Genomic DNA, 55,673 nt, shown 5'->3' with positions numbered 1-55,673 from the left:
GATCAACTCGATCGACACTTGCCGATCTAGCCGAGGGTAGATCGGCACGGTCGGCCAAAGAAACATGTCGAAACGTCCATCACCTTGATGGGATGACCCCCTACGGGGCAGGCTTCCGGGGCGAACCGGGGACCGGCCCGGATTCGCCGAGCGTCGAATCGGGAAAGACTCTCCGACATGGAAAGTCAGCTCGCCATCCTGTTGCCGGTAGCCGCCGTCTGGCTGGCCGCCGGGGTCCTGGCCGACCGACTGCCCCGGCTGCGCGACGCGAGCGCTCTGCGACGGCGTACCGGATTGTTGCTGGCACTGGCACTGACCGGCGTGACGCTCGTCGCGGTGGTGGCCGTCGGCGGGCTGTTCAGCGCCGGCACCGCGCCTGTCGACCGGGCCGCCGCCGCCCTCGCCCTCGCCACCGGGCCGGCGCTCGTGGTGGCAATCTGCTCCCTGCGGCGGATCCGCCGCCTCCGGGCCGGGGCCGGGGCGTTCGATACGGCACCCGGCACGCCCGCCCCGCACGGGCTGCGCGCCGCCGCAGCGCACCCGCTCGTCGGGTTGCCGTTGCAGGTGACCGCCCTTGCGACAATGCCCGCGGTGATCGCGGCGGCCGGCGCGGACCTCGGCGCGGAGCCCGGCGTCGCCGGGCCGGCGATCACCGTCGGCGCACTCGCGGTGGCCGCCATCGGCGTCCGGCACGCGCTCCGGCACAACCGGCTCGCCGAGCGGACCCAGCAGACCGCGCCACGCTCAGCGCGGGCGACCGGACCCCTGCACGTATAGCAACTCCAGGATCGCCCGGGTCGCCTCGAACCAGCGGTCCAGCCAACCCGGCGGCGGCACGCTGCCCTTCGGGGGCAACTCCATAAGCAGGCCACGCAGCAGCGGGTGGTCGGCCAGCGACGCGGTGGGCTCCACCGGCCAGCCGGTCGGCGGGAACGACGGCTCGACAAGCGGGTTCGGGTCCAGCGAGGGCAGCGAGAGCGGCGCATCGCCCGCCTCGGAGTCCGTCGACTCCCGGCCGTTCAACTCCTGCTCGGTCGAGACCACCTCGGTCAGTACGGTGTCCCGACGTGCCCCGCGGTACTTGCCACCGAACCGCTCCGGCTTGCCCGGACCGTTGGTGAGGTTGTCTGAACCGATCGTCGTCATCCGTCTCGCCTACCTCGTTCGGGTGCGGTCGGTGCGGCGGGTCGTGATCCAGCCGCCGTACCGACCGGTTCAACGAGGCGGACCCGCTGTGGCGACGGGAATCCCGGCGGAACCTCACCCGCACCTGTCGATCCGGCGGCCGGACAGCCCGCAACCGGGGACGCGGAAGGTCCCCGCCCGGCCGGGGCCGGACGGGGACCTCAGCTGACCTCCGGGTCAGGACGCGCTCAACACACCACCCCTGGCGCCGGCGACGAAGGCGTGCCAGTCACCGGGAGCGAAGACCAGAGCCGGACCGGCCTTGTCCTTCGAGTCCCGAACTCCGACAGCCCCGGTCACGTACGCCACCTCCACGCAGTTGTCACAGTTCGGCCCGCTCTTCGAGCTCTTGAACCACGTTGCCTGCGTCAGGTCCACGGGGAACCCCTTGGTCGCCATCTCGGCTCCTCTGCCAGTTTTGCGATGTGTGCGACGGACTCCTCCGGACGAATGGCCGCAGCACGGATGTGATCGAAGATGAAGCTGTACTTCTGCAGTTCGTCGCTCTTCTCGAGGAAGAGCCCACCCGTGGCGTTCTCCGCGTACACCACATCCGGATCACCGGGCTCGGGGAAGCTGAGGATCGTGAAGGTCCCGTCCATGCCTGCGTGCGCTCCCACCTCGAAGGGCAGGATCTGCAGCGTCACGTTCGGCAACTCGGCCACTTCGACCAACCGCCTGAGCTGGCCACGCATCACCTCGTCCCCGCCCACCGGCCTGCTTACCACCGCCTCATCGAGCACCACCCACAGATCGACCGGATCGTCCTGGGTCAATAACGACTGGCGGCCGAGACGGACACGCACCCGCTGGTGCACCTGGTCGGCGGTGAAGTCCGGGCGGGCGGCGCGGATCATGGCACCGGCGTACTCCTCGGTCTCCAGCAGACCGGGGACCACCTGCTGCTCGTACGCCCGGATCGAACTCGCGGCGGCCTCCAGCCCGACGTACGCCCCGACGAGCACCGTGCTGTACGGGTGCCACCACCCCTTCTGGCGTGCCTCCCGGGCGATCTGCACGAGTTCGTCGCTCTCGGCGCCCACCACGCCGTAGATCCGCAGCATGTCCCGCACGTCGCGCGGCGTGGCAGTGGTGTGCCCGGTCTCGATCCGGGAGACCTTGGACGCCGAGCACTCCAACTGCTCGGCAACGACCTCGATGGTGATGCCTGCCGACTCCCGCTGCCGGCGCAACTCCGCACCGAGCCTCCGCCGCCTGATGGTCGGGCTGCGCCGCTCACTCATCGCGCGACCTCTGCGTCCGAGGCTTCCGCTGGTTGCTCGACCCCACTCGGGCTACCTCCGGTCGACGCGCCACTGGCTGCCGCCCGCCGGAGGCGCGACCGTCGACCGGCGGGCGTTCGCGGCGAGGGGTGTGGTGCCCGGCATCGGACGGCCGCGACGGCGAAACCGGCCCCTAGTGTGACGCCAGCACGCGTACGCCTTCAAGCAGCGATTTGCGTGTCGGACTCACGTATTGGCAAAAGTCGACGTGCAACTTGCATGAAGCACGTCACTGATGCACTCTGTCCGTATGGCACGGATCACTCAGCGTTCCGATCCGCTCTCCGGGTGTGGTGACCCGGGGCGTTGCTCGGGGCACGGGCCCGGCCAGCGACACACAGATCTGCCCCGGGGGTAAAGACCCCACCGCTGCAAGCCAGCCGGCTGTGGCGGTGGGCGCGGTTCCCGGAGGCGGTCAGGTGATGGTCGGGTGGCGGCACGCCACCAGCGGGTACGGCCCGACCACCGCCACCTCGCTCCACCGGCCCACGAGGCGCGACCCCGTCACCGGGCCATGACGTCCCCGAAAGTCACCGCCGGCGCCTCGCCGGCCGACCCTCCCAGGAGCCCATGTGCTTCCCCGCTCCGGTGACGTACTGCATGTGACTCGCGCAGCGAGTGTCCAGTTCCTCAGGCCCATCATGTTCCGGGTGATCAGGGTGCTGGAGTGGCCGACCTACGACGGCTGGCTCTGGCTCGACGGCTACGAACTCAACACCGCTGGCGACGCTGTCAACCGACGGTCGATCTTCGTCCAGCGGGAAGGGCTGCACCAGGTGCAGGCCGCACCGCAGCCCCGCCCGCACACCGTACGGGCCCGGCGGTCGGTCGCCCGCACCCCGGTTGCAGTTGGCTGACCAGCCCGATCCGCCGCCGGTGGGCGTGCCGTCGCCATAGAATTGGTACGCCCACCCCGGCACCGTTCCACCGCACGTCCAGGACCCTGAGCCTGGGATGGTTCATGGTCAATCAGCCCGCCATGCGGCGGCACCACCGCTCCCGTATCACCATTGCTCTCGGACTTCTCGCCCTGCTCGGGGCCGTGACCATCCTCGTGGTCCTGGCCCGCGACCCGGCGCTGTCGTCCACACGTCTGGTCACTCCGGTGCCGGCTCCCGAGATCACCGTGGTGGACTCCGACCCGGCTGACGACACGGCCGGCTGGATCGGCGCCGAGCCACCGGAGGGACAGCCCGAAACGACCGGCCCGGCCGCCGGCGTCGGTGCCGGCGGTCAGTCCGACAGCCAGCAGGAAACCACCGACGCGGCTCCGGCCCGGCACAACGCGACGGACGTCCGCCGCTCACTGTTCTGGTCCGGCCTCTTCGGCCTCACCATCTCGCTGGCCGGGCTCGGTCTGGTCGGCACCCGCCGCCGGATGTGGTGAGCGCCGGTCACGGCGTGCTCGTCGGGCTCGGGCTGGCTGAGCCGGTGCCCGTCGACGGCCGGCCCTGCGAGATCACCAGCAGCACCTCCTCGTCGGTCGACACGGACGTGCCCGCCTCCGGCTCGGTGTTCACCACAGTCCCCGGCGGCAACTCCGACGCCCGGTACACCACCCGGTAGGCCAGGCCGAGCCGGTCCAGCAGCCCTTCGGCAGTGGCCTGGGTCAGACCGGTCAGCGGCGGCACCGGCACCTGCTCCGGCGGGGCGCTCGTCGGTGGGCTGCTCGGCGTCGCGCTTGTGGGCGCCGCCGAGGTGGGCGCGGCGCTGGTCGGCGCTGCCGAGGTGGCACTTGCCGACGGCAGCGACGGAGTCGGCCCGGGATTGTCGGGGTCGTCGTCCCGCGCGTCGAGCAGGACCCACACCGCCGCGCCGAGCAGGCCGGCGAGAAGCAGGGCGAGCACACCCCAGAGGATCGGCAGCCACCAGCGCCGGCCGCCCTGCTCTTCGACGTACCAGTCTCCGGTGGGTTCTGCCGGTCGGGGCGCATGCACCTCGGCGCGCCCGGACCACGGCGGCGTCGCCGACCGCTCGACAGGCATCCGCGCCGTCCGGTCGTCCGGCGGCCCCGCCCTGTCGATCGGCATCGTCTCGTCCGGCGACCCGGAACGCCCGGCGGCCGAGGTCCTGTCGATCGGCATGGTCTGGTCCGGCGACGCGTCGGGCTCCGGGGGCGGTAGGGCGTGCGTCCGGTCGTCGTCGGGCTCCCCGGTGGGCGGCTCCTGGCGGTCGTCGCTCATCGCACGTCCTTTCCCGAACCGGGCGGGCGGCACGGCCCTCGACCGCCAACCTAACCGCCCAGGTCGACCTGGGCCGGGATCAGCGACGCGAACCGCGTGCCGCAGGACGGTCGGCCGCACTCGCCCGACCGAGCGGTACGCCGGTGGACCGGCCGGGTCAGGGGGTGGGTTTCGTCGTCGGCTGGTCCGGCGCTGCAGCCCCGCACCAGATGCTCACCTCGTCGTTCCAGCGGGCCGGGCCGTCCTCGGCCGGGTCCTGCCGGCTGACCTCTCCGCTGCGCCCACTGCGGTAGCGCGGGTAGAGGCCCGCGTCGACCAGGTCGTCGGCCGCCTCGGCACACTCGTCGCCGACCACGTCGGGCACCTCGGCTGCCGGTGCCGGCCCGGTCACCTGAAGTTGCACGGTTGTGCCCCGGGTCACCTGGGTGCCCACTGCCGGCGAGGTGCTCTCGACGGTGCGGCCGCTGCCGGTGCCGAAGACGAGTCTCCAGCCCAGCCGCTGCTTGCGCAGCGTCTCGCGCGCCTGCTCGAAGTCGGTGCCGATCACCGGTGGCACGGTCAGTCCCGTCCCCTTGGTGGTGGCGGACGTCCGGGGTGCGGCGGGAGTGGTCCGGCCGGTGGCCGGTCGCGACGCGGTGGCCCGGTCCGTCGGCGTGGCGGTCGGGCTCGCCGCCGCCTGACGATCAGCCTGGGACGCGTCGCCCTCGCCGGCCAGCAGCCAACCGCCTGTCGCACCGACAGCCACGAGGAGTACGGCGACAAGCCCGCCGCCGAGCAGCACGCTGGCCCGGCCACCACCGCCGCCGCCCCGGCTTCCGGTGGAATCCTGCCGACCCGTGTCCGCGTCCGTCATACCGCCCACCGCCTCATCACCGGCGACCGTACCGTCTGCCGCCCAACCGTTGTGCCGACAGTACAAACCGGCGGGTCGCTGCGACTCGCCGCGTCGACGACGGGACGTTACGCTGCCCGGCATGGCCAGACGGGGCTGGGGAGTATCGATAGTGACCGCGGTCGGGGTCGCTGCCGGCGCGGGCGCGGCGCAGTTGGGCTTCGGCTACGGACTGGGCGTCATCACCTGGACACCCACCGACGCCGGAGCCAACGACACGGCGTGGGCGGACGGTCTCGCCTGGGCAAGTTGGCTCGCCGCCAGCTCGACGGTGCTCGGTGCGGTCTGCGCGCAGCGGCTGCACCACCGCTCCGAGCCCGCGCCGGCGACAAGCGTCGAGCCGACCCCCACTGCCGAGCCTGACCGTGCGGAGTCGACGGCGGTCGAGGTGGGCCGGACGACACCGGTCGAGGGCACCGACAAGGCCCAGGACCCACCGAGCACGAGGGCAGGCCGGTCGAAGCGGGAGTCCGCCCCGCGGCCCGGCGAACGGGACGGCCTGCTCCGCAGCCTGGCCTTGGCGCTGGCCGCCGGGCTGGGTGGGCTGGTCACCGTTCTACTGGTCGCCGTGCCGGCCCGGGTCGCGGTTGGCGCCGACACCAGCGTGCCGCAGCGGGTGGCCGCCCTGCACGCGACGCTGGGCATCCTGATCGGCGTCCTCGTCGCCCTGTGGGCGCTGCGCTCGCGTACCGCAGCCCTGAACGTCACCGCCACGGCCGCCTGGCTCTGGCTGCTCGCGGTGGTCTCGGTGGTCGACGGGGTACGCGTCGGACGCGGGCTGACCGGCGCCCAACTCGGCACCTGGCAGCTGGATCCGGACCACGCGCGGTACTGGATCGGAGGGCAGCTCTACTGGCCCGGCGCGCTGCTGGCGCTCGTTCCCGCGCTGTTGATCGGTGCGCTCGCCGCCCGCCGTGCCGCACGTGAAGGTGGGCATCGGGTCGGCGCGGCGGCCTCCGGCGCGGCCGGCCCGCTGCTCGTGGCGCTCGCCTACCTGACCACGGTGCCGCGCTGGGCGACGCTGGGCCCGGCGCAGTTCTCCACGCAGCTCATCGCCCCCTACGCGGTGATCGCCGGCATCGGCGGTTCGGTGCTGGTCGCCGTCCTCGCCGAGCGCGCCGACCGGCGTCGGGCCGCCAGCCGGGAGACGACCGCAGCGGAACCGGTGGACCCGGCAGCCGATGCCGGCCCGCCCCCGGCCAGCGGCACGGCTGCGGGTGCCGACGCTCGATCGACGTCGACCGTCGGGACGCTTCCGGTCGAGCCGTCGGGTGGGGTCCCCGCCGCGCACGACACCACCGCCTCCACCTCGCCGACGAGTCGGGCGACGCGATCCCGGAGTCGGGACAGCGCAGTGCCCCGGCCACGCGACGCCGAGGCATCCCCGACCAGGGGCAGCGCGGTTCCTCCGCGCCGCGAGGACGTACCCAAGGTGCCGGCGCCGCGCACGGACCCGGACCTTTCCGATCCGGCCGACGCCACCGGCGGCGAGCCGGCCGAGAGCCCCGCCCCGAGTGGCCGGCGTCGCCGGCCGACCCGCCCCGGCACCGACTGACCCGGCCAGCGGTGGGCGGCCTTCTCCTGGTGCGCGTGCACGACGACCGGACGGGGGTCGGGTCAGTCGACAGGCCAGGTGTGGACCGGCTCGTTGCTGCGCTGGAGTTCGGCGTAGCGCTGGACCATGTGGTGCAGCGCCGCTGTCCGGTCCATCCCCCGGCGTCGCTCCGCCGCCCAGACCGCCTCGGTCTGCCACACGGCACCGTTGCGGCCGGTCCGGCAGCGCTGCTCGATGATGCCGAGCAGCCGGTCCCGCAGCGCCGGGTCGACACCGAACCCGTCCAGGCCGGTGGCCGCGGTGGGCAGCAACTGGTCCAGCACCAGCTTGGTGACAGGTACGTCGCCGAGGCGGGGCCAGTGCAGCACCGCGTCCAGGCCGCGCCGGGCCGCCGCGTGGAAGTTCTCCTCGGCGGAGCTGAACGTGAGCTGACTCCAGATCGGCCGGTCCGACTCGGCCAGGCCGCGGGCCAGCCCGAAGTAGAAGGCCGCGTTGGCCAACATGTCGACAATCGTCGGGCCGGCCGGCAGCACCCGGTTCTCCACCCGCAGGTGTGGGCGGCCGTTCATGATGTCGTAGATCGGGCGGTTCCACCGGTAGACAGTGCCGTTGTGCAGCCGCAGCTCACCCAGCTCGGGCACCCCACCTGCGTGCAGCACCTCCACCGGGTCCTCGTCCTCACAGATCGGCAGCAGTGGCGGGAAGTAGCGGACGTTCTCCTCGAAGAGGTCGAAGATCGAGGTGATCCACCGCTCGCCGAACCACACCCGGGGACGTACGCCCTGTGCCTTCAGCTCGTCCGGACGGGTGTCGGTTGCCTGTTTGAACAGGGCGATCCGGGTTTCGGCCCAAAGCTGGCGGCCGTACAGGAACGGCGAGTTGGCGCCGACTGCCACCTGCACCCCGGCGATGGCCTGGGACGCGTTCCAGTAGTCGGCGAAGCTGTCCGGCGCGACCTGGAGGTGGAACTGGAGACTGGTGCAGGCCGCCTCGGGGGCGATCGAGTCGGTGTGCGTCTGCAACTGCTCGACGCCACGGATGTCGAGCTCGATGGCCTCACCCCGGGCACCGACGATCTGGTCGTTGAGCACCCGGTAGCGCTCGTTTGTGGACAGGTTGTCCTCCACCAGGTGGCCCTCGGTGAGAGTGGGCAGGATGCCGACCAGGACGATCTTCGCGTCGGACTTGGCGGCCCTTTCGTCGGCTCGGGAGAGGCTGCTGCGCAGGTCGTGTTCGTAGTCGGCGAAGCCGTTGCCCTCGATCAGCCGGGGTTCGGCGTTGAGTTCCAGGTTGAACTGCCCCAGCTCGGTCTGGAAGAGCGGATCGGCGATGTCGGCGAGGATCTCCTCGTTACGCATCGCCGGCTCGGCCGCCGAGTCGACCAGGTTGAGCTCGATCTCCAGGCCGGTCATCGGCCGGTCGGCGTCGAACCCGAAGTCGTCGAGCATCAGGGCGAAGACGTCCAGACATCGCCGGACCTTCTGCCGGTAGCGGACGCGGTCCTCCCGGGTGAAGGCGCCCTGCGAGACGTCCCTGCCCATTGTGTCCTCCCGACGCCGGCGCGGTCGGGATCCTGCCGTCCCGGAAAGCGCATTGTGAACCACCACGTTAGGAGCGCTCGCCTGGCCAGGGCCAGGGGCCTACGGCGGTGATCCGACGCCGACCGGAGCGAGCACGCTCGTGGAGCCCTCTGTACCCCGCCGACGACCTGTTCCACCTGCTGACGATGCGAACAGTTCGTGACAATTCACACGAACCTGAGACGACGCCGGGCCCACGCCGACGTACGGCGTGGGCCCGGCGTACCGGTGATCGGAGGGGATCAGGCCTGGCGGATGGCCTCGCCCTCGATCTCGATCTTGATCTTCCTGCCGACCAGCACGCCGCCGGTCTCCAGGGCGACGTTCCAGGTCAGGCCGAACTCCTCGCGGTCGATCTCGGTGCTCGCGGAGAAGCCGAAGATGTCCTGCCCGAACGGGCTGCGGCCGACGCCCTCGAACTCCACCTCAAGCTCGACCGGACGCGTGACGTCCTTGATGGTCAACTCACCGTTGAGGACGAACTCGTTGCCACGGCGGGACTTGACGCCGGTGCTGCGGAACTCCAGGGTCGGGTACTTCTCGACCTCCAGGAACTCGGGGCTGCGCAGGTGCGCGTCCCGGTCGGCCTGGGTGGTGTCGATGCTGGCACCCTGGATGGTAGCGACGACCGAGGACTGCAACGGGTCCTCGGCGACGGTGATGGTGGCGGTTGCCTCGTTGAACTCACCGCGGACCTTGCTCACCATCATGTGCCGGACGACGAAGCCGACCCGCTTGTGCGCCGCGTCCAGCACGTAGGTGCCGGGCGCCGGGATGGTAAGGCCGTCCCAGTCGCGGGTAACCGCATCGGTGCTGCTGGTCATGCTGGAGCCTCCAGGAAGAATTCGTTCAGTAGCCTAATGGCTGCTTGAGCAACTATATCTCTAACAATATTCCCCCTGTCAAGAACTGGTAGGATGAGCGAGTGACAAACGTGTTCGACGATCCTCGGATCACCGCCGTCGGCCTGCTCTACGAGGCGCATGCTGGGCTGTCGGCCCGGTTCTCCGCCCAACTGGAAGAGCACGGCCTGTCCGCTGTCGAGTTCGAGGTGATCACCCGACTGGCCCGCTCGCCGGGCAACCAACTACGGATGACCGACCTGGCCGCCCAGACCTCCCTGTCCACGAGCGGGGTGACCCGGGTGGTGGACCGGATGGAACGCGACGGGTTGCTCACCCGCCGTGCCTGCCCCAACGACCGCCGCAGCTCGTACGCGGTGGTCACCGCGGCCGGCATGCAGCGGCTCGACGAGACGATGCCCGGGCACCTGCTGATCATCGAGCAGTGGTTCACGGGTCAACTCGACCCCGACGCCCTGGCGGCACTGCTCGACGGCCTGCGCCGGGTACGGGACGCCGTACATCCTGGTGCCACCGCCGGCAGTGACGACGTCACGCCGGGGCACGAGCTTGTCGACATCGAGGAGCCCGACGCAACAGCCTGACCCGCCAGCCACTCCCGCCCAGTGAACCGCGCGGGAGTGGCGCCGACACCACCGGCAGAAAGACCGGCAGAACTGGCTTTACCACCGGACAAACCTCGTGAAGAGCATCTTTACGCCCAGGTGACGGTGGCAGGCTGACAGACACCGGGGATTCACCGGGGGGTGACGGCGCGGGCGGACAGCGAGGGGTAGCACCAAGGGGGCTTTTCGCCCGCGCCACTCCCGCCCGACGCGTCCCGCCGGTTATTGACCCGACGGCCCACTCCGGCCGGCCGTCAGCGCGTAGAGCAAGCCCGACTCCTGCGGCAACAACCGGATGCCGCTCTCCGCACAGACCCGGTCGAGACGATCGAGAACGGCCGGGTCCGCCGTACTCGCGGCAAGTCCCACCAGCGCCTCCACGACGTCCCGCCGATCGTGACCGGCCTCGACTGCGGCGGCGAACCACTCGGCCGCCAACTCCCGGTCACCCCGATGCAGGGCCAGATTGCCCTCGATCAACGCGCAGATGCCCGCCTCCGGCCCACCCCACGACAGCACTGCGTCCTCCGAACGTGGTCGCGGCGGCCCGGCCCGCTGCCCCCACCGTCGACCAGGTGCGGCAAGCATCGCCTCGGAGACCCCGGTACGCAGCTCGGCGAGCACCTCGGCCGCCTCAACGGCACGCCCGTCCTGAGCGAGCGCCAGCCCGACAGTCCCCAGCACACGACGACGCTGGCCCGGGTCACCCAACTCGAACAGCGCCGCCACCGCCCGCCGACCCTGGTCCACGGCATCCGCGTACCGACCCTCGAGGCGGGCGACCTCGGCCCGGTTGGCCCAGGCCAGCACCCGCAACCGTGGCTCACCGCCCTCGGCCGCGAGCCGGACCACAGCGGCCAGCCGACGGTGCGCCGCAGCCAGATCACCGATGCGGATCTCATGCCAGGCAAGGCTGTTCTGCGCCACCGCCATGTCCCGGGTACGCCCGTTGCGCGCGGCCAGCCGGAGCAGCGATTCCGCCTGCTCGCGGGCCTCGTCGTGCGCGCCGACGCTGGTCAGCAGCGCGCCCAGCACACTGCGTGCCTCCAGCTCGCCGGTCACGTCGCCCGCCTGCCGGAACAGGTCCAGAGCGGTCCGCGCCGTGGGCAACTCGTCGGCCTCCGCGCCATGCTCGGCAGCCAGCCGCGCCACCCCGAGACTCGCCCAACCGCGCAGGATCGGGTCCGCGTCGACAGTCCGCGGGTCGGCCAGCAGACGCCGCAGCCACTGCCGGCCGGCCACGTCTCGCCCCCGGAACCGCCACCAGCGGGTCAGGCAGGCCGCCAGTCGCAGCGCGGTCAGCGGATCGTCGGTGGCCGCGTGCGTCAGCGCCGAGCTGATGTCGCTTGCCGCCTCGTCCAGCCGGTGCACCGCGTCGAGCAGCCGGGGGCCGGCCAGGTCCCCGGCGGTGCGTGCCACCAGGCGGGCGATCACCTCCGCGTGCCGGCGCCGGAGGCAGGCCAACTCGCCAGCGCCGACCGCCTGCTCGACAGCGAACTCACGGACGGCGTCGAGCAGGCGAAACCGGAACGGGCCGATGCCCCGTACGCTCAACAGGCCGAGCTCGGCGAGCCGGTCCAGCAAAGGAACCGGGTCGATCGCCACAGTTCCTTCCTTGTCGGCCGCGTCGGCAAGCATCTCCTCGGCCAGCTCCACCGACCACCGGTTGCCGAACATGGCGAGCCGCCGCAACGCGTCCCGCTCATCGGGCGCGAGCAGCCGGTAACTGCTCGCCACGGCATCCCGCAGGGTGACCGCCACAGGCGTGCGGGTGGCATCGGTGCCGTACGCGCGGTTGGTGGTCGACTCGGGGGCGTCCCAAGCTGGGTGGGCAGCCGGATCGGCGGGGGTGGTCAGGTCGAGCACCCGGTCGCCGTACCGGTCGAGAAGCTCGGTGAGGTCGAGCAGCCGGCCCCGGGCGGCCATCAGCTCGATGGCAAGCGGCAGTCCACCCAGTCGGCGAACCAGCGCGGCCAACGCCGGCAACTCCTCGGGTGTGGGCGGCTCCCGGCGGACCTGGGCGAGCCGGGCGATGAACAACGCGACAGCAGGCCAGGAACCGAGCGTGGCCGGGCCGGAGTGTTGGGCGTCAGGCGGTGGCACCTCGAGCGGGGCCACCGGCCAGACCCGTTCGCCGGGCAGACCGACAGGGTGTCTCCCGGTGACGAGCACCCGCAGCGACGGCACCACTGTGGTCAGCCGGTGCAGCGTCTCGGCGACCGGGCCGGGGGCTCGCTCCACCGCGTCCATCACAAGCAGTGCCGGCCGGCCGGACAATCGGGCGGCAAGCTCCGGCAGTCGGGCCTCGCCCAGCACTGTCATCGTGCCGGCGAGCACGTCCGGCCCGTCCGAACCCTCCCCGACCAGCACACCGGCGACGCCGGCCGGGTACGCGCGGGCTGCCGCGTGGGCCACGGCCAGGGCGAGCGCGGTCTTGCCGACGCCCGCGAGCCCGACCAGGCTCACCAGTCGGGGGCCGCGCTCGGCGATGAGCATCTCGGCCACTTCACTGACGTCGCGGTCGCGGCCGATCAGGGCGACCGGAGGCGGGAGGGCTGCCGGTGCGGCGGACCGGACGGGTTCTCCTGTCGCTTCCGTGTCGCCGTCCGGCTGCGGAGGTTCACCAGCAGCGGCGCCCCGGGCCGCGCTCAGGAATGCCGCCCGGGTGGCTCCGGTCAGCTCCAACGCTGCGGCGAGCAGCTCGATTGTGGTGCGCTGCGGCCGGACCGACCGACCGCGTTCCAGGTCGCGTACCGTCCGCACGCCCACCCCGGCTCGGGATGCCAGCTCCGCCTGGGTCAGTTCGGCAGCACGCCGGTGCGTGCGGAGCAGCTCCGGCAGCCGGGTACGACCAGCCGGGCTCCGCGACCAGTCCGGATCCGGAGTCATGGGCACGAAGAGTACGGTTCGACGCCGACTGATGGCAGTCGACCGTCTGGCTCCCGACGCCCGCTCGCCGATACCCGACAGCCGAACGGGCAACTCGGCCTGGACAGGTGGCCGAACTGGTCGCCTCCGGATGCCGGCGCGGGTCAGAGGCCCAGATCGCGAGCGATGATCATGCGCTGCACCTCGCTGGTGCCCTCACCGATCTCCAGGATCTTGGAGTCCCGCCAGAACCGGGCGACCGGGTACTCGTTCATGAAGCCGTAGCCGCCGTGGATCTGGGTGGCCTCGCGGGCGTTGTCCACGGCGATGGTGCTGGCGTGCAGCTTGGCGATTGCGGCCTGCCGCTTGAACGGCTCACCGGCAAGCATCCGCGCCGCGGCGTCGTAGTAGGCCAGCCGGGCGGTGTGCGCCTTCAACTCCATGTCAGCGATCTTGAACTGGATCGCCTGGTTGGCGCCGATCGGCCGGCCGAAGGCCTGCCGCTCCTTCGCGTACTTGATCGACTCGTCGACGCAGCCCTGCGCGAGCCCCACGGCCAGCGCTGCGATGGCGATCCGACCCTCGTCGAGGATCCGCAGGAACTGGGCGAAGCCCCGGCCCCGCGCACCGAGCAGGTTGGCGGCCGGGACCCGGCAGTCATCGAAGGTCAGCTCGTGGGTGTCCGAGGCGGTCCAGCCCACCTTGGAGTAGCCAGGCGCCACGCTGAAACCGGGCGTGCCGGTGGGCACGATGATCGTCGACAGCTCCTTCGAGCCGTCCGGGTTCGTGCCGGTCACGGCGGTGACTGTGACAAGCGCCGTGATGTCGGTGCCCGAGTTGGTGATGAACGCCTTCGACCCGTTGATTACCCACTCGTCGCCCTCCAGCACGGCGCGCGTCTGGGTGCCGGCGGCGTCGGAGCCGGTGCCGGGCTCGGTGAGCCCGAAGCCGGCCAGCGCCTCGCCGCTGAGCAGCTTGGGCAGCCAGGTCGCCTTCTGCTCCTCGGTGCCGAACCGGTAGATCGGCATCGCGCCGAGCGACACCGCCGCCTCCAGGGTGATCGCCACACTGGAGTCGACCCGCGCCAACTCCTCAAGGGCCAGGCAGAGCGCGAAATAGTCGCCGCCCATTCCGCCGTGCTCCTCGGCGAAGGGCAGGCCGAACAGGCCCATCTTGCCCATCTGCCGGATCACCTCGTACGGGAAGGTGTGCTGCTCGTAGTGCTCGGCGATGACAGGGGCGACCACCTCGCGCGCGAAATCCCGCACGCTGGACCGCAGCGCCGCTTGTTCGTCGGTGAGCCGGAAGTCCATCTCAGTCCTCCTGTGTGGACGGCCGCTGTGCGCTCGTGACGCCGGCGGTCGCTGTGCGGGTGGTCGGGGATCAGACCGGGGTGACGCCGTGCCGGCGCCGAGAGAACGTACGGTCCTTCGTGCGTGCCGCCGCGAAGCGACGGATCAGCTCGGCGCGCAGGTCGTGCGGCTCGACGATGGCGTCCACCACAAGCTCGCTGGCGAGCCGTACGACGTCGATGTCCTGCTCGTACTCGGCCCGCTTGGCGGCCACGAAGGCGGCCCGCTCGGCCTCGTCCCCGATCGCCGCGATCTTGTTGGCGTAGACGGCGTTCACCGCCGCCTCGGCCCCCATCACCGCGATCTTCGCGGTGGGCAGCGCGATTGTGGCGTCCGGCTCGAACCCGGGGCCGGCCATGGCGTAGAGGCCTGCGCCGTACGCCTTGCGGACCACCACGCAGATCTTCGGGACTGTCGCCTCGGAGATCGCCGTGATCATCTTTGCGCCGTGCCGGATGATGCCCTGCTTCTCCACGGCGCTGCCGACCATGAAGCCCGGCACGTCGCTGAGGAAGAGCAGCGGCACGTTGAACGCGTCGCAGAGCTGCACGAACCGGGTCGCCTTGTCGGCGGAGTCGACGAAGAGCACGCCGCCCTTGAACATCGAGTTGTTGCCGAGCACGCCGACAACCTCGCCGTTCAGCCGGCCGAAGCCGATTGTCAGCTCCTTGGCCCAGAGCGCCTGGATCTCGAAGAACGAGCCCTCGTCGAGCAGGCCCTTGACGTACCGGCGCATGTCGAAGGCCTGCCGCTCGCTTGCCGGCACCAGCGCGGCCAGGTCGGCCTTCGCGGGCGCGTCGACCGCCGGGGCGGTCGGCGGCTGCTGCGTCCAGTTGGCCGGCAGGTACGACAGATAGGTCTTCACCACGTCGAGCGCGTCGGCCTCGGTCTTGCAGAGGAAGTGCCCGACGCCGGATTCGGCGGTGTGCACCTTGGCCCCGCCCATCGCCTCCAGCGTGGTCTTCTCGCCGGTGACCATCTCGACCATCCGGTCGGAGCCGAGGTACATGCTGGCGTTGCCGTCGACCATGGCGACCACGTCGCAGAACGCCGGGATGTAGGCCCCACCGGCGGCGCTCGGGCCGAACAGCGCGCAGACCTGCGGGATCGAGCCGGAGGCACGCACCTGGTTCCAGAAGATCTTGCCGGCGCCGCGCCGCCCGGGGAAGAGATCGACCTGGTCGGTGATCCGCGCGCCGGCCGAGTCGACCAGATAGACCATCGGGACGCTTGTGGAGTACGCGCGCTCGATGATCCGGATGATCTTCTCGACGGTGCGGGCGCCCCAACTGCCGGCCTTGACAGTTGAGTCGTTGGCCATCAGGCAGACCTGCCGGCCGTCGATGGTGGCGGTGCCGGTGACGACGCCGTCGGCGGGCAGCCCGTCGGCGAGCGCGTTGGCGTAGAGGCCGTCCTCGACGAAGGAACCCTCGTCGACAAGCAGCGCGACCCGCTCGCGGGCGAACAGCTTGCCCTTGGCGGCGTTGGCCGCGTGGTACTTGTCCGCGCCGCCGGACCGGGCCCGCTTGCGCAGTTGCTCCAGTGCCTCACCGTCGAGCGTCACGCCGACTCCCTCGCCGTACCGACCTGAACGATCGTTAGGCTATCGCATCCGCGCGCCCCTCGGCGACCCTCGCCATGATCAGGCGTTCTCTTGGGGTCAGACATTGAAAAGCGTTAATCTCTGGGGCTAGGCTCCTGACACCCCCTTCCGGATAGGAGTCAGCGATGACCTCACGACTCAAGCGGCTCGCGGTCGCGTCGCTCGCGACGGCGCTCGCCACCCTCGGCATCACGGTCGCCAACCCATCGCCCGCGTCCGCCGCCATGACCATCTGCTACAACACCAGCCAAGCGGGAAGCTACGCCAGCGTCGCCAACCAGGCCGCCACGATCTGGAACAACGCCACAGTCAACCTGACGCTCTCGGCGAACTGCGGCTCGAACCTGCGGATCTACCGGATCACCGGTGGCGGCTCGTACGCCGTGCGGACCAGCCTCGGCAACGGCCGGGTCTACATCGACACCCAGCAGGCCGCCCAGTACAGCGTGCTGCGGATCATGACCCACGAGATCGGGCACATCCTCGGGCTTCCGGACAACTACAACGGCAATTGCGCCCTCCTGATGTCCGGCGGCAGCGCTGGCACCAGCTGCACCAACGCGTACCCGAGCACCGCCGAGGCGAACCGGGTGAGCAGCCTCTTCGCCGGCACCTTCGCCGCCACCGAGCGCAGCGCCGACCGCGCCGGAGCGGACGTCTTCCAGGACAGCTGGCCGAGCATGCTCACCTCGGTGAGCTGACCTACCGAAACGACGGAGGGGCCGGCATCCTGCCGGCCCCTCCACCCTGTCGCGGCCCGTCAGCCCGGCATCGGCGTCAGTCGGGTACGCGGACCCGCCCGCAACACACCGGACGGCAGCTTCTTGCCGAGCAGCTCCTCGGCAAGCTCAGCCGCCTCGATCAGGGCTGCCAGGTCGATGCCGGTGTCGATGCCCATGTCGTGAAGCATGTGCACGGCCTCCTCGGTGGCCAGGTTGCCGCTGGCGCCCGGCGCGTACGGGCAACCGCCCAGGCCACCAACGCTGGCGTCGAACTCGGTCACCCCCAGCTCCAGTGCGGTAAGCAGGTTGGCCAGCGCGGTGCCCCGGGTGTTGTGGAAGTGCAGCAGCACCGGCACGTGCGCGTTGCGGTCGCGTACCGCTGTCAGCAGCTCGCGGACCCGACGCGGAGTGGCCATGCCTGTGGTGTCGCCGAACGCCACCCGGTCCGCGCCGTCGCGGACCACCCGGTCGACGATGCCGGCGACCCGCTGCGGGTCGATGTCTCCCTCGTACGGGCAGCCGAAGCTCGTCGCCACGATCACCTCGACCTGCGCGGAAGCACCGTGCAGCAGGTCGATCAGCTCGGCGATGTCGTCGAGCGACTCGTCAGTGGAGCGGTTGACGTTGCGCCGGTTGTGCGTGTCGCTCGCCGACAGCACCACCTCGATCTCGGTGAACCCGGCGGCCAACGCCCGCTGGGCACCCCTGCTGTTCGGCACCAGCGCCGAATAGCGCACCCCGTCGGCCTTCGTGGCCTGCCGCCACACCTCGTCGGCGTCGGCCATCTGCGGGATCGCCTTCGGGTGCACGAACGACACCGCCTCGATCCGGCGTACGCCGGTGCCGGAGAGCGCGTCGAGCAGCCGCACCTTGGCGTCGGTGGGGATCGGATCCTCGTTCTGCAGACCGTCCCGCGGCCCGACCTCACGGATCGAGACGGATTCTGGCAACTGGCTCATCGGTCACCTCGCTGTGACATTGGATCGGGACGGAGGGGCGGGTGCCACGCCGCCCCTTTGCACTGCTTCAACTGACGCACCACCGATCGTCCGGTATCCAGACATCCGGTGGTGCGTCCAGGTAAGCAGAGCAAAGGGCGGGGATGCCAGTGCCGCCGCGCCGGGAGGAGACAGCGCGGCGACCGGCCGAGGGTTCAGCGCATGCGGGAGACGATGGCCGTGTCGTAGGCACCGGAGAGGAACTCGTCGTTCTCCAGCAAATCGGCGAAGAAGGGCAGGTTGTTCTTCGGGCCGACGATCTGGAACCCGGCAACAGCGTCCCGCGCGCGGGCGATCACCTCGTCACGGCTGGCACCGCTGATGATCAGCTTGGCCAACAGGCTGTCGTAGAACGGCGTGACGGTGTTGCCCTCGGCGTAGCCGGAGTCCACCCGGATGCCCTCGCCGGTGGGCTCCACCCAGGTCGTGACCTTGCCCGGGCCGGGCAGGAAACGCTTCGGGTCCTCGGCGTTGACCCGCAACTCGATGGCGTGCCCGCGTGGCGACAACGCGTCCGGGTCGAACGTCGGCGCCAGGCCGGCGGCCACCCGCAACTGCTCCTCGACCAGGTCGACGCCGTAGACGTACTCGGTCACCGGGTGCTCCACCTGAAGCCGCGTGTTCATCTCCAGGAAGAAGAAGTCTTCGGAGTCAGGAACAGGGCCAGCAGCGTCCCGCTCGCGCGGGACCAGCAGGCACTCCACAGTTCCCGCGTTGCGGTAGCCGACTGCCTCACCGGCCCGCACCGCCGCCGCCAGGAGGCGGTCACGCAGCTCAGGGGAGACCGCCGGGGACGGCGACTCCTCGACCAGCTTCTGGTTGCGCCGCTGCACCGAACACTCCCGCTCGCCGAGCGCCACCACCCGGCCGTCGGCGAGGCCGAGGATCTGCACCTCGACGTGGCGTACCCGGGGGAAGAACCGCTCGATCAGCACCGAGCCGTCGCCGAACATCCGCTCGGCGAACGCGCGCACCTTGTCGTACTCGGTGCGCAGCGCACCTTCGTCGGCGGCCACGCCCATGCCCATGCCGCCGCCACCGGCGGCGGCCTTGACCATCACCGGATAGCCGATCTCCGCGGCGGCGGTGACCGCCGCGTCCAGGTCGGCGGCCGGGTCGGTGGTCCCGGGCGCGACCGGCACCCCGGCCGCCGCCATCAGGTTCCGGGCGTTGATCTTGTCGCCCATCGCGGTGATCGCGTCCGCGCCGGGCCCGACCCAGATCAGCCCGGCCGACTCGACGGTACGGGCGAACTCGGCGTTCTCCGACAGGAACCCGTAGCCGGGGTGGATGGCCTGCGCACCTGTGGACTTCGCGGCGGCGAGGATCGCCTCGGTGTTGCGGTAGCTCTGCGTCGGGTTCGGCGGGCCGATGAGGACCGCCTCGTCCGCCTCGACGACGAAGGGCAGGTCGGCGTCGGCCTCCGAGTACACCGCGATCGCGCGGATGCCGAGCCGCTTGGCGGTCCGGATGATCCGGCGGGCGATCTCGCCCCGATTGGCGACCAGCAGTGACTCGATCATGTTTCCTCCAAGTGTCCGAATGTCGGGACGCCTGTCAGGGAACCATGACCGGGCCGCTTCTGACGAGTCCGCTCAGGCGAGCAGCGCGGCGAGGGTGGCGTCGCGCAGCAACTCGGCCCGACGCTGCCGATCGACCTCGCCACCGAGGAACGGCGTCGAATTCATCAGGCCGAAAGCGGCGTGCGCCAGCACCCGTGCCTCACCGTCGGGCATGCCCGGGTGCAGCGCGGTGAGCACTGTCACCCACTCCTCGACGTAGAGCCGCTGGAGCCGGCGGATGCGCCGGCGCGGCTCCTCCGGCAGGCGGTCCAGCTCGTGCAGATGCAGCGCGATCACCGCCGGGTTGGCGAGCGCGAACTCGACATGGAAGTCGATAAGCGACTCCAGCACGCCGCGCGGGTCGTCCGGGTGCCCGGCGGAGCGTTCCCGCCCGCCAGCCAGCAGCCCCTCGCTGACCGGGATCAGCGCGGCGGCCAGCATCGCCTCCTTGCCGGCGAAGTGGTGATAGAGCGCCGGACCGGTGACCCCCGCCGCCGCGCCGATGTCGTCCATCGACACACCGTGGTAACCACGGGCGGCGAACAGACCGACAGCGATCTCCAGGATCTCGTCCTTGCGGGACCGGCGCCGGCCCGCACCCACCGCGCCCCGCGCCTGCTGCTCCACCTTCACGGGGCAAGCGTAGACCGCGAACCGCGCCGGTTGGTTACCGGTCAGTTGCGCCCACCGGCCGCCAGCCGCCCCTCGCCCGGCAGGGGCGGCCGGCGACGGTCAGTCCTCGTCCAACTGGTGCTCCGCGCGCACCGCGGCGGCCTCCGTCGGCCGGTCCAGCAGGTCCAACGCACGCGCCAGCAGCCAGGCCGTCTGGCGCACCGGCCGCGAGTCGGCAGGGAGCCCACCGAGCACGCGGCGCAGGAGCGGTTCGGCCTCCGCCGGCCGGTCCAGGCGTAACAACAGCTCACCGGCCAGGATCTCCACCTGGACGGCCTCACCGAACGCCTCGATCGACCGCAACCGGTCGGGCACGCCCGCGATGCGCCGCAGCGCCTCGTCCGGTCGCCCCTCACCGGTCAGCACCCGGGCGCCGACCTCGGCCACCATCGCCAGCTCGTAGGTCGCCGCCGGCTCCGTCCGCCCGGCCAGCTCCGCCGCCAGCGCGTCCACCAGCTCGACCGTACGTAGCGCCGCCTGCCGATCATCGGACCAGAACCAGGCGTACGCCTCCCGTCTGCGGGCCCGCATCTCGTCCAACCGCAGGTCGGCCAGCCGGTACGCAGTGGCGGCTGCGGCGAACCGCTCGGCGGCTGCGGCGTCCCGGTCGGCGTCGTAGAGGATCCCACCGGCCTCCTCCAGCACCTGCCCCCGGTGCGGGAGATTGTCCGGCCCGTCCAGGTTGTCGGCCAACTGGCCGAGCAGCGCCAGCGCCGGCTCGATCTCACCGAGCCCGGCGTAGACACCTGCCAGCAGGTGCCGGCAGCGGTCCGCCTCCGACTGTGCACCCATCCGGGCCAGACCGAGCACCGCCTCCTCGGCGACCTCGGCCGCCTCGGAGAGCCGACCCACCGTCCGGTACGCGATCGCCAACTCCCAGCGCAGGAACGCGTCGCCCTCGGCGCCCCGCTCCACGCAGAGCGTCACTGCCTCGACGAAGTCGTCCACAGCGTCGGCGGCCCGACCGGCGGCGAGCAGCGCCCGAGCCCTGGCGACCCGCACCGGCAGCTCCGCTTCCGGCGGTGCCCACCGCAGCGCCTCGTCGCAGGCGACCACCGCCTCCGCCGGATGGTCGACCGTCCGCGCGTACGCCAGGCAGGCAGCCGTCCGCAACTCACCGACGCCCAACTCCTCGGCGATCCGGCGGGCCGCGTCGGCGGCGGCACGGGCCTCCTCGATGCGGTCCAACTGCTCCAGCAGATGCGCCCGGTGCAGCGCGATCCGGGTCGCCAGATGCTTGTCGCCGCCCGCGTCGGCCGGTGCACGGTCGAGTGCCGCGAGGGCCTCCTCCCACCTTTCCCGGCGCAGCAGCGCCAACGCCAGCCGGTCGTACCCGGCCGCCCGCTGTCCGGCGTCACCGAGCCGGTCGAGCACCTCGACGGCCTCCCGGACCAGCGACAGCCCCTCCTCGGCGGTCTCGTCGGAGTGCGTCAACAGCACGCCGAGCCGCCCGGCCACCACCTGGGCGGGCACCTCCTCGGCCGCCTCCCGGTAGAGCTCGAGCGCGGCGCGGTTGATCTCGATGGCGCTGTCGATGTCGTCCTCGTCGCCGCGCTCGGCCGCGCGCAGCGCCAACCGGCGTGCGGTAGTACCCGCCGGCAGGTCGGCAGCGCCGAAGCGGTCGTCGAAGGCGGCCAGCGCCGCCCGGAACGTTGCCCGCTCGTGCCGTCCCCAGCTCAGCTCCGCGAGATCCAGCAGGTCGTCCGGGCCCGCGTCGGCGGGCGGGTGCACGGCCGGCGGTTCGCCGGCCCGTACCTCCCTGCCCTGCTCACCGGAGGACGACGCACCGGTCTCCGCGTCGACCCCGGCCGGGCGGGCCGGGCGGCGGCGGACGCTCGCGGACAGCGGCAGATGCTCGCCGCTCGGCCGCACCGCGAGCCTCCTGGTGATCCACTCCGACTGGTGGGTGGTGCCGTTGCGGGCGTCGAAGCGGGCGGCCAGCCCGGTCGCGGTCTCGGCCAGCTCGTCGGCCAACACCGATGCCGGTACCTCGGCCGCCGGCCGACCCTCGGCTGCCCGGCGGTACACCGTCGACCCGCCGGCCTGGCGCAGCGCCGCGGCGGCGGTCGCCGCGAAGTGCATGGCGGCGGCCGGGGACGGCGGCCGGTCCAGCCAGTCCAGGTGCCGCTCGATCAGCTCGACCGCCCGCGCCTCGTTGCCGGTCAACGTGCAGAACTCGACATGGTCGCCGATGTCCCACAGGTCCGCGAGGTTGCCCCGCAGCCGCCGGTACGCCTCGCGGTGCGCGTCCCGCGCCGCCTCACCCCGCCCGGTCCGCAGGTACGGCAGGAGCAGCGCGGTGAGGATCGCCTGTGGCTGCTCGGTGCAGGTGAGCCGGCCGGCGAGCACCGGCTCGGCAAGCGCCACCGCATCCGCGTCCCGCCCCGTGTCGGAGAGGTAGCCGACCTGACTCGTCGGGTCACAACCCGCGCAGTCGGAGAGGTCGTCGCGGGGAGTGGTCTGCCAGAGCCGGTACCAGTGCGCGGCAGCCTCCGCGTCGCCCACATGGTCGGCCACCCGGAACCGGTGCTTGTGGACGGTCTGCAGGCTGTGCCCGCCCGCACGGTAGCGCCGCTCCATGTCGTCGAGCACCGCGTACGTGCGGTCCAGTGGCACCTCGGGGAACTTCAGCAGGCCGGCCACCATGTACTTGAAGTGCCACAGCAACTGGTGCAGGTGCCGCTGGTGGTAGGGCTGCGGGTCACGATCGAATTCCGACAGGCACCAGGAGAAGGTCACGAACGACTTCGCCGGCTCCCCGCCGTAGACGTACCCGGTGGTGGCCTGCATCCGGGTGACGAAGGCGAGATGCCTGTCGTCGGCGGCATCCACCCGGCGTAGCAACTGCTCCAGGGCGGCGATCTGCCCCGCCCCGTACGGCATGTCGGCGATGCCGCGCAGCACCCGCCACAGATCCTCGTCGCTCATGCTCACTCCCGTCCCGGCACGGCCCGGCCGAGCAGGCCGAGGAAGGAATCGTTCAACAGGGCGGCGTCGGCCGCGCGGATCGGATGGTGGCCGAGCAGCAACGCCTGCCCGTACAGCGCCTCGACGGCGAGCCCCACAAGCTCCGGATCGCTGAGCATGGCAACCCGGCGTACCAGCGGGTTGCGATGGTTGAGCACCAGTTGCGGGCGGTCCGGCGGGGCGGTCGCGGCGAGCGCATCGAGCACGCCGCCCCACAACTCGTCGGCCCGGTCCCGGCTGGCGGCGAGCTGGTCGTTGAACGCCGCCGACCGGCTGACCAGATAGAGCGCGGGCAGCGAAACCGGGTCGTACGCCCGGATGACCACCTCGCAGCCGGAACGCTCGACGGCCCGCTGCGCGGCGGTGAGGAACGGCCGCAACGCCAACTCCACCTGCGGGTCCAGTGCCTCGAAACGCGTTGTGAGATCGCTCGGCTCCAACCGCTCGATCAACACCGTGCGGTCCACAACCGGCAACCGCTCGATCAGCTCGGTGTCGTACGTGTAGCCGGCGTTCACCACCGCCAGGTCCTGTGCAGCGGCCACCGCGGCGAGCTGGCGGAACTCGTCGAGGCTCGCCGCGTAGCGGACCACGCCGTAGCGCTCCCGGAACTCGGCGAGGGTGAGCGTGCCGACGTTGGTGTCCATCGGCCACCACCTGTCGACAAGCCGCAGCATCTCGTCGTCGTGCAACGCCAGCGCCTTCACCCCGAGGTGATGCACCTGGAGGAACTCGGCAAGCCGGCGCGGTTCGTGCCGCGCCAACCGGACCAGCCAACCCCGGACCTGGTCGCCGAGCGCCTCCCGGGTCGCCGTCAGCAGGGTGTCCTCGTAGAGGGCCTCCCGGCTGGCGGTGGGGCGCAGTTCGGTCGCGTCCACGACGCAGTGCGCGAAGAACGCCCAGTCCGGCAGCAGCCCGTCGGCGGTCTCGGTGAGCAGCATCCGCTTGAGGTAGACCCGGTGCCCGGCCCGGGCCGCCGGGTTCACCGGGGTGGGCAGGATGAAGGCGACACCTGTCAGCCCGGCCTCCGGCACGGCGAGTGGTAGCACGTCGAACGGGTCCACACCGAGCGTCTCCCGGGCGTACCCGACGAGCGCGGCGCGATCCAGTGGCGCGCCGGGCGTGGTCGACCACGGCGGTTCGCCGGTGGTGGTGACCACGTCGCCGACCCGGACGGTGACCGGCAGCAGCGAGCCGAAGAGCCGCGCGAGGTCGGTGACCGTCGGAGTGGTGAACCACTGGTCGGCGTCGTGGCGGGGCACAAGCGTGACAGTGGTGCCCGGCTCGGCGCGGGCGGCCTCGGTCGGCGCCACGGTAACCGCGTAGCGGCCGTCGGCGTATCCGGTCCAGCGGACCGTCGGGTTGTCGTCGTGCCGGGTGAGCACGTGGATCTCGTCGGCCACCAGGAAGCAGGAGAGCAGGCCGATGCCGAACTGGCCGAGGAACTCGTGCCGGGAGAAGCCCAGCTCGTCGCGCTTCGAGCTGCGGCCGATGGTGGCCAACAGTTCGTGCACCTGCGCCTCGGTCAGACCGATGCCTGTGTCGTGGATCCGCAGGGTGCCGTCACCGGTGTGCTCCGGTGGTTCGATGCGGATCAGCGCGGGCGCTTCCGGGTCTGCGGCACGTCGCGCGGTGATCGCGTCCACCGCGTTCTGCAGCAGCTCACGGACGTAGACCCGTGGGCTGCCGTAGAGGTGATGACTGAGCAGGTCGACCACGCCACGTAGGTCGACCTGGAAGGTGTGGTCCACGCCTGGTTTCTCCCCGATCCCGGTGCCGGCGCTCACCGTACCGACGTTCACGGGCCGGCGCGGCCCCCCTTTTCGCCACCGGCGGCTTGACCCTCGACCCTGTTGAACCGGCACGGTCGCCGGCATGACCTCCTCCGCTCTGGGCCGGGACTTTCGGCTCCTGTGGTGCGCCGCTGTCTCGTCCCGGTTCGGCGACGCGCTGCGTACACCCGCTCTGGCCCTGCTGGCCGCGACGGTGACCCGTGACCCCCGGGTCATCGCGGCGGTCGCACTGGCCGGGCTGTTGCCGCCGCTGCTGTTCGGCCTGCTCGGCGGCGTGTACGCGGACCGCTGGGACCGGCGTCGGACCATGGCGTTTGTCGACGGGGTACGCGCGGTGGTGGTCGCGGCGCTTACGGTGGCGGTCGCCCTCGAACGGTCGCCCATCGCGGTGCTGCTTGTGGCGGCGTTCCTCCTCGCCGCGCTGGGGACGCTCTTCGACTCGGCCTCGTTCGCGCTGCTGCCCGTTGTGGTGCCGACGGCCGCACTGCCCCGGGCGAACGGGCGTCTCCAGGCCGGGAGCGCGGTTGCCGGCGGCTTCCTCGGCGCGCCGGCCGCTGGCGTCCTGTTCGCCCTCGCCCCCGCGCTCCCGTTCGCCATCGACGCCGTCAGCTTCGCCGTGGCCGCCCTGCTCGTGCTGGCTCTCAGCCCGCCTCCCGCCGTGGCCGCGGCGACCACTCCACGGCGCGGCTCGGTGTGGAACGAGATCGTCGAGGGAGTGCGATGGCTGCGAGGTCATCGGACACTGTGGCGGGTCACCCTGCTCACTGCCGCGAGCAACCTGGCGATCAGCGGCCTCCTGGCAGTGCAGGTGCTCTACGCGCTGGACGTACTGCGGGTGCCGCCTGCCGGGTACGGATTGTTCGTGGCGGGTGCCATCGTCGGCGGCCTGTCGGGGGCGCTCGGGGCGGGCCGGCTCGCCGCCCGGCTCGGCACCGTGTCCGCGCTGCGCGTGGTGCTCGCCGCGGAGACCGTCGCGCTGGTCGGGTTCGCGTTGGCCCGGCATCCGGTGCCGGGCGGGATCGCGTTGGCCGCCTTCGCCGCCGGCACCGTGGTGTGGAACAGCCTGTGGGCGTCGTACGGGCAGCAGCAGGTGCCGATCGGGTTACTCGGTCGGGTGGGTGCCGCCCAGCGGATCGTCGGTCTGCTCACCGCTCCGGTCGGGGCGGCGCTGGCCGGGTTCGTGGCCGCCGCGTACGGAACGGTGCCGGTGGCGGGCGGTGCAGCCGCTGTGTTCGCACTTGTCACACTGGCGGCGTGGTGGGCACTGCGGTCGACCGCACCGACGCCGACGGTCGCGCCCACCAGCGGCGGGACAGCAGCCCAGCCAGTACCGCACCCGTCGCGTTGAGCAGCACGTCGTCCACTGACGACACCCGACCGAGGTCCAGCGCGTACTGGAGGAACTCGATAGTCAGAGAGCCTGCGGCACCGAGCAGGAAGACCCTGCTGACGCTGGTGAGGGCGGCGAAGCGTACCGGGGCGAAGAAGCCCAGCGCGGCGAAGACCAGCAGGTTGCCGACCACCTGCACCACGGCGGTCGCCGGTGGTGCGGTGAGCAGGTCGGCCAGGTCGCGCAGCGGCACCAGGTGGACGTCGCGGGGCGCGGGGCGCGGCGCGAGGGTCATCCACACCCAGGGCAGGGTGCCGGCGACGGCGCCCACCTCGGCGATGCCGCGTCGCCGTGCCGCGCGGTCGGACGGCTCCCGCCGCGCGCGGGCGAGCCGCACGATGACAAGGACCAGCAGCGCAAGGCCGGCCAGCACGGTGAACAGCACGGCGCACCAGTCCCGCCAGACCTGATCCATCGGCGCAGACTAGCCCGGTGTCCGTTCCCTGTGGGACAGCCCGGACAGGCGCAGTGCGACATTCCGGCGGACCGGCGGCACTGCGCCGATCAGCCGGAGCAGCACGTCGCGGGCCGGCCGGCGCACCGGGGAGGCGGTGGCAAGCCGGGTCAGGCCGGCCGCGAGGCTCAGCACGTCCTCGGCCATCGGGCGCTGGCGGGCGCTGTAGTCGTCGAGCAGCGTCTCCGGGCCCCCGGCGAGCACGTGGGCCAGCGCGCTACCGGCGGCGACCGCGTCGCAGATGCCGAGGTTCATGCCCTGCCCACCGGCAGGGCTGTGGACGTGTCCGGAGTCGCCGGCCAGCAGCACCGGCCCGGAGCGGAAGGTGTCGGCGATCCGGTGGTGCACCCGGAAGCGGGAGCCCCAGAGCACGTCGGTCACCCGGTCGGGCCGCCGCGCCGGGCCGCGTTCGTCGAGCAGTGCCTGGAGGTACGCCCGGTCCGGGTTTCTCGGCGGCGTCGGCACGGCAGCGACGAGCCGGACCACCCCGTCCGGGAGGGGCGCCCAGACCAGCGGTCCGGAACGGGCGAGGAAGAGGGCCACCTCGTCGCACGGCAGCGAGCTGTCCACCCGCACGTCGGCGAGCGCGAAGGACTCCATGTCGCTGGGGCCTGTGAAGCCGATGCCGGCGGCCTGCCGAACGGTGCTGTGCAGGCCGTCCGCGCCGACCACGTACCGGGCTCGCAGAGGCTCCCCGTCCACCTGCGCGAGCACTCCGTCGCCGGTCCGGGCAAGGCCGGTAAGCCTGCTCGGTCGCCGCACCCGCACGCCGAGGTCGGCCAACTGCCCGGCGAGCACCTCCTCGGTGACGGCCTGGGAGACCAGCAGCGCGTAGGGAAAGCGGGACGGCAGGTCGTGGAACGGAACTCTCAGGAGCACCCGGTCCCGGTCGCGCACCGTGAAGCCCGGCGACCGCACACCTTGGGCGACAAGCGGCGCTGCGGCGCCGACCAGGTCCAGCACCTCGAGGGTGTACGCGTGCACGACCGCCGCGCGGGAGGTCATGGGCGGCTCGGCCTGTTTCTCGATCACTGTCACGTCGACCCCGCGGCGGGCCAGGGTCAGTGCGGTGGCGAGGCCGGTGGGGCCGGCTCCCACCACCAGAACGTCGGTGCTCATGGTCACCTCCGGATCGATTTGCCAACGATCGTTGGCAAACACTTGTTGGCAACGTTAGGGCCGAGGCCCGTTGAGTGTCAACAAGCGTTGGCATACAGTCGTTGACATGACAGCGCCGGCACCCCGGACCCCACCCCGCCGCTCGGACACCACCCGCGCGTCGATCCTGCGAGCCGCCCGGGAGCGGTTCGCTGCCGACGGGTACGAGCGGGCCACGATCCGGGCCATCGCCGCCGACGCGAAGATCGACCCGTCGATGGTCATGCGCTACTACGGCAGCAAGGAGGGGCTGTTCGCGGCGGCTGCCGAATTCGACCTCCGGCTGCCCGACCTCACCGCCGTACCGGCCGGGCAACTGGGCGAGACGCTGGTCCGGCACTTCCTCACCCGCTGGGAGGGCGACGAGACACTTGTGGCGCTGCTGCGGGCCGCCAGCACCAACCCGGGCGCTGCCGAACGCATGCGCGGGATCTTCGCCGACCAGCTCACCGCGGCCGTGGCCACCTTCGGCACCGACCCGGCGACAACAGCCCGACGCGCCGGCCTGGTCGCCAGCCAGATCCTCGGGCTCGCCTTCACCCGCTACATCGTTCGCCTGCCGCCCATGGTGGACCTGGCACCGGAGGAGCTGGTTTCCTGGATCGCACCGACCCTCCAGCGCTACCTGACCGGACAGGTCGAGAACTGACCCAACCTTTTGCCCCTCGCCATGCGTCTGCCAGGTGACGCACAGCGACAGCCGGGAGGGGGGCGGATGGCACCGACGGCGAACGACGGCCGCGACGGCTACCTCGCCTTCGTGGAGAGCCACCAGCACCGGCTGCTCCGCGCGGCGTACCTGATCTGCGGCAATCGACACCAGGCCGAGGACCTCCTCCAGGACGCCCTGCTGAAGCTGGCGCTGCGCTGGACCTCGGTACGCGACGGCGACCCCGCCGCCTACGTGCGGGCCATCCTCTACCGCGACGCCGTGTCCTGGTGGCGTCGACGACGCCGGGAATGGCTGAGCGCCGCGCCACCGGACCAGGCGACCCGCGACCGCGACGGCGCGCTGCGGTTGGCGCTGCACGACGCGCTCGGACAACTCCCGCCCCGGCAGCGGGCTGTCCTGGTCCTGCGCTACTACGAGGACCTGACCGAGGTGGCCACTGCCGAAGCGCTCGGCGTGACAGTCGGCACCGTGAAGAGCCAGTGCCACAGCGCCCTGCGCCGACTCCGCGAGGTGGCACCGGACCTCGCCCCGCCCACCCGAGCGCGCTCGGGCGACCTGGCAACCGGTGTGGAGGTGAACCCGTGAACGAACAGGACCTGCGACAACTGCTCACCGTCAGCGTCGAGGACGTCCTACCCAGCCAACCGGCGTCGGCAGGCTGGGATCGGGCACGGCGTACCCGGCGTACCCGGCGGGCTGTCGGCGCGGTCGTCATGGCCGTGGCGCTCGTCGGCGGCGGCACAGTCGCCGCGCTGCGCCCGTCCGCCAGCCCACCGCCGGGACACCCTGTGGCACCGACCGGCGAGCCGACCCACGCCGGTCCCGTGCAGCACCCACCGGCGGAGCTGACCTACCCACCCGATCCGCTGGCGCGGCTCGGTGACCAGGCGACAGTGCGGCTGTCCGAGCGTCCCGTCCAGCGGGCGCTGGCGCTGTACCAACCCCTTGACGACCAGTACCGCGCGGACGGCCCGGTCCGGATTCTCGGCGACGACGGCGTGGTACGCAGTCTCGACGTGGTGACGTTGGCGCCAACCCGGGACCGGGACGGCAACGAGGCGCCCGCCGCGAAGCCGGGTGCGCTGTCGCCGGACGGCCGATGGGCCGCCTTCGCGCAGACCAACGAGCTGATCATGGTCGACCTCACCAAGGCGGGCGTACGTCGCGTCCCGCTCGACGGCTACCTGGAGTTGGTGGTCTGGGCGAGCGACCGGGTGCTTGTCGGCGGCGACGGCCGGACGTACGCGGTACAGCGCGACACCGAGGCGGCGAGCACCATCGACGTGTCGGCCTGGGACCTGGCGGTACCCGACCCGGAGGCGGGGCGCGAGGCCGCGCTGATCGAGACGGATGGCCAACGGGACGGCCTGACGCTGCGCAGCCGGACCGCCCGCGAGGGTGCCCTCCGCTCGGAAGAACGCGTCACTGGCGAACTACTGCCCGCGCCCTACCAGGTGAACGAGTTCTACGGCCGGGGCTGGCTGCACGGCGACCGGGTGGCCCGCGCCGCCTGGATCACCAACGACCGGATCGACGGCGCCGAGGGAGTGGCGGTGCTGGACGCCCGCACAGGCGCGGTGGCCCACGTGCTCGACCTCGGCCGGGACCGGGCGAAGGGCTGCTGCGAGGTGCTGGGCTGGGACAAGCAGGGTGCAGTGCTGCTCCGCCTCGAACCGGCGGGCCTGGCACGGTGGCACCCGGAGACCGGCGAGGTCACCGGCGTGCTCCGCGACCGCGCCGGCATCGTGGCACTGGCAGGCTGACCCGCTCGTCCGGCCGGCTGGCGCGTGACAGCGCTCAGCCGGCCGGGTCGTCCACGCGTCCGCCCGCGCGGCGGGCTTGTTCAGGCGGCGATACCGCCGGGCTGGTCACCCTTCACGACAGGTGCCCGGACCAGGTTGCCCCACTCGGTCCACGAGCCGTCGTAGTTGCGCACCTGCGGGTAGCCCAGCAGGTGCCGCAGCACGAACCAGGTGTGGCTGGACCGCTCGCCGATCCGGCAGTACGCGATCACGTCGTCGTCCGGGCTGAGCCCGAGCTGGTCGGCGTAGATGGCCTTCAGCTCGTCGGCGGACCGGAACGTGCCGTCCTCGTTCGCGGCGGACTTCCACGGCTTGTTGACAGCGCCGGGGATGTGCCCGCCGCGCAGCGCGCCCTCTTGCGGGTAGTCCGGCATGTGCAGCATCTCGCCCGTGTACTCGCCCGGGGACCGGACGTCGACAAGCGGCCGCCCGACGGCGATGTGCGCCATCACCTGCTCACGGAACGCCCGCAGCGGCGCGTCGTCGCGCAGCGGCACCGGGTAGTCGGCGCGCGGCCGGTTCGGCTTGTCACGGGTCAACTCCCGCCCCTCGGCGACCCACTTCTGCCGGCCGCCGTCGAGCAGTCGCACGTCGACGTGGCCGAAGAGCGAGAACACCCAGAGGGCGTACGCGGCCCACCAGTTGAAGTTGTCGCCGTAGAAGACGACAGTGTCGCCCCGACCGATGCCCTTGGCGGCGCACATCTCGGCGAAGCGCGTGGCATCGAGGTAGTCCCGGGTCACCTGGTCGTTCAGGTCGAGGTGCCAGTCGACCTTGACGGCGCCGGGAATGTGACCGGATTCGTAGAGCAGCACGTCCTCGTCGGACTCGACCACGACGAGGCCCTCGTCGCCCAGGTGCTCGGCCAGCCACTCGGTGGTGACCAGCCGCTGCGGGTCCGCGTACGACTGGAGGCGGGGATCAGGATCGTTCGGCACAGACATGATCCCCAAACTACGCCGCGATGCCGCTCGGCAGAGGGCCATCGGGTGCGACGCGGCACACGTCGGGCGGACTCAGGCGCGACGGCGCGCGTCGGGTGGGCTCAGGCGCGTCGGTGCACGATCCGACCGGCGACCACTGTCACCAGGCAGGTGCCGTCGGCGTCGTGCACCGCCAGGTCGGCCCGGCCGCCCGGAAGCAGGTGCGGCGGCACGGGTGCGGAAAGCACGAGCAGGTCGCCACGGTCGACGGCGGCCCGCAGCGCCGGGTCGGTCAGGTACTCGGCCAGCGCCGCCGTCACCCCGTGCCGCAGCAGCGCGTGCACCCGCTCGCGCGGGGTGGGCGCCACGGGCAGCGGTCCGTCGTGCGTAAGCCCTGGCCCCAGCGTGCCGGGCCAACGGCGAACCCGCACACCGGCGTACGCCTCGATCAACTCGGCCAGCGGACCCACCGCCTCGACCCGGTCGCCACCGACAAGCACGGCGTGGCCCGGCACCGCCTCGCCGTCCGGGGTACGCCGCAGCAGGGGCGCGGTGTGCAGGGTGCGCACGTTCAGTCGACGATCGGCCCGAGCAGCGGGCGCTTCGCGGTGACTGTGTCGCCGGACGAACGGCCGGTGAGCCGTCGCTTGACCCACGGGGCCAGGTGCTGCCCGGCCCAGCGCAGATCCGCGGCGCGCGCGGCGAGCCACGGCGACGGGGCAGGGTGCGGCGGCACCATCAGCCACTCCTCGTCGCAGCCCACGCCGAGCGCGTTCAACACCTGCCCGGCGACCCGCCGGTGCCCGACCTCGCTCAGGTGCAGCCGGTCGGTGCTCCAGAGCATCGGGTTGAGAAAGGTGTCGTCGGCGTACAGGTCGACGAGGATGGCGCCGTGCCGCTCGGCGGTCTCACCGACAGCCTGGTTGAGCAGTTCCACCCGGGGGGCCACGAGGCGCTGGCCGGGAAGCCGGGCCATCACGTCGGCGAACCGGAAGAGCAGGACGTCCGCGCCGCCCGAGCGCAGTTGGCGAACCACGTCGTCGAAGCGGGTGACGATCCTTTCCGGGTCGAAGGTGCGGCGCAACACGTCGTTTCCGCCGGCCGCGAAGCTGATCAGGTCGGGCTTCATCGCCACCGCGGCGGGCACCTGCTCGGCGACCACGCTGGGAAAGAGGCGGCCCCGGATGGCCAGGTTCGCGTAGCGGAAGTCGGGGCCGGCCTCGGCTGCCAGCCGGGTCGCCACCAGGTCCGCCCAACCCCGGTAGGTGCCATCGGGGTACGCGTCGTCCATTCCCTCGGTGAAGCTGTCCCCGACCGCGACATAACTGCGCCAGCGCACCCGCGTCTCCCTCACGCCACCCCGTTGCTTGCGGCGACCAGTCTGTCACCGCTGACGCGACGGACGATGCCCCGGAGGGGCGACGTGGCGGACGTCATCCGTTCTGAGGATCAATGCGATGCCGGTCGGTGCGATGCCGGTCGGTGCGACCCGCCGGGAGCGCACCGGATGTGAGTCGACAATCCGGCTCGCGTCGGGTCGCCCCGGCTCGCATCCAGGGCTCACAATGGAGGGCCGGTCACCAGGCCGCGCAGCGGGAGGCCTAACTTGAGTCAGGCAAGCGAACCGAACCCCGCCGGGCCGGCCCCGGCGGACACCACCTCGCCACGCACCGCCCGGAGTCGCCAGATCCGCCTCGTGGGGCTCATTGTCGCGCTGGCCGTCCTGGTGGCGGCCCTTGTCCCGATCGTGCTCGCCGCAGGCCCCCCGACCCGCGACGAACTGCTCGAACAGGCCGGCATGAAAGGTAAGCAGCAGCTCGTCATCGGGGTGAAGGACGACCAGCCCGGCATCTCCCAGCGCTTCGGCAACAACGTCTGGAAGGGCTTCGACGTCGACATCGCGTACATGATCGCCGGTTTCCTCGGCTTCGATCATTCCCAGGTGCGGTTCCTGCCGATCGAAAGCGAGGACCGGGCCCGTCGACAGGCCCGCGACAACGACGGCTTCGTCACCGTCGACCTGGTCATCGCGTCGTACAGCATCAACGACAAGCGCGCGGAGGAGGGCGCTGTCTTCTCCTCCTCGTACCTGCACACCGAGCAGTCGGTGGTGACCTTGAAGAGCTTCAAGGGACAGGTGAGCAGCCTGGAGGACCTGAGCGGGCGGACGGTGTGCTCGCTCACCACGTCGACGTCAATCCAGCGCCTCGGTGAGGCCGGCGCCAAGCCGACAGGCCGTAACCGGATCAGCGAATGCATCCAGATGCTGTACGACGGCACGATCGAGGCGGTCACCACCGACGCGGCGATCCTCGCCGGCTTTGTCACCGGCGACCAGCCCGACGACAGCGGTCAACGCTTCCCGGTCACGCTCCGCAACGTCAAGCCGCTGCAGCACTGGGACATCGGCTCGTCTCCCCAGGAGAGATGGGGTGTCAACACCGGCCCCAACAAGGCGCTGCGCGACCTGGTCGACCTCGCGCTCTACGTCTCGGCCCACGACAAGGAGGACTCGACCTGGGAGGACGCGTACAACACCAACCTCCGCTGGCAGCAGGGATACAACCTCCCGCAGCCGGTCGCGGAACAGCAGCAACCCGAGGCGAGGAAGGTGGAGGTGCGACAGTGGCCGTGGGAGAGGATCGCGCTACCCGCCCCGGCGCACCCCGGATCGCCGGCAACCCCGCCAACGCGGGCCGTCCGCGTCGGATGGCGGGGGCGCGGCAGGCGCAGCAGTGGCTGCTGACCCTCCTGCCCGCGTTCCCCGTCCTGCTCCTGGTCCTGCGGCTGTGGCAGCTCAGCCGACAGGACATGTCCACGATGCTGCTGCTTGTGCAGTACGTCAGCCCGCTCGGCCTGCTCAGCGCCCTGTTGATCGCCCTGGTGTGGGCGTTCCCAGTTGTCGTGTTGACGTTCGGGGTGCTCGGCCGCCTGCTCCGGCTCAGCGCCCCTGACCGTTTCGACCCGGAACGGTCGCTGCTGGCTTCCCTGACGGCGCGTACCCCTGGTTGGGTGCTCACCGCAGCGGTCGCGCTGGGGGCGCTCACCTGGCAGCTCCGTTTCCTACCTGCGCTGCTGATGCTCGGTTTGTGGCTGCTCGCGCTGCGCACCCGCTACCTGCACCCGCAGGAACCGACGCGGATCCTGCTGGTCAGCGTGGCGCTGCCGCTGGCGGCGGCGGTCCTGGCGTACAGCCTGCTGGGTCCGGCGATCTGGACGGCGGTCCGGGAGGGCGAGTGGGCAACCGCCGCGCTGCTGGCGGTGCCACCCGCCACCACCGTGCTGGTCACCGGCCCGATCCCCGGCTGGATCGCCCCGGCGCTGACCCACGGTCTGGCGTTCACTGTCGCCGCAGTGCTTCCGCTGGTGATGGGCGCGGTCTTCCTCCGGGTGCCGCTGCTGCCCACCGCCGCGATCGAGGTGGCGCCGAAGGACGCGGTCGGGACGCCGCGCACGGAGGCCCCGGACCGAGCGGCGAGCCCACCGCCGGACCTCACGGCTGCCCCGCCGCCGGCCGCTGGAGCCGGTTCGGAGGTGGTGCTCGGGGCGCTCATCACAGTCACCGACACGTCGACAATCGTGCTGGACCAGACCGCCGGCGTGCGGTTCCTGCCGAACGGCCAGGTCCAGTCGCAGGTTCTCTGCCCACAGGCGGCAGCGGCGCCCTACAGCCTGGTGTCGGTACGCGGCTGGCCGGTGGAGGAGACCGCCCTTGAGTGGATGATGCCCCGACGACCGCTCACCGACCCGGACATGCGCTGCGCGGGCCGCCTTCCCGGCACCGGGTGAGCTGAATCCGGGACGCCCGGCGGCGACAGGAGGGACCGGCCACCCCCGTGAGCGGCCGGTCCCTCGTCGTACCCGGTGACGTCGCACCGGTGGCTCAGCCCAGCAGGCCACCCCGCGGCCCGCCGGTGGGCACCGCCGCGTCGGCCCGCACCCGGCCATCGGCGGCGTACCGGACCAGCCGGTACGCCGGCGCGTCGTCGGACGGCGTCGCGGTGTTGATCTGGACCACCAGGTCGCCATTGGCCGGAACGACAGCGCCGACGGCCTGTCCGTGTCCGGTCGGCCTGGTCCAGGTCTGGTCGAGCGGCGCCAACTCGGTGGCCCTCCCGCCTGCGGTGTCGACCCGGTAGTTGCGGAACTGCCAGCCGCAGGCACACCCACCGACGCTGGGCACATGGGTGCTGATCACCACTGTGCGGCCGTTGCCGGAGATCCCCGCCACCCCGTCGATGACGAGGCCGGTCGGTACGCGCGGGCTGATCGCACGCCACGCACCACGTTCGCTGCGGATACGCACCGTCCGGTCGGTGAACTGGGCGATCCATCCACCGGCCGCCGTCGGGCAGCTCGCCTGCCGGGTGGCGAGCACCTTACGGCCGGTGCCGTCGGCGTTGACGGCGACAAGTGTCCAGTCCTTCTCCCGGCCCAGGCCGTAGAGCACCCGCCTCGAGTCCAGCCAACCTGGCGCGCAGGTCTGCTGGCCCTGCGTCGGGACAGCGCGCTGCTTCGTGCCGGCGAGGTCGCTGATCACCAGCCGCTTTGCGGACGCCTCCATCCAGGCGGCCCGTCGGCCGTCCGGCGAGACCGCGATCTGCCCGGCCGCCACGCCGTTGCCGGGACGACCCGCCCGGACCAACTGCCAACTCCCACCCGGGGTACGCCGCCAGATCCGAGCCGGGTCGTTCTGCTTCTTGCCGTACTCCTGGGCGGTGTACCAGGTCAGCTGCGGCCACTGCGCCGAGCCGGCGGCGGGGCGGGTCGGTGCGGCGACCGGGGCCGCATCCGCCACCGGGCCGCCCGCGCCGCCGGCCGAGGTGTCGGCGGTCACGGGTACGGCGGTGCCGGTCTCGGCCGGAGCGGCAGCGCCGTCCGTGCCAGCGGTGCCACAGGCCGCAGCACCGAATGCCAGGCACAGCAGCGCTGCCGTACCGACGAGCGCGCGGGAACGGGAGGTGGACTGGGTGAGCGGACCGAGGTTCATGACGATGCTCCTGTAAATGGTCTGACCGATCGGGACACCAGCCAAGACGAGTCCCCTGCGGTGGCGAGTTGCCGTGCTCAAGGGCTGCTATCCGACAGTCGGATCCGCCTGGACCGGCAACCATTTCCGGTGGTCGTCAGTCCACGACGGCGAGGATCTGCATGTCCTTCAAAGCTGCGGGCTCGGCGGTCTCGGAGAGCTTCTTGCCGTCCTCGGCCACAAGCAGCAGGGCGTATCCGCTGCCGGCCTGGACGCGTACGACCATCGAGCCGTCGGGTTGGAAGTAGACCTGCCGCAGAGTGCGCCCGCCCAGCGGCAACGCGACCTGCTTGCCGCTGCGGGTGTCGAGCACGGCGTTGACCCAGAGTTCACGAGCGATGTCGCCGGCGTCCTCGCTGGCCTTCCTCCGGTGCAGGGCGATCCGGGAGCCGTCCGGCGAGAGGCTGGCAATGTCGTTGCTACGCCAACCGTCCAATGTGAAGCCCGGGACTGTTCGCTTCTTCGCGCCATCCTTGTCGTAGAGCGTGACACCAGCGTCGACGGTCATGGCGATGCTTCGACCGTCCGCCGACCACAGGGCGTGACAGCCGCCCGGCTGCTCGGTCCACCAGTTGACCTTTCCGCTGTCACCGCGGGTGTCCAGCACGCCGTACCGGCCGCCGCCACCCATCGCCTCCACCGCGCGGAACAACAGGTGCCGGTCGTCCGGCGACCAGACCGGGGTGAGGCACTGGGCATCGACGTCCGAGCGCAGCTGCTGCTTGTCGGAGCCGTCCGCGTTGGCAACGAAGAGGGTGCCGCCCTGGCCGCTGTCGTTGCTGGTCACCCAGGCGATCCGGCGGCCGTCCTGCGAGACACTCGCGGTGTTCAACGCCGCGATCGTGGGCAGTGCCAGCAGTCGTACCGGGTTGTCGCCGGGGTGCCAGGACCGCAGGTTCGTCGTCTTCGCGTCGGTCACCTCCGCCGGGCCGTAGAAGAGCTTGCCGATCTCCGCCGTCGGCGCGTTCGTGCCGGACCCTCCGCTGGGCGGCGAGCCTGGCGCGTCGCTGGTGCTGGTGGACGGCGTCGTGCTGGGCGTCGGAGCCGGCGTCGCCGTGACCGACGGGGGGTCGGCGGGCATCGGCGCGGGGGACCGGTCCGGGCGGATGGCGAAGGCGGTACCGGTGGCCACCGCGACCAGCACCAGCGCGGCGGCCGAGGTGGCCACCGCCCGCTGGATGCCGAGCCGACGGGACGTGCGCAACGTACGGTCCCGCAGGTCGACCGCTGTGACCTCGTCGGCAAGTGCGGCCAGGTCGAGCCGGAGACGCTTGTCGTTCATCGGGCGTTTCCTTCCAGGACGTACAGCTCGGCGAGTTCGGGTGCGACCGCGCGCAACTTGGCCAGTGACTTGGCTGTCTGGCTCTTGACGGTGCCGACGGTGACGCCGAGCAGCTCCGCGGCCTCAAGCTCGGTGCGGTCCTCGAAGAACCGCAGCACCAGCACGGCCCGTTGCTTCGGCGAGAGCTTCGCGAGCGCCGCCCGGAGGGTGAGCCGCAGGCTGGTCTGGTGCGCGTGGTCCGAGGCCGAGTCGCCTCCGCGTGGCTCGGGCAGGTCGCCCGGCATCGACTCGGGTACCCGGCGTCGGCGCCACCAGGACACCTGCAGGTGGTACATGGTCTTGCGGGTGTACGCCTCGGCGTTGCCGCTGTGGTGCAGCCGGCTCCACGCTCGGTGCGTACGGGCCAGGGCCGACTGGACCAGGTCCTCGGCAAGGTGCTGGTCCCCGGTGAGGAGGTACGCCGAACGCAGCAGCGCTGGCGTGCGGGTACGGACAAACGAGTCGAACTCACTCAGCAGAGGGTCCACACGGGCCAATCCTTCGGGTAGTGGTGGTGGTACATGAAGGAGTGATGCCTCTCCAGACGTCGCCCCGGGCAACAGTGGTTGCCGTTCCCGACAGGCATTTTCGGCAGTGCTGCCCGCTCGGGCCGACCGGTCGGTGACGCACCGGCGAATAGGGTCGCCGGGCGTGCTGCCACCGCCCTACGCTGCGCCCATGCTGCTGCGTATGTCGACCCTGTTGTTGCGGACCCTGCGCGAGGATCCGGCCGACGCGGAAGTGCCGAGCCATCGGCTGCTGCTGCGCGCCGGTTACATCCGCCGCGCCGCATCGGGCGGCTACACGTGGTTGCCGCTGGGCAAGCTGGTGCTGGACCGGATCACCGAGGTGGTGCGGGGCGAACTGTTCGCGATCGGCGACCAGGAGGTGCACTTCCCGGCGCTGCTGCCCGCCGAGCCGTACCAGACCAGCGGCCGGTGGGCGGAGTACGGCGACGACATCTTCACCCTCGCCGACCGGCGCGGCGCCGAGCACCTGTTGGCGCCCACCCACGAGGAGATGGCGGCGCTGCTGGTCAAGGACCTGTTCACCTCGTACCGGGACTTCCCGGTGACGTTGTTCCAGGTGCAGACGAAGTTCCGCGACGAGGCACGGCCCCGGGCCGGTCTGCTGCGTGGCCGGGAGTTCCTGATGAAGGACGCGTACTCCTTCGACCTTGACGACGAAGGGCTGCGGGAGGCGTACGCACGGCATCGAGCGGCGTACCGGCGGATCTTCGACCGGCTGGGCCTGGACTACACGGTGGTGCACGCGATGTCCGGCGCGATGGGCGGCTCGGCGTCGGAGGAGTTCCTGGCTACGACACCGGTCGGCGAGGACACGTTCGTGGGCTGCGCGACCTGCGACTACGCGGCGAACACCGAGGCGGTCGTCACGCGGGCACCGGCGGCCGGTGATCCGGTCGCGCAGCCTGCCGTCGAGGTGCACGACACCCCCGAGACGCCTACGATCGCCAGCCTCGTGGAGTTGGCCAACGCTCGCCGGCTGGCCGGCCGGGACGACTGGACCGCCGCCGACACCCTCAAGAACGTCGTGCTGACCGTGCGGCAGCCGGGCGCCGAGCGGGCCGAACCGCTGGTGATCGGGTTGCCCGGTGACCGGGAGGTCGACCTGAAGCGGGTCGGTGCCGCCCTGCACCCGGCACAGGTCGCCGTCTTCGACGAGTGGGCCGACCATCCTGAGCTGGTACGCGGCTACATCGGCCCGCAGGGGCTCGACAAGCTGGGCGTCCGCTACCTGGTCGACCCGCGGGTGATGTCCGGCTCGGCGTGGCTGACCGGCGCGAACGAGCCGGGTCGACACGCGACCGGCGTGGTGTCCGGGCGGGACTTCACACCGGAGGGCACGATCGAGGCTGCCGAGGTACGCGCCGGTGACCCCTGCCCCGACTGCGCCGACGGCGAGCTGACCATCCGGCGGGGCATCGAGATCGGGCACATCTTCCAGCTCGGTCGCCGTTTCACCGACGCGTTCGCTGTCGACGTGCTCGGCCCGGCGGGCAAACCCGTCCGGCCCACAATGGGCTGCTACGGCATCGGGATCTCCCGGGCGGTGGCGGCGATCGCCGAGCAGCACCACGACGACCGGGGGCTTCGCTGGCCAGCGGCAATCGCGCCGTGCGACGTACACCTGGTGGTTGCGGGTAAGGGGCCGCAGCTCGACGCGGCGCTGGAGCTCGGCGGACGCCTCGCCGCGGCCGGCGTGCGCGTGCTTGTCGACGACCGGACGCACGTCTCGGCCGGTGTGAAGTTCACCGACGCGGAGCTGATCGGCATCACGCGCAGCGTCGTGGTCGGCCGCCGCCTGACCGACGGGTACGTCGAGTTGCGTGCGCGTGTCGGCGACGACCGCGTGGAATTGCCGTTGGACGGTCTGGTGGAGCGCATCGTCCACGAAGTACACAGCGAACGTGGGAACCTGGGTGTAGCCGCCAGGTGACGGGGGTACGGCAGTTCGATCGGGCGGAAAAGTCTTCGGAGGAGCTCATGGCCGGTTACCGGGTCAGTGATGTGATGACCAAGCAGGTGGTCTATCTGCCGGTGGAGACCACCCTGGACGAGGCGGCCAAGGTGATGAAGGAGGCGGACATCGGCGACGTGGTGGTCACCGAGGGCGCCACTCTCGCCGGCATGCTCACCGATCGCGACATCGTGGTCCGGGCTGTGGCCGAGAACAGTTCACCGGCGTCCACCACCATCGGCTCGATCATCACCCGCGAGGTGGTCATGATCGAGCAGCACTGCACGGCTGGTGAGGCGGCGACGCTCATGCGGGACCGGGGCATCCGGCGGGTGCTCGTCTGCGACAGCGACCGCAAGCTCGTCGGGATCGTGTCGCTCGGCGACCTGGCCATGCAGCTCGACCCGACGAGCGCTCTCAGCGAGATCAGCGAGCAAACCCCCACCGTGTAAGGAAGGGCCCCTTCTTAACGCCTCGGGTATAGGAAGGGGCCCCTCCTAACGGCGGTAGCCTCGACGCATGGCTGACATGCCGGCCCGACTGGCCGAGATCGTCGACGAGTTCGCCGCCGCGCCGCGCGACCTGGTGCTGGAGATGCTCCTGGAGTACGCGGACGTCGTCCCACCACTGCCGGACGACACCGTGCGTGAGGGCATGGAGCAGGTGCCGGAGTGCCAGACGGCGTTCTTCCTGCGCGCCCAGGTGACGCCGGACGGGGTCGTCGACACCCTCTTCGACTGCCCACCGGAGGCACCCACCACGAGGGCGTTCGCCGGGATCCTCGCCGAAGGGCTGGCCGGCGCGAGCGCCGAGGAGGTGCTGGCCGTGCCGGACGACCTCTACCAGCGGATGGGCCTGGCGCAGGCGATCAGCCCGCTACGCGTACGTGGTGGCACGGCGATCCTGGGCCGGCTCAAGCGGCAGGTGCGGGAACAACTCGGCTGACCTGGCGGTTACCACCGATCATGGAGATCGAGATCTACGCCGACGTCGTCTGCCCGTGGTGCTACATCGGCAAGCGGCGGCTGGATGAGGCTCTGGCCCAGTACGAGGGCGAGGTGACGGTCCGCTACCGACCGTTCCAGCTCGACCCGTCGCCGGTGCCCGAGCCGCGGCCGACTGTGGAGGCGATGGCCGCGAAGTTCGGCGGGCCGGAGCGGGCGCGGCAGATGTTCGACCATGTGACCCAGATCGCGGCCGCTGACGGGCTACGACTCGACTTCGACAGCGCGCTGATCGCCAACACCTTCGACGCGCACCGGCTGGTCTCGTACGCCACCGACCACGGTCGGGCCGCCGAGATGGTCGAGGCGCTCTACCAGGCGCACTTCCAACAGGGCGTCGACGTCGGCTCCCGGGAGGCGCTGGCCGCCATCGCCGGCGGTATCGGCCTGGACGCCGCCGACGCGCGCCGGTTCCTCGAATCCGACGAGCGCGTCGCCGACATCACCGCGCAGTTGGCCACCGCCCGGGACCTGGGCATCAGCAGCGTGCCGACATTCGTCCTGGCCGGGAAGTACGCGGTTTCCGGCGCGCAGGAGACGCAGACGCTGCTGGCCGCTCTCGCCGAGGTCGAGCAGCGGGAGTCCGCAGCGAACTGACCCCGCACGCGATGTTTCACGTGCAACAGTATCGACAGGGGTCGCTGCTCAGGCAGGCTTGGCCAGGCCCTCGACGACCTGCGCACCAGGCAGGGCGCCGAGCGCCGGCCCCGGCAGCGCGATCTTGCTGTGCCGTACGCCGGACCCGATGATCACGTGCGGCGTGGCGATCACCCGAGCGTCGACGAGGATCGGCCACTGGGCCGGCAGCCCGATCGGCGTGATGCCGCCGTACTCCATGCCTGTCAACTCGACCGCGTCGTCCATCGGGGCGAAGCTCGCCTTGCGTACGTCCAACGCCCGCCGGGCCACCCCGTTGACGTCGGCCCGGGTGGTGGCCAGGACGACGCAGGCCGCGTAGCGGACCACACCTTCACGCTTGCCGGCCACCACCACACAGTTGGCCGACACCTCCAGCCCCACCTCGTACGCGGCGCAGAAGGCCGCCGTGTCGGCGAGATCGGCGTCGATCGGCGCGACAAGGACGCTGTCGACGTCCACCGGCGCCTCGGCGGGCCACTGGGCGATGGCCTCCGCCACCGGCGCGGCGAGCAGGTCCAGGCGGGCACGGGCCTGTTCGGTCTTCAGCGTTCCCATCACGGGTGCGATCCTCGCACCTGCCGTGTCGGGTTGCCCGCCGACCTCCGAGCCGTCCCGCGACGCCACCTGGTCGGGCTGCACAGGACCGCGACTCAGCTGCCGGAGAGGAAGGCGTTTTCGCGCATGAAGGTGCGGTCGCGCGAGGCGGCCAGCTCCTCGGCGCGACGGGCCTTGGCCCGATACAACTCCAGATCCTCCAGTGCGTGCCGGACACCGACCCGGATCACGCCGTAGAGGAAGACGAAACCAGCGACGTAGAGCATCACGGTGATGACGACAGCGAACATGGCGTCACCGTAAGGCGAACGTGAACGGCTGTCGGTCTCATTTCCTGCCGGTTCCCCCGTACGTGTCGGCGAGATGGTCGGCCCAGGTGCGTACGCCGTGCGGCAGGGCGTCGGTGAGCAGACCACCGGCGCGCAGCTCACGACCGAGCCGGCCGGGAATCCGCACCGGCAGCAACGGTCGGCGTACGCCCCGGGCCTCCCGCCAGGCGCGGGCCGCCTCGTCGAAGCGGAGCACCTGCGGCCCGCCGTACTCCTCGATTCCACCGAGCGGGCCGGCGACCAGCCGGGCCGCGAGCCGGGCCGCCACCTCGCCCGGGTCGACCGGCTGGGCGAGGACCGCCCGGTCGCCGATCACCGGGCCCAGCCGCGAGCTGGACGCCAACAGGTCGTCCAGGAACTGGGGGAACTGGGTGGCCCGCAGCACCGACCACGGCACCGGACCGGCCGCGATCACCTGCTCGGCGGCGAGCTTGTTCCGGTAGTACGGGATCGGCACCCGATCGACGCCGACGATCGAGACGTAGACCAGGTGCCGGACGCCGGCCGCGGCGGCTGCCACCACCAGCCGACGGGTGCCCAGCACGTCCACCTGGTGTGTCCTGCCCCGGGGCGAGGACGCCAGGTGCAGCACCGCGTCCACCCCCGCCACCGCCTCGGCCACGCCGTCCCCGGTGGCCAGGTCGGCGACCACCCACTCGACGTCGGAGCCCTGACGCGCCCGCCGGCCGGTGGCCCGTACATCCACCCCGTCCTCGCGTAGCCGAGCCAGCGTCGGCCGACCCAGATGACCACCCGCCCCGGTGACAAGCACCTTCATCGTCGTCTCCCGTCCCGCCGCCATTCACGGCCAACACCGAGCCACCCGGCCCACGGCAGATGACGGCAGTAGAGGGCGACACGTGACCGAGGTGTGCGCCGCCTCACCCCGGGCGTACCAGGTCCAGCACTGTGAACAGCGCGAAGAACGCGATAAGCACCTCGTTCACCACCCAGGCGTGCCCCTCGGACCACCGCCGCACTGCCGTCAACACCCGGGTCGCGCGACGCCCGAGCAGCAGCAACGCCAGCAACGGCAACGCCAGCAGGAACACTGTGACAAGCACGAACGGCAACAGATGCCACCACGGCAGATCGTGTCGGGCAACGCTCGCTCCGACGGCGGCCATGGCCAGGTCGTCGGTGGGTGCCACCACGACGAGCACCACACCCGCGCGCAGCGCCCACCGCGGGTCGCCGTGCCCGACGCTGCCCAGCCACCCGGGTGGGCCGGCCCGGTTCCGACGCACCCAGACCAGCACGGCCAGCACCACCAGCAGGACGAGCACCACCACGTCGATGACCCGTCCCCGGTCGACGCGGCCCGCGACGGCGCTGGCGTCGGCGGTCAGCCCACCCACCCAGCGGGTAAGCAGCCAGCTCGCCGTCACCCCGGCGGCCACCACCAGTCCCACACCGGCGAGGAAACCAAGCGACGCTGCCCGGGGCCGGTCCGAAGAGGCGAGGAAGACCGCCACGATCAGCTTCGTCCCGGCGGCCACCACCACGGCCAGTGGCAGGACGGTCAGGAAGCTCATCGCCCGCCATCCTCCCGGCCCGGCCGCCCGTCACAGCGTCGAATCCGCGCGGATCACCCGCTTGGCCGCGTACGTCCGACGACCACCCGGCCGGCCAGCAGCGCACCGACCAGCGCCAGGCCGCCGGCCACCACAAGGGTCACCGTGTAGCTACCCGCACCCGGCGCGCTTCCGGCGGCCAGCACGGCACCGGTGAGCGCCAGCACGGTCGCCGCGAAAAGCGCGTCGCCCAGTTGCAGAGAGGAGCTGTTGCGGCCCTGCTCACCGCGAGCGGACAACTCAAGGGTGAGCACCGACAGCGACGGATAGAGCAGACCCATACCCACACCTGCCGCGGCCCAGCCCAGCACCAGCACTGCCACCGGCACATCAGGTTGGACAGCGACCGCCACCAGCGCGATGCCGACAGTGATGAAGGTCAGTCCCGCCCGGGGCAGGCTCGCCCGGGAGGCCGGCACCGGGACACGTCCCTGCACCCAGGAACCCACCGACCACGCCAACGCCCCCACGGTGAGGACCAGCCCGGCAGCCGTCGGCGAGAACCCGCGCTCCCGGGAGAGCAGCAGCGGGATGACCACCTCGGCGCCGACGAAGGCCGCCGACGCCAGGCCCCGCAGACCGATCACCGTGGGCAGCCCTCGGGCGGCCCGCAGGAACCCGGCCGGCAGCAGGCGGGGAGCGCAGACCAGCAGACCGGCCAGGGCGATGATGACGAGCACCACGGCGGCCGCGCCGCGCTGCTGTCCCCCGATGTGCAACAGCGCGGCGCTCACCCCCGCCCCGCACGCCCAGGCGATCCGGGCCACCGCCCCCGCCGGCACCCGGCTCGCGGCCGTGGCGCCGAACGACCGCAGGCCCGGGTGGATCAGCAACACCGCGGGAAGAGCCAGCGCCGGCACCGCCAGGAACACCCAGCGCCAGCCCAGGTGCTCGACGATCAGGCCGGCCAGCACCGGGCCGACAAGCGACGGCACGACCCACGCGGCGGCGAACGCCGCGAAGATCCGCCGATGCAGATCCTCCGGGTACGCCCGAGCGACGATCACGTACAGCGCCACCGAGAGCAGGCCCGAGCCGAAGCCCTGCACCACCCGGCCGACGACAAGGAAACCCATGAGCGGGGCCGTTCCGGCCACCACCAACCCGACGACGAACCAGCCGACGCCGTGCCACAGAGGTGCCCGGGGCCCTCGGGCATCGCACCAGATGCCGGACACCACCATGCCGATCACGCTGGCGGCGAACGCACCGCCGAACGCGATCCCGTACAGGGCGAGACCGTCAAGGCTGCGCGCCACAGTCGGCATCGCCGTACCGACAGCGAGCGCCTCGAACGCGATGAGCGAGATCAGCGCGACGCTGCCCACTGTCATGGCCCGCAGCCGCGGTGCCCACAACCCGGGCTCCGGCGAAACAGCTGTGGCGGTCACCGCCGAGCCGCCGTCGGAGCGTCGATCAGGCACGGGCGCGGGTTCGTTCTGCTCGGCATGGTCCAAGCCTGCGACCTCAACCCGAATTCAGGTCAACCGGGAGTGACCCGACTCTCGCCCGCCATCCACGGCGAGATTCCCCTCCTCGCGGGGCATAACGGATGCGACGTCGGGAAGCCAGCCCTTCCGGATCCGAGGCAGCGGGAGGGCACGATGGCCGACGGCAGAACCAGCAGCGGCAGGGAGCCGGGCGGGCACCACTGCAGCCGTACGCCTCGATGACGGCGGTGGGTCGCGCCGCCGGCCGTCTGCTGCCGTCCGTCAACGTGCCGCAACTGGTCGGCGCGGCTTCGCGCACCGTCGGTCCGACCGCGACCCGGCTGGCCCGGCTGACCGGCCTGACCCGCCGCAAGGTCCGCTCTCGGCCCGGCCGGCACCACATCGAGGTGCACGGCGTCTGCCAGCCCGGCGGCGACAAGCTGGCCCGGCAGGTGGAGAGTGCGTTGGAAAGGCTGCCCGGGGTCGTCTGGGCACGCGTGAACGCGCCCTCGGGTCGGGTGGTGGTCGCGGTGCAGGCACCGGAGCCGGACCTGGGCGACCTGATCACGACGATCGAGCGGACCGAGCGGACCTGCGATCACGACCCCGATCCGGACGTCCCACCGCCCCATCCGCCAGAGGAGGGGCCGCGTACGCCACGCACCCTCGGAGCGCTCGCCTCCGACGTGCTGGGCCTGACCATCTCAGCGGCGACCCGGATCCTGCCGCTCACACCAGTGCCCGGTGAGGTGGTCGGACTCATCGGCGCTGTCGACCTGCACCCGAAACTGCACGCGCTCGCCGACCGGGGACTCCGCTCGGACCCGCGCGCCGAACTGCTGTTTCCGCTCACCGAGGCAGTGGTGCAGGGCCTCACCGGAGGCTGGATCGGCATCGTCCTGGACGGCGCACAGCGGATCGTGCAATGGGGCGAAGCCCGGGCACAGCTACGCGCCTGGGAACAGGCCGAACCGCGGTTGACCGGCGCACCGGACCGGGCCAGCGCGCGGTGGCACCCCGACGAACGCCCCCGACCGAAGCCGGATGGTCCGATCGAGCGGTACGTCAACGGCATGCTGATCGCCGGCGCGGCGGGAGCGCTGGCGGCCGTACCGATAGTCGGGCACAAACGCGCCGGATCGGTGGGCCTCTCCGCGCTGCCCAAGGCCCCCGGCAGTGGCCGCGAGGGGTACGCCGCGCAGCTCGGCCGGATCCTGGCCCGCCGGGGCGTGATCGCCATGGACCGCAGCGTGCTGCGGGAGCTGGACCGCATCGACACGCTGGTGCTCGACGCCGCCGTACTCGGCTCCGACCGGGGGGTCCTCGCCGACCTGGCACCGCTGCCCGGAGCGGACGTCGACCAGGTGGCCGAGCGGGCGTTCGCGTTGTTCGACCCCAGCGCGCCGGGCGCGTCGCGGGAGGTCGACGGCTGGCGACTCGGCCCGCTGGAGCAGCTGCACGCCGAGGACCCAGGCGACACCGCCGACAGCGGCCGGTTGCGCTCGGCCGGCGGCCAGGTGCTCGGCCTCGCGCACGGTGACCGGCTGGCCGCGCTGCTGCGTGTCGAGCCGGAACCCGCACCGGGCGTCGACGGCCTGCCGACCGCCGCACGGCACGCCGGGCTGCGGCTGGTGGTCGCGGGAGCGGACGACGAACGGTACGGCTTCGCCGACGCCCTGCTGCCCGGCGGTGATCAGCTCGCCGAGTCGGTGCGGACACTGCAACGCGACGGCGCGGTGGTGATGCTGGTGTCCGGCAACCGGGCAGGGCTCGCCGCCGCCGACTGTGGCCTGGGTCTGAGCGGGCCGGACGACCTGCCACCGTGGGGCGCGCACCTGCTGGTCGGCACCGATCTGCGGGTGGTGGCCCTGCTCGTGGAAGCGGCCGGGGTGGCCCGCCGGATGGCCGGGCAGAACATCCGCCTGGCGATGGCCGGCACCGGTCTCGGCGCACTGGGCGCCTTCACCGCCCCACGGACCCAGCTCCCCCTACGCGCCCTGGCCTCAGTGAACGGCGCGGCGGCGCTCGCCTTCGCCCACGGCGTGTGGCGGGCCGGCCGCGTGCCGGACCAGACGGACACTCCGGCACCGGTGGCGACAGCCTGGCATCTGATGCCCGTCGACGCGGTCCTGGACCGGCTCCACACCGGCCCGGACGGTCTGAGCAGCGCGGAGGCGTCCCGCCGGCAGAGCAGACACGGTACGCACGACAACAACGCCCCGGCCGGCGGGCTGCTGCGCGCCTTCGTTGACGAACTGGCCAACCCGCTCACCCCGGTGCTCGCCGCCGGAGCGGTGCTGTCGGCCTCGTTCGGGTCGCTCGTCGACGCCGCCCTGGTGGGCGGCGTGGTGGGCGGCTCCGCGCTCGTCGGGGCGGTCCACGAACGCAACACCGAACGGTCACTTGCCGAACTGCTGTCCCGCTCGGCGGTGACCGCCCGGGTCCGCCGGGACGGCACCGAACGGGTGGTCGCCGCGGAGGACCTGGTGCCCGGGGACCTCATCGCCCTCGAATCCGGTGACTCGGTACCCGCCGACTGCCGGGTGCTCGAATCGGTGGGGTTGGAGGCCGACGAGTCGTCGCTGACCGGCGAATCGCTGCCGGTGGCCAAGACCGACCGACCGGTGGTCGCCACCGCCCTCGCCGACCGGCACTCGATGCTCTATGACGGCACCACTATCGCCGCCGGGCACGGCACCGCTGTGGTCGTGGCGACCGGCGCCGACACCGAGGCAGGGCGCAGCATGGCGCTCGCCCGGCAGGCACCTCCGACCAGTGGGGTGGAGGCTCGGCTCGGTTCACTGACCAAGGCCGCCATCCCGTTGGCAGCCGGTTCGGCGATCGCGGTCGCCGGCGCGGGACTGCTGCGGGGCGTACCCCTGCGGGAGACGGCGGCGACCGCCGCGAACCTGGCCGTCGCGTCGGTGCCGGAGGGGCTGCCGTTTCTGGTAAGCGCGGCGCAACTGGCCGCCGCCCGACGGCTGGCCGAGCACGGCGCCCTGGTCCGTAATCCGCGCACGATCGAGGCGCTGGGCCGGGTGGACGTGCTCTGCTTCGACAAGACCGGCACCCTCACCGAGGGCCGGTTGCTGCTCGCCGGGGTCGGCGACGGCGCCGGTGACCGGTACGCGTCGGTGGACCGGCTGGACGACCGGCTGCGGTTGACGCTGGCGACGGCGCTGCGGGCGACGCCCGCGGCGGCCGATCCGGAGGAGCTGGCGTTGCAGACCGACCGGGCGGTCCGGCGAGGTGCGACCACTGCCGAGGTGGTGGAGCAGATCGGCGCCCCCGGGTGGAGGGCTGCCGGCGGGCTGCCGTTCGAGCCGTCCCGCGGCTACCACGCGAGCGTCGGGGAGACCGACGGTCGCCTGTTGTTGAGCGTCAAGGGCGCACCGGAGACGGTGCTGCCGCGCTGCGCGACCCGCCGCGTCGACGGCCACCAGGAGCCGCTGGACGACGCCGGACGCGCCGAGCTGCACCGGATGCTTGCCGACCGTGCCGGCGCGGGACACCGGATCCTTGCCGTCGCTGAATGCACAGTGACCAGCCCGGACGTCACCGACGACCAGGTCCGGGAGTTGACCTTCGTCGGCTTCCTCGCCATGGCCGACGGTGTCCGGGAGAGCGCCGCGCCGGCCGTACGCCGGATCCGGCAGGCCGGCGTGCACACCATCATGATCACCGGGGACCACCCGGCCACCGCCGAGGCGATCGCCGCCACCATCAGCGAGCACGACGAGCAGCGGGTCGTCACTGCCGGCGAGCTGGACCAACTTGACGACGAGGCACTCGCCGAACGGCTCGCCCGCACGGACGTGGTGGCCCGCTGCACTCCGGCGCACAAGGTACGGATCATCCAGGCCCTGCAGAAGTGCGGGCGGACCGTGGCCATGACCGGCGACGGCGCCAACGACGCGCCAGCGATCCGGCTCGCCGACGTCGGTATCGCGCTAGGCCAGCGGGGCACCCCGGCCGCCCGAGCCGCCGCCGACCTCGTGGTCACCGACGATCGACTGGAGACCATCATCGCCACCCTGGTCGAGGGTCGGGCCATGTGGTCGTCGGTACGCCACGCGCTCAGCATCCTCGTCGGCGGCAACCTCGGAGAGATCGCGTTCAGCGTCCTGAGCGCCGCCGCTACCGGCCGATCCGCCCTCACCGGGCGACAGCTCCTACTGGTCAACCTCCTCACCGACCTGGCACCGGCGCTGGCCATCGCCGTCCGCCCACCTGCCGCGGGCAGCACCGACAGCCTGCTCCGGGAGGGACCGGACGCGTCGCTCGGAGTGACCCTCACCCGGGAGATCGGGCTGCGTGCGGCAGCCACCACACTGGGCGCGACCACCGGATGGACGCTCGCCCGGTACACCGGCCGCCGGCGGCGGGCCGGAACTGTCGCCCTCGTCTCCCTTGTCGGCACCCAACTCGGCCAGACCGTTCTCGCCGGAGGCACCAGCCCCATGGTGCTGGCGTCCACGGCGGCGTCACTGGGTGTGCTGGTAGTAGTGGTACAGACACCAGGGCTCAGCCAGTTCTTCGGCTGCACGCCGCTCGGGCCGGTCGGCTGGACCATCGGGGCCGGATCGGCGCTCGGCGCCACCTTCGCCAACGGCGCACTCACCAGGCTGGTGGAGCGCCTGCCGTCCACCGGCGACCGGCAACCACCGAGCGAAGGCTCGGAGGACTGATCGCCGTTGCGCCGCTTGGGCGCAACCGGCTGGGGTACCGCAGTCGGAGGAGGTGGACACAGTGGCCGAGCATCCACAGGTGACGTTCATCGGAACCGCGACGACACTGCTGCGGATCGGCGGGTTCACCCTGCTTACCGACCCGAACTTCCTGCACCGGGGCCAGCGCGCGTACCTCGGAAAGGGTCTGTGGTCGCGCCGACGCACGGACCCGGCGCTGCGGATCGCCCAGCTTCCCGCGCTGGACGCCGTGGTCCTGTCCCACCTGCACGGCGACCACTTCGACCGGGTCGCTCGCCGCGAACTGGACCGCCAGCTGCCCATCGTCACGACGCCCGCAGCGGAGCGCAAGCTACGCCGCTGGGGCTTCCGGGCCGCCGAGGGCCTGCCCACCTGGTCGTCCCGGGAACTGCACCGCGACGGTACGACAGTGCGGCTGACGTCCATGCCCGGCAAGCACGGCCCGGGTGCCCTGGACCTGCTGATGCCCGACGTGATGGGCACGATGATCGACGTGGAGCGGGCGGGGCGGCGCGAGTTCCGGCTCTACGTCACCGGGGACACGTTGAACCGGCCCCTGCTCACGACCATCCCCGAGCGCTACCCGGACATCGACGCGATGCTGATCCACCTCGGCGGCACGAAGGTCACCGGGATCCTGCTCACCATGGACGCCCAGCAGGGCGCCGACCTGGTGGAGCTGATCCGGCCGAAGCTGACAGTGCCGATCCACTACGACGACTATCCGGTGTTCCGTTCCCCGCTGTGGGACTTCGTGGACGAGGCCCGCCGTCGTGGCTGGGTCAAGCAGGTACGCACCATCGCGCAGGGCGAGACCGCCCCGCTCAACGCGTCCGCCTGACGGACGGCTCCTTTATCCCGCTGCCCGAAACGGATCGCGGGCCGGCGCCTGCTCCGCCCAGCAGAGGCCGCCGCGGAACTCCACACCGGGGATGCCGTCGACGAGACCGCTGATGTCCACGACATCAGCCAGGGAACTGGCAAGGTCGGCCCGCAACTCCTCGACGGCGGATTCGAGGTCGTCTTCCTCAGTGGACCAGTCGATGTCGGCGGCCCGAAGCTCTCGCACGGCGAGAGCGCTGACCGCCGCGGGATCGGTCACGATCACCTCCAGCCGGCAGTACACCTGCATCGTCACTGGTTTCTCTGTCATCCATTGATCATGCACTCCGGGCCCACCGAGACCGGAGACGGGCCGGCTCAGGCGAGAAACCAGCCAAACACCGGTGCGTCGTCGTAGGTGGATCGGGCATCCCACGCCTGCTCCCAGGTGTCGTCATCGGCCTGAGCCCCGAACTGGCTGGCCTCCGCACGCACCTGAGCTGCCTGCTCGGCGGTGCCCTGTCCTGCCATCTGCAGTCGCCCGTCAGGCTGCCTCAGCCATCGATCGGATTCTCGGCAACAGGAGACGGCGCGAGCGCTTGGCTGTGCTCGACACCGAGATCAACCAGGGAAAGTGCTTGTGGAGCCCAGGGGACTCGAACCCCTAACCCCTGCCTTGCAAAGGCAGTGCTCTGCCAGTTGAGCTAGGGCCCCGCGGGTGGCCGTGACAATCGCTCGTCGCGGCCGGATGTCAGCGCAGGTCAGGCGAGGTGGTCGCCTCGTGCCACAGCGCGCGCTCGTCGTTGGAGGCCTTGACCTTGTTGTAGACGACGGCGGCCACGCCGACGACGCCAGCCAGGATCAGCAGCTTCTTGAACATGGGGCGACCCCTTGCGCTCGACTACCGTCGGACGACATGCGGTGGGGCTAGCTGGAATCGAACCAGCGACCTCAGAGTTATCAGCTCTGCGCTCTAACCGACTGAGCTATAGCCCCGCGTTGCGACGAGCAAGATTAACCCATCCGCTCAGCTGGCCCCAAATCGGGGTCCAGCCCCGCGAGCCGGGCCATCGACACCTGGAAACCTACCCGAGTACGAGACGCCGGAGCGACCGCAATTTCGCAGCGCCCCGGCGTCCCGGTCACTCAGTCCCGCTCGGCGAGCGTCAGCTCGATGCCACCGACCAGGTCGGCGCAGACGTTGTAGACGAACGCTCCCAGCGTGGCCAGCGCGGTGAACAGCACCACGTTGACCAGGCCGATGAGCGCCGAGCTGAGGATCACGCCCTTGGCGTTGATCTGGAAGCCGCTGGTGCTCTGCCCACCGCCTGCGTTCACCAGGTCGCTGAGGCTGTCGTTGACGCTCTGGAACACGCCCATCGCGTCCAACGCCAGGTAGAGCACCGAGGTGGCGACCACCACCACGATGAAGAGCACCACCGAGACGGCGAACGCGAACTTCATCACCGACCAGGGGTCGATCCGCTTGAGGTTCAGCCGTGCCCGGCGCGGCCCGCGGGACGCCGCCGAGCTGACTGAGCTACGCGCGGCGCGTACCGCCTCACCGACGCGAGCGGCCCCGACGGCGGACGCGTTACCGATGCCCGGAGGCAGGCCGCCACCGCTCGCCGGGCGGCCACCAGCGGCGGTACGCCCCGGATCCGGCCGGGTCATCCCCGGGGTGATCCGGGGCTGGGTGCCGGTAGCGCCGGTCGAGGACGCCTGGCCGGGGCGGGTGCTGATCGGCTGAGTCGTCGTCGGGCGAGCCGAGTTCGCGGCAGACGCCGCCGGGGCTGAGCCGGCGGACGTCGGCGCCTCGGTGGTGGGTTTCTCCGCCTTGCTCTCGCCCGATCCACCGTCGTCGCCAGGCTGCTCCGGTGGCGGCGTCATACCGGGAGCCCTTGTGAATTTCGGGGCAGGCGCGTCGGCGGGAACCGTGGCCCGGCCCACGGCCGCGCGGCCGGTCGCTGGTGTGCCGCTCTTGGCGGCCTCCTCGTCGACCGGGTTGGCCGAGGTCCCCGTGTTCCCCGACTTCGCCTGTGTCTCCGTCATTCAACTAGTCCTGTTCGTCAGGCTCGTCGGCATTGCGAGCAATCGCCACGATAGTCACGCCGTCCGGGAGGTCCATCAGCTTGACCCCCATTGTGTTCCGGTCACGTGTACGGCGTACAGGCTTCACCGGAGTCCGGATGACACCACCGTTGCTGGTGATCGCGAACAGCTCGTCGTCCGGGTCGATCACCACCGCACCGACCAGACCACCGCGCCGTTCGGTGATCTTCGCAGTCAGCACGCCCTTACCTCCCCGGCCCTGCACCGGGTATTCCTCGATCGGGGTACGTTTCGCGTATCCCCCGTTAGTGGCCACCAGGACGTCCAAACCGTCCCGAACGACCTCCATGGCCAGCAGGACGTCGTCGTCCGTGAAGCGCATGCCGATCACGCCCGAGGTGGCCCGACCCATCGGCCGCAGCGCCTCGTCGGAGGCGTTGAACCGGATCGCCTGTGCCTTCTTGGAGACCAGCAGCAGGTCGTTCTCCGGTGCCACAAGCGCAGCACCGACCAGCTCGTCCTCATCGCGCAGGTTGATCGCGATGATTCCGCCGGAACGGTTGGAGTCGAACTCCTCGAGCCGCGTCTTCTTCACCAGGCCGTTCTTCGTGGCCAGTACCAGATAGGGGGCTACCTGGTAGTTCGGGATTTCGATGATCTGCGCGATCTGCTCGTCGGGTAGGAAGGCGAGCAGATTGGCCACGTGCTGGCCCTTGGCTACCCTACTGGCCTCCGGCAGCTCGTACGCCTTGGCCCGGTAGACGCGGCCCTTGTTGGTGAAGAACAAAATCCAGTCGTGGGTGGAGCATACGAAGAAGTGGCTGACAATGTCGTCCTGCCGCAGCGTGGCGCCGCTGACGCCCTTGCCGCCACGCCGCTGTGAGCGGTAGAGATCGACCTTGGTCCGCTTCGCGTACCCCGTTCGGGTGATCGTGACGACCACGTCCTCCCGGGCGATGAGGTCCTCCATCGAGACCTCGCCGTCGAACGGAATGATCTGCGTACGCCGGTCGTCGCCCCACTTCGCGACGATCTCGCCCAGCTCCTCGGAGACGATCCTGCGCTGCCGCTCCGGCTTCGCGAGAATGTCCTTCAGGTCGGCGATCTCGATCTCGAGCTTGGTGAGGTCGTCGACGATCCGCTGGCGCTCCAGGGCGGCCAGGCGGCGCAGCTGCATGTCCAGGATCGCGGTGGCCTGGATCTCGTCGATCTCCAGCAGCCGGATGAGGCCCTGCCGAGCGTCGTCGACGGTCGGCGAGCGCCGGATCAGGGCGATCACCTCGTCCAGCGCGTCGAGGGCCTTGGCCAGACCGCGCAGGATGTGCGCCCGCTCCTCGGCCTTGCGCAACCGGAACGCGGTCCGCCGGCGGATCACGTCGATCTGGTGCTGGACGTAGTAGCGGATGAACTGAGCAAGGTTGAGCGTGCGCGGCACCCCGTCGACCAGGGCCAGCATGTTGGCGCCGAACGTCTCCTGAAGCTGGGTGTGCTTGTAGAGGTTGTTCAGCACGACCTTGGCGACCGCGTCGCGCTTGAGCACGAGCACGATCCGCATACCGGTACGCCCGGAGGACTCGTCACGGATGTCGGCGATCCCGGCGAGCTTGCCCTCCTTGATCAGCTCGGCGATGCGCTCGGCCAGGTTGTCCGGGTTGACCTGGTAGGGCAGCTCGCTGACGACCAGACACGGCCGACCCCGCTTGTCCTCCTCGACCTCCACCACGGCGCGCATCCGGATCGAGCCACGACCCGTGCGGTAGGCGTCCTGGATGGCCGTCGTGCCGACGATCAGACCGTGGGTCGGGAAGTCCGGACCCTTGACGATGCCGAGCAGCGCCTCGAGGGTCGTCTCCTCGTCCTCTTCCGGGTTCTCCAGGCACCACTGCACCGCAGCGCCGATCTCCCGCAGATTGTGCGGCGGGATCTTGGTGGCCATGCCGACCGCGATGCCCTCGGAGCCGTTCACAAGCAGGTTGGGGATCCGCGACGGCAGGATCGTGGGCTCCTTGGCCCGGCCGTCGTAGTTGTCCTGCAGGTCGACGGTGTCCTCGTCGATGTCCCGCAGCATCTCCATGGCGAGGGGGTCGAGCTTGCACTCGGTGTAGCGCATCGCGGCGGCCGGATCGTTACCGGGCGAGCCGAAGTTGCCGTTGCCGTCGACAAGCGGGTAGCGCAGCGACCAGGGCTGCGCCATCCGGACCAGCGCGTCGTAGATGGCCGAGTCGCCGTGCGGGTGGAACTGGCCCATCACGTCGCCGACGACGCGGGAACACTTCACGTAGCCGCGGTCCGGACGGTAGCCGGAGTCGAACATCGCGTAGAGGATCTTGCGGTGGACCGGCTTGAGCCCGTCCCGGACGTCCGGCAGCGCACGCCCGACGATGACGCTCATCGCGTAGTCGAGGTAGGAGCGCTGCATCTCCACCTCGAGCCCGACCGGTTCGATCCGGTCGTGCGCGACCACCGCGGCGATGGCCTCGGCGGGGACCTCGGGCTCGTTCGGTGTGGACTCGGGAGAATCGGTCACTGTATACCCTTATCAGACTCAGAGTCGTTTTCGTGCTGTGGATAACCGCTGTGGATACCGGACAAGCTGTGGATAACTTTGTGGACCGGCGGATCGGTCGGAGACGCCCGGCCGATCC

General features: G+C 71.4%; 51 protein-coding genes and 2 tRNA genes. 18 read left to right on the top strand and 35 right to left on the bottom strand.

Going from position 1 to position 55,673, the window contains the following annotated elements; genetic code table 11:
* Window positions 1-177: 177 nt before the first annotated feature.
* On the top strand, window positions 178-777 hold the full coding sequence (locus ACLQ23_RS12090) for a hypothetical protein (RefSeq protein ID WP_425880645.1): 600 nt from the start codon (window positions 178-180) through the stop codon (window positions 775-777).
* Here the strand turns inward: ACLQ23_RS12090 and ACLQ23_RS12085 are convergent.
* From ACLQ23_RS12085 to ACLQ23_RS12075, 3 genes are all read right to left on the bottom strand, one after another.
* Complete coding sequence (locus tag ACLQ23_RS12085) at window positions 745-1,146, bottom strand: hypothetical protein (protein ID WP_053651789.1); 402 nt, start codon at window positions 1,144-1,146, stop codon at window positions 745-747. The genes ACLQ23_RS12090 and ACLQ23_RS12085 overlap by 33 nt on opposite strands.
* A gap of 216 nt (window positions 1,147-1,362) precedes the next feature.
* Window positions 1,363-1,584, bottom strand: coding sequence for a DUF397 domain-containing protein (locus ACLQ23_RS12080; protein ID WP_053651787.1), 222 nt, complete (start codon window positions 1,582-1,584; stop codon window positions 1,363-1,365).
* The gene (locus ACLQ23_RS12075; protein ID WP_053651784.1) at window positions 1,554-2,429 is read right to left on the bottom strand and encodes a helix-turn-helix domain-containing protein; all 876 of its coding nucleotides are present in this window, start codon (window positions 2,427-2,429) and stop codon (window positions 1,554-1,556) included. The genes ACLQ23_RS12080 and ACLQ23_RS12075 overlap by 31 nt, the downstream gene beginning before the upstream one ends.
* A gap of 611 nt (window positions 2,430-3,040) precedes the next feature.
* Here ACLQ23_RS12075 and ACLQ23_RS12070 point away from each other — a divergent pair.
* Window positions 3,041-3,325, top strand: a complete 285-nt coding sequence (locus ACLQ23_RS12070) for a hypothetical protein (protein ID WP_355587604.1) — start codon at window positions 3,041-3,043, stop codon at window positions 3,323-3,325.
* Window positions 3,326-3,429: 104 nt separating this feature from the next.
* Window positions 3,430-3,855: a hypothetical protein gene (locus ACLQ23_RS12065; protein ID WP_355587602.1), complete on the top strand. Its 426-nt coding sequence runs from the start codon at window positions 3,430-3,432 to the stop codon at window positions 3,853-3,855.
* 7 nt (window positions 3,856-3,862) lie between these two features.
* Here the strand turns inward: ACLQ23_RS12065 and ACLQ23_RS12060 are convergent, their stop codons facing one another.
* Both ACLQ23_RS12060 and ACLQ23_RS12055 read right to left on the bottom strand, forming a co-directional pair.
* Window positions 3,863-4,651 carry a PASTA domain-containing protein gene (locus tag ACLQ23_RS12060; protein WP_355587600.1) on the bottom strand — a complete coding sequence of 263 codons (789 nt, stop codon included), beginning with the start codon at window positions 4,649-4,651 and terminating at the stop codon, window positions 3,863-3,865.
* Window positions 4,652-4,808: 157 nt separating this feature from the next.
* Window positions 4,809-5,504 carry a PASTA domain-containing protein gene (locus ACLQ23_RS12055; RefSeq protein WP_355587597.1) on the bottom strand — a complete coding sequence of 232 codons (696 nt, stop codon included), beginning with the start codon at window positions 5,502-5,504 and terminating at the stop codon, window positions 4,809-4,811.
* A gap of 121 nt (window positions 5,505-5,625) precedes the next feature.
* Here ACLQ23_RS12055 and ACLQ23_RS12050 point away from each other — a divergent pair, with 121 nt between their 5' ends.
* A complete protein-coding gene (locus tag ACLQ23_RS12050) occupies window positions 5,626-7,098 on the top strand; it encodes a hypothetical protein (RefSeq protein ID WP_355628567.1) in 1,473 nt (490 codons plus the stop codon).
* 62 nt (window positions 7,099-7,160) lie between these two features.
* Here the strand turns inward: ACLQ23_RS12050 and ACLQ23_RS12045 are convergent, their stop codons facing one another.
* Window positions 7,161-8,639 carry a glutamate--cysteine ligase gene (locus ACLQ23_RS12045; protein ID WP_355587592.1) on the bottom strand — a complete coding sequence of 493 codons (1,479 nt, stop codon included), beginning with the start codon at window positions 8,637-8,639 and terminating at the stop codon, window positions 7,161-7,163.
* Between the two features lie 281 nt (window positions 8,640-8,920).
* Entirely contained in the window at window positions 8,921-9,502 is a 582-nt protein-coding gene (locus ACLQ23_RS12040; protein ID WP_355628570.1) for a YceI family protein, read from the bottom strand.
* A gap of 101 nt (window positions 9,503-9,603) precedes the next feature.
* Between ACLQ23_RS12040 and ACLQ23_RS12035 the strand changes: the two genes are divergently transcribed.
* Window positions 9,604-10,125: a MarR family winged helix-turn-helix transcriptional regulator gene (locus tag ACLQ23_RS12035; RefSeq protein WP_355587588.1), complete on the top strand. Its 522-nt coding sequence runs from the start codon at window positions 9,604-9,606 to the stop codon at window positions 10,123-10,125.
* A 243-nt stretch (window positions 10,126-10,368) separates the two neighbouring features.
* Here ACLQ23_RS12035 and ACLQ23_RS12030 read toward each other — a convergent pair whose 3' ends face one another.
* The 3 genes from ACLQ23_RS12030 to ACLQ23_RS12020 all read right to left on the bottom strand — a co-directional run bounded on the left by ACLQ23_RS12030 (window position 10,369) and on the right by ACLQ23_RS12020 (window position 15,930).
* The gene (locus ACLQ23_RS12030) at window positions 10,369-13,035 is read right to left on the bottom strand and encodes an ATP-binding protein (protein ID WP_425880644.1); all 2,667 of its coding nucleotides are present in this window, start codon (window positions 13,033-13,035) and stop codon (window positions 10,369-10,371) included.
* A 143-nt stretch (window positions 13,036-13,178) separates the two neighbouring features.
* Window positions 13,179-14,327 (bottom strand): acyl-CoA dehydrogenase family protein, encoded by a 1,149-nt coding sequence (locus ACLQ23_RS12025; RefSeq protein ID WP_355587583.1) that lies wholly within the window; start codon window positions 14,325-14,327, stop codon window positions 13,179-13,181.
* Window positions 14,328-14,397: 70 nt separating this feature from the next.
* Window positions 14,398-15,930 carry an acyl-CoA carboxylase subunit beta gene (locus tag ACLQ23_RS12020; protein ID WP_053651762.1) on the bottom strand — a complete coding sequence of 511 codons (1,533 nt, stop codon included), beginning with the start codon at window positions 15,928-15,930 and terminating at the stop codon, window positions 14,398-14,400.
* 164 nt (window positions 15,931-16,094) lie between these two features.
* Here ACLQ23_RS12020 and ACLQ23_RS12015 point away from each other — a divergent pair, with 164 nt between their 5' ends.
* Window positions 16,095-16,670: a snapalysin family zinc-dependent metalloprotease gene (locus tag ACLQ23_RS12015; RefSeq protein WP_355587579.1), complete on the top strand. Its 576-nt coding sequence runs from the start codon at window positions 16,095-16,097 to the stop codon at window positions 16,668-16,670.
* A 59-nt stretch (window positions 16,671-16,729) separates the two neighbouring features.
* Here ACLQ23_RS12015 and ACLQ23_RS12010 read toward each other — a convergent pair whose 3' ends face one another.
* The 5 genes from ACLQ23_RS12010 to ACLQ23_RS11990 form a co-directional block, all read right to left on the bottom strand.
* On the bottom strand, window positions 16,730-17,641 hold the full coding sequence (locus tag ACLQ23_RS12010; RefSeq protein WP_355588456.1) for a hydroxymethylglutaryl-CoA lyase: 912 nt from the start codon (window positions 17,639-17,641) through the stop codon (window positions 16,730-16,732).
* 203 nt (window positions 17,642-17,844) lie between these two features.
* Window positions 17,845-19,212 carry an acetyl-CoA carboxylase biotin carboxylase subunit gene (locus tag ACLQ23_RS12005; protein ID WP_355587576.1) on the bottom strand — a complete coding sequence of 456 codons (1,368 nt, stop codon included), beginning with the start codon at window positions 19,210-19,212 and terminating at the stop codon, window positions 17,845-17,847.
* 72 nt (window positions 19,213-19,284) lie between these two features.
* Window positions 19,285-19,854 carry a TetR/AcrR family transcriptional regulator gene (locus ACLQ23_RS12000; RefSeq protein ID WP_157552169.1) on the bottom strand — a complete coding sequence of 190 codons (570 nt, stop codon included), beginning with the start codon at window positions 19,852-19,854 and terminating at the stop codon, window positions 19,285-19,287.
* Between the two features lie 129 nt (window positions 19,855-19,983).
* Window positions 19,984-22,851 (bottom strand): hypothetical protein, encoded by a 2,868-nt coding sequence (locus tag ACLQ23_RS11995; protein ID WP_355587573.1) that lies wholly within the window; start codon window positions 22,849-22,851, stop codon window positions 19,984-19,986.
* Window positions 22,852-22,853: 2 nt separating this feature from the next.
* Window positions 22,854-24,641, bottom strand: a complete 1,788-nt coding sequence (locus tag ACLQ23_RS11990; protein WP_425735023.1) for an HSP90 family protein — start codon at window positions 24,639-24,641, stop codon at window positions 22,854-22,856.
* A gap of 124 nt (window positions 24,642-24,765) precedes the next feature.
* On the opposite strand from ACLQ23_RS11990, the gene ACLQ23_RS11985 reads away from it, so the two are divergent.
* Window positions 24,766-26,031: an MFS transporter gene (locus ACLQ23_RS11985; RefSeq protein WP_355587571.1), complete on the top strand. Its 1,266-nt coding sequence runs from the start codon at window positions 24,766-24,768 to the stop codon at window positions 26,029-26,031.
* Here the strand turns inward: ACLQ23_RS11985 and ACLQ23_RS11980 are convergent.
* On the bottom strand, window positions 25,925-26,488 hold the full coding sequence (locus tag ACLQ23_RS11980) for a VanZ family protein (protein ID WP_425880643.1): 564 nt from the start codon (window positions 26,486-26,488) through the stop codon (window positions 25,925-25,927). The genes ACLQ23_RS11985 and ACLQ23_RS11980 overlap by 107 nt on opposite strands.
* A gap of 9 nt (window positions 26,489-26,497) precedes the next feature.
* Entirely contained in the window at window positions 26,498-27,646 is a 1,149-nt protein-coding gene (locus ACLQ23_RS11975; RefSeq protein ID WP_425880642.1) for an FAD-dependent oxidoreductase, read from the bottom strand.
* A gap of 106 nt (window positions 27,647-27,752) precedes the next feature.
* On the opposite strand from ACLQ23_RS11975, the gene ACLQ23_RS11970 reads away from it, so the two are divergent.
* The 3 genes from ACLQ23_RS11970 (at window position 27,753) to ACLQ23_RS11960 (ending at window position 30,121) form a co-directional block, all read left to right on the top strand.
* Window positions 27,753-28,334, top strand: a complete 582-nt coding sequence (locus ACLQ23_RS11970; protein WP_355587563.1) for a TetR family transcriptional regulator — start codon at window positions 27,753-27,755, stop codon at window positions 28,332-28,334.
* Window positions 28,335-28,400: 66 nt separating this feature from the next.
* The gene (locus ACLQ23_RS11965; protein WP_355587561.1) at window positions 28,401-28,943 is read left to right on the top strand and encodes a SigE family RNA polymerase sigma factor; all 543 of its coding nucleotides are present in this window, start codon (window positions 28,401-28,403) and stop codon (window positions 28,941-28,943) included.
* The gene (locus ACLQ23_RS11960) at window positions 28,940-30,121 is read left to right on the top strand and encodes a hypothetical protein (RefSeq protein WP_355587559.1); all 1,182 of its coding nucleotides are present in this window, start codon (window positions 28,940-28,942) and stop codon (window positions 30,119-30,121) included. Before ACLQ23_RS11965 ends, ACLQ23_RS11960 begins: the two co-directional genes overlap by 4 nt.
* A gap of 80 nt (window positions 30,122-30,201) precedes the next feature.
* Here ACLQ23_RS11960 and ACLQ23_RS11955 read toward each other — a convergent pair whose 3' ends face one another.
* From ACLQ23_RS11955 to ACLQ23_RS11945, 3 genes are all read right to left on the bottom strand, one after another.
* Window positions 30,202-31,104, bottom strand: a complete 903-nt coding sequence (locus ACLQ23_RS11955) for a sulfurtransferase (protein ID WP_425734977.1) — start codon at window positions 31,102-31,104, stop codon at window positions 30,202-30,204.
* A gap of 101 nt (window positions 31,105-31,205) precedes the next feature.
* On the bottom strand, window positions 31,206-31,652 hold the full coding sequence (locus ACLQ23_RS11950) for a hypothetical protein (protein ID WP_355587554.1): 447 nt from the start codon (window positions 31,650-31,652) through the stop codon (window positions 31,206-31,208).
* A 2-nt stretch (window positions 31,653-31,654) separates the two neighbouring features.
* The gene (locus tag ACLQ23_RS11945) at window positions 31,655-32,422 is read right to left on the bottom strand and encodes an SGNH/GDSL hydrolase family protein (protein WP_355587552.1); all 768 of its coding nucleotides are present in this window, start codon (window positions 32,420-32,422) and stop codon (window positions 31,655-31,657) included.
* A gap of 357 nt (window positions 32,423-32,779) precedes the next feature.
* Between ACLQ23_RS11945 and ACLQ23_RS11940 the strand changes: the two genes are divergently transcribed.
* Both ACLQ23_RS11940 and ACLQ23_RS11935 read left to right on the top strand, forming a co-directional pair.
* The gene (locus tag ACLQ23_RS11940; RefSeq protein ID WP_355628579.1) at window positions 32,780-33,829 is read left to right on the top strand and encodes a transporter substrate-binding domain-containing protein; all 1,050 of its coding nucleotides are present in this window, start codon (window positions 32,780-32,782) and stop codon (window positions 33,827-33,829) included.
* Window positions 33,715-34,872: a hypothetical protein gene (locus ACLQ23_RS11935; RefSeq protein ID WP_425734978.1), complete on the top strand. Its 1,158-nt coding sequence runs from the start codon at window positions 33,715-33,717 to the stop codon at window positions 34,870-34,872. The genes ACLQ23_RS11940 and ACLQ23_RS11935 overlap by 115 nt, the downstream gene beginning before the upstream one ends.
* Window positions 34,873-34,966: 94 nt before the next feature.
* On the opposite strand, the gene ACLQ23_RS11930 is transcribed toward ACLQ23_RS11935, so the two are convergent.
* The 3 genes from ACLQ23_RS11930 to ACLQ23_RS11920 form a co-directional block, all read right to left on the bottom strand.
* On the bottom strand, window positions 34,967-36,073 hold the full coding sequence (locus tag ACLQ23_RS11930; RefSeq protein WP_355587545.1) for a hypothetical protein: 1,107 nt from the start codon (window positions 36,071-36,073) through the stop codon (window positions 34,967-34,969).
* 136 nt (window positions 36,074-36,209) lie between these two features.
* Window positions 36,210-37,394 (bottom strand): TolB family protein, encoded by a 1,185-nt coding sequence (locus ACLQ23_RS11925; RefSeq protein WP_355587542.1) that lies wholly within the window; start codon window positions 37,392-37,394, stop codon window positions 36,210-36,212.
* Complete coding sequence (locus ACLQ23_RS11920) at window positions 37,391-37,921, bottom strand: SigE family RNA polymerase sigma factor (RefSeq protein ID WP_355587539.1); 531 nt, start codon at window positions 37,919-37,921, stop codon at window positions 37,391-37,393. The genes ACLQ23_RS11925 and ACLQ23_RS11920 overlap by 4 nt, the downstream gene beginning before the upstream one ends.
* Window positions 37,922-38,111: 190 nt before the next feature.
* Between ACLQ23_RS11920 and ACLQ23_RS11915 the strand changes: the two genes are divergently transcribed.
* The 4 genes from ACLQ23_RS11915 to ACLQ23_RS11900 all read left to right on the top strand — a co-directional run bounded on the left by ACLQ23_RS11915 (window position 38,112) and on the right by ACLQ23_RS11900 (window position 41,515).
* Window positions 38,112-39,893, top strand: coding sequence for a proline--tRNA ligase (locus tag ACLQ23_RS11915; RefSeq protein WP_425734979.1), 1,782 nt, complete (start codon window positions 38,112-38,114; stop codon window positions 39,891-39,893).
* Window positions 39,894-39,940: 47 nt separating this feature from the next.
* Window positions 39,941-40,366, top strand: coding sequence for a CBS domain-containing protein (locus tag ACLQ23_RS11910; protein WP_053651731.1), 426 nt, complete (start codon window positions 39,941-39,943; stop codon window positions 40,364-40,366).
* A 67-nt stretch (window positions 40,367-40,433) separates the two neighbouring features.
* Entirely contained in the window at window positions 40,434-40,859 is a 426-nt protein-coding gene (locus ACLQ23_RS11905) for a SufE family protein (RefSeq protein WP_053651729.1), read from the top strand.
* Window positions 40,860-40,879: 20 nt separating this feature from the next.
* On the top strand, window positions 40,880-41,515 hold the full coding sequence (locus tag ACLQ23_RS11900) for a DsbA family oxidoreductase (RefSeq protein ID WP_355587532.1): 636 nt from the start codon (window positions 40,880-40,882) through the stop codon (window positions 41,513-41,515).
* Window positions 41,516-41,563: 48 nt separating this feature from the next.
* On the opposite strand, the gene ACLQ23_RS11895 is transcribed toward ACLQ23_RS11900, so the two are convergent.
* The 5 genes from ACLQ23_RS11895 to ACLQ23_RS11875 form a co-directional block, all read right to left on the bottom strand.
* Window positions 41,564-42,112 (bottom strand): YbaK/EbsC family protein, encoded by a 549-nt coding sequence (locus ACLQ23_RS11895; RefSeq protein ID WP_355588450.1) that lies wholly within the window; start codon window positions 42,110-42,112, stop codon window positions 41,564-41,566.
* 95 nt (window positions 42,113-42,207) lie between these two features.
* On the bottom strand, window positions 42,208-42,402 hold the full coding sequence (locus tag ACLQ23_RS11890; RefSeq protein WP_355587530.1) for a hypothetical protein: 195 nt from the start codon (window positions 42,400-42,402) through the stop codon (window positions 42,208-42,210).
* Window positions 42,403-42,439: 37 nt separating this feature from the next.
* Window positions 42,440-43,219 carry an SDR family oxidoreductase gene (locus ACLQ23_RS11885; RefSeq protein ID WP_355628582.1) on the bottom strand — a complete coding sequence of 260 codons (780 nt, stop codon included), beginning with the start codon at window positions 43,217-43,219 and terminating at the stop codon, window positions 42,440-42,442.
* Window positions 43,220-43,322: 103 nt separating this feature from the next.
* Window positions 43,323-43,976 carry a GAP family protein gene (locus tag ACLQ23_RS11880; RefSeq protein ID WP_425880641.1) on the bottom strand — a complete coding sequence of 218 codons (654 nt, stop codon included), beginning with the start codon at window positions 43,974-43,976 and terminating at the stop codon, window positions 43,323-43,325.
* Between the two features lie 53 nt (window positions 43,977-44,029).
* On the bottom strand, window positions 44,030-45,439 hold the full coding sequence (locus ACLQ23_RS11875; RefSeq protein ID WP_355587523.1) for an MFS transporter: 1,410 nt from the start codon (window positions 45,437-45,439) through the stop codon (window positions 44,030-44,032).
* A 245-nt stretch (window positions 45,440-45,684) separates the two neighbouring features.
* Between ACLQ23_RS11875 and ACLQ23_RS11870 the strand changes: the two genes are divergently transcribed.
* Together ACLQ23_RS11870 and ACLQ23_RS11865 are read left to right on the top strand one after the other, a co-directional pair.
* Window positions 45,685-50,133 carry an HAD-IC family P-type ATPase gene (locus ACLQ23_RS11870; RefSeq protein WP_425880683.1) on the top strand — a complete coding sequence of 1,483 codons (4,449 nt, stop codon included), beginning with the start codon at window positions 45,685-45,687 and terminating at the stop codon, window positions 50,131-50,133.
* A gap of 79 nt (window positions 50,134-50,212) precedes the next feature.
* On the top strand, window positions 50,213-50,995 hold the full coding sequence (locus ACLQ23_RS11865; protein WP_425880640.1) for an MBL fold metallo-hydrolase: 783 nt from the start codon (window positions 50,213-50,215) through the stop codon (window positions 50,993-50,995).
* A 12-nt stretch (window positions 50,996-51,007) separates the two neighbouring features.
* Here ACLQ23_RS11865 and ACLQ23_RS11860 read toward each other — a convergent pair whose 3' ends face one another.
* The 7 genes from ACLQ23_RS11860 to gyrA form a co-directional block, all read right to left on the bottom strand.
* Window positions 51,008-51,307 carry a hypothetical protein gene (locus tag ACLQ23_RS11860; RefSeq protein ID WP_355587517.1) on the bottom strand — a complete coding sequence of 100 codons (300 nt, stop codon included), beginning with the start codon at window positions 51,305-51,307 and terminating at the stop codon, window positions 51,008-51,010.
* Window positions 51,308-51,354: 47 nt separating this feature from the next.
* A complete protein-coding gene (locus ACLQ23_RS11855) occupies window positions 51,355-51,507 on the bottom strand; it encodes a hypothetical protein (RefSeq protein ID WP_355587515.1) in 153 nt (50 codons plus the stop codon).
* 110 nt (window positions 51,508-51,617) lie between these two features.
* A tRNA-Ala gene (locus ACLQ23_RS11850) sits at window positions 51,618-51,690 on the bottom strand.
* Between the two features lie 37 nt (window positions 51,691-51,727).
* Complete coding sequence (locus ACLQ23_RS11845; protein ID WP_354815166.1) at window positions 51,728-51,856, bottom strand: DLW-39 family protein; 129 nt, start codon at window positions 51,854-51,856, stop codon at window positions 51,728-51,730.
* Window positions 51,857-51,898: 42 nt separating this feature from the next.
* Window positions 51,899-51,972, bottom strand: a tRNA-Ile gene (locus ACLQ23_RS11840).
* Between the two features lie 150 nt (window positions 51,973-52,122).
* Entirely contained in the window at window positions 52,123-53,028 is a 906-nt protein-coding gene (locus tag ACLQ23_RS11835; RefSeq protein WP_355587492.1) for a DUF3566 domain-containing protein, read from the bottom strand.
* Window positions 53,029-53,032: 4 nt separating this feature from the next.
* The gene (gene gyrA, locus ACLQ23_RS11830; protein ID WP_355587489.1) at window positions 53,033-55,555 is read right to left on the bottom strand and encodes a DNA gyrase subunit A; all 2,523 of its coding nucleotides are present in this window, start codon (window positions 55,553-55,555) and stop codon (window positions 53,033-53,035) included.
* Between the last annotated feature and the right edge of the window lie 118 nt (window positions 55,556-55,673).

Origin of the sequence: Micromonospora sp. DT41 (assembly GCF_049841715.1) — a bacterium.
GTDB classification, from domain to species: Bacteria; Actinomycetota; Actinomycetes; order Mycobacteriales; family Micromonosporaceae; genus Micromonospora; species Micromonospora profundi.
This window is presented reverse-complemented; position numbering and strand designations above follow the sequence as displayed.

What these genes read in the sequence shown, in the direction of transcription:
- ACLQ23_RS12090 (WP_425880645.1), top strand. Translation starts at nt 178, where the DNA reads ATGGAAAGTCAGCTCGCCATCCTGTTGCCGGTAGCCGCCGTCTGGCTG.
- ACLQ23_RS12085 (WP_053651789.1), bottom strand. Translation starts at nt 1,146, where the DNA reads ATGACGACGATCGGTTCAGACAACCTCACCAACGGTCCGGGCAAGCCG.
- ACLQ23_RS12080 (WP_053651787.1), bottom strand. Translation starts at nt 1,584, where the DNA reads ATGGCGACCAAGGGGTTCCCCGTGGACCTGACGCAGGCAACGTGGTTC.
- ACLQ23_RS12075 (WP_053651784.1), bottom strand. Translation starts at nt 2,429, where the DNA reads ATGAGTGAGCGGCGCAGCCCGACCATCAGGCGGCGGAGGCTCGGTGCG.
- ACLQ23_RS12065 (WP_355587602.1), top strand. Translation starts at nt 3,430, where the DNA reads ATGGTCAATCAGCCCGCCATGCGGCGGCACCACCGCTCCCGTATCACC.
- ACLQ23_RS12060 (WP_355587600.1), bottom strand. Translation starts at nt 4,651, where the DNA reads ATGAGCGACGACCGCCAGGAGCCGCCCACCGGGGAGCCCGACGACGAC.
- ACLQ23_RS12055 (WP_355587597.1), bottom strand. Translation starts at nt 5,504, where the DNA reads ATGACGGACGCGGACACGGGTCGGCAGGATTCCACCGGAAGCCGGGGC.
- ACLQ23_RS12050 (WP_355628567.1), top strand. Translation starts at nt 5,626, where the DNA reads ATGGCCAGACGGGGCTGGGGAGTATCGATAGTGACCGCGGTCGGGGTC.
- ACLQ23_RS12045 (WP_355587592.1), bottom strand. Translation starts at nt 8,639, where the DNA reads ATGGGCAGGGACGTCTCGCAGGGCGCCTTCACCCGGGAGGACCGCGTC.
- ACLQ23_RS12040 (WP_355628570.1), bottom strand. Translation starts at nt 9,502, where the DNA reads ATGACCAGCAGCACCGATGCGGTTACCCGCGACTGGGACGGCCTTACC.
- ACLQ23_RS12030 (WP_425880644.1), bottom strand. Translation starts at nt 13,035, where the DNA reads ATGACTCCGGATCCGGACTGGTCGCGGAGCCCGGCTGGTCGTACCCGG.
- ACLQ23_RS12025 (WP_355587583.1), bottom strand. Translation starts at nt 14,327, where the DNA reads ATGGACTTCCGGCTCACCGACGAACAAGCGGCGCTGCGGTCCAGCGTG.
- ACLQ23_RS12015 (WP_355587579.1), top strand. Translation starts at nt 16,095, where the DNA reads ATGACCTCACGACTCAAGCGGCTCGCGGTCGCGTCGCTCGCGACGGCG.
- ACLQ23_RS12005 (WP_355587576.1), bottom strand. Translation starts at nt 19,212, where the DNA reads ATGATCGAGTCACTGCTGGTCGCCAATCGGGGCGAGATCGCCCGCCGG.
- ACLQ23_RS11995 (WP_355587573.1), bottom strand. Translation starts at nt 22,851, where the DNA reads ATGAGCGACGAGGATCTGTGGCGGGTGCTGCGCGGCATCGCCGACATG.
- ACLQ23_RS11985 (WP_355587571.1), top strand. Translation starts at nt 24,766, where the DNA reads ATGACCTCCTCCGCTCTGGGCCGGGACTTTCGGCTCCTGTGGTGCGCC.
- ACLQ23_RS11980 (WP_425880643.1), bottom strand. Translation starts at nt 26,488, where the DNA reads ATGGATCAGGTCTGGCGGGACTGGTGCGCCGTGCTGTTCACCGTGCTG.
- ACLQ23_RS11975 (WP_425880642.1), bottom strand. Translation starts at nt 27,646, where the DNA reads ATGAGCACCGACGTTCTGGTGGTGGGAGCCGGCCCCACCGGCCTCGCC.
- ACLQ23_RS11970 (WP_355587563.1), top strand. Translation starts at nt 27,753, where the DNA reads ATGACAGCGCCGGCACCCCGGACCCCACCCCGCCGCTCGGACACCACC.
- ACLQ23_RS11965 (WP_355587561.1), top strand. Translation starts at nt 28,401, where the DNA reads ATGGCACCGACGGCGAACGACGGCCGCGACGGCTACCTCGCCTTCGTG.
- ACLQ23_RS11955 (WP_425734977.1), bottom strand. Translation starts at nt 31,104, where the DNA reads ATGTCTGTGCCGAACGATCCTGATCCCCGCCTCCAGTCGTACGCGGAC.
- ACLQ23_RS11930 (WP_355587545.1), bottom strand. Translation starts at nt 36,073, where the DNA reads ATGAACCTCGGTCCGCTCACCCAGTCCACCTCCCGTTCCCGCGCGCTC.
- ACLQ23_RS11925 (WP_355587542.1), bottom strand. Translation starts at nt 37,394, where the DNA reads ATGAACGACAAGCGTCTCCGGCTCGACCTGGCCGCACTTGCCGACGAG.
- ACLQ23_RS11915 (WP_425734979.1), top strand. Translation starts at nt 38,112, where the DNA reads ATGCTGCTGCGTATGTCGACCCTGTTGTTGCGGACCCTGCGCGAGGAT.
- ACLQ23_RS11910 (WP_053651731.1), top strand. Translation starts at nt 39,941, where the DNA reads ATGGCCGGTTACCGGGTCAGTGATGTGATGACCAAGCAGGTGGTCTAT.
- ACLQ23_RS11905 (WP_053651729.1), top strand. Translation starts at nt 40,434, where the DNA reads ATGGCTGACATGCCGGCCCGACTGGCCGAGATCGTCGACGAGTTCGCC.
- ACLQ23_RS11900 (WP_355587532.1), top strand. Translation starts at nt 40,880, where the DNA reads ATGGAGATCGAGATCTACGCCGACGTCGTCTGCCCGTGGTGCTACATC.
- ACLQ23_RS11895 (WP_355588450.1), bottom strand. Translation starts at nt 42,112, where the DNA reads ATGGGAACGCTGAAGACCGAACAGGCCCGTGCCCGCCTGGACCTGCTC.
- ACLQ23_RS11890 (WP_355587530.1), bottom strand. Translation starts at nt 42,402, where the DNA reads ATGTTCGCTGTCGTCATCACCGTGATGCTCTACGTCGCTGGTTTCGTC.
- ACLQ23_RS11885 (WP_355628582.1), bottom strand. Translation starts at nt 43,219, where the DNA reads ATGAAGGTGCTTGTCACCGGGGCGGGTGGTCATCTGGGTCGGCCGACG.
- ACLQ23_RS11880 (WP_425880641.1), bottom strand. Translation starts at nt 43,976, where the DNA reads ATGAGCTTCCTGACCGTCCTGCCACTGGCCGTGGTGGTGGCCGCCGGG.
- ACLQ23_RS11870 (WP_425880683.1), top strand. Translation starts at nt 45,685, where the DNA reads ATGACGGCGGTGGGTCGCGCCGCCGGCCGTCTGCTGCCGTCCGTCAAC.
- ACLQ23_RS11860 (WP_355587517.1), bottom strand. Translation starts at nt 51,307, where the DNA reads ATGACAGAGAAACCAGTGACGATGCAGGTGTACTGCCGGCTGGAGGTG.
- ACLQ23_RS11855 (WP_355587515.1), bottom strand. Translation starts at nt 51,507, where the DNA reads ATGGCAGGACAGGGCACCGCCGAGCAGGCAGCTCAGGTGCGTGCGGAG.
- ACLQ23_RS11845 (WP_354815166.1), bottom strand. Translation starts at nt 51,856, where the DNA reads ATGTTCAAGAAGCTGCTGATCCTGGCTGGCGTCGTCGGCGTGGCCGCC.
- ACLQ23_RS11835 (WP_355587492.1), bottom strand. Translation starts at nt 53,028, where the DNA reads ATGACGGAGACACAGGCGAAGTCGGGGAACACGGGGACCTCGGCCAAC.